51 protein-coding genes (2 of these 51 only partly in view) are annotated in these 56,122 nt (G+C 69.2%); 29 read left to right on the top strand and 22 right to left on the bottom strand.

What is annotated here, in order from left to right; genetic code table 11:
* The 5 genes in view from AC0IY0_RS13495 to kce are tightly spaced (at most 14 nt apart) and all read left to right on the top strand, a layout consistent with a single transcriptional unit that may run on beyond the window.
* A protein-coding gene (locus AC0IY0_RS13495) for an ABC transporter substrate-binding protein (RefSeq protein ID WP_147906908.1) crosses the window boundary here: on the top strand, positions 1 to 1,095 show its 3' portion. 165 nt of this gene lie to the left of the window's left edge; only the last 1,095 of its 1,260 coding nucleotides appear in the window; the start codon falls outside the window, past its left edge; its stop codon occupies positions 1,093 to 1,095.
* Positions 1,096 to 1,102: 7 nt separating this feature from the next.
* Positions 1,103 to 1,978, top strand: coding sequence for a branched-chain amino acid ABC transporter permease (locus tag AC0IY0_RS13500; RefSeq protein ID WP_147853605.1), 876 nt, complete (start codon positions 1,103 to 1,105; stop codon positions 1,976 to 1,978).
* Between the two features lie 14 nt (positions 1,979 to 1,992).
* A complete protein-coding gene (locus AC0IY0_RS13505; RefSeq protein WP_471764052.1) occupies positions 1,993 to 4,551 on the top strand; it encodes a branched-chain amino acid ABC transporter ATP-binding protein/permease in 2,559 nt (852 codons plus the stop codon).
* The gene (locus tag AC0IY0_RS13510) at positions 4,548 to 5,471 is read left to right on the top strand and encodes a 3-hydroxyacyl-CoA dehydrogenase (RefSeq protein ID WP_471764053.1); all 924 of its coding nucleotides are present in this window, start codon (positions 4,548 to 4,550) and stop codon (positions 5,469 to 5,471) included. Before AC0IY0_RS13505 ends, AC0IY0_RS13510 begins: the two co-directional genes overlap by 4 nt.
* 2 nt (positions 5,472 to 5,473) lie before the next feature.
* Positions 5,474 to 6,403 (top strand): 3,5-dioxohexanoate:acetyl-CoA acetone transferase, encoded by a 930-nt coding sequence (kce, locus tag AC0IY0_RS13515; protein WP_147906905.1) that lies wholly within the window; start codon positions 5,474 to 5,476, stop codon positions 6,401 to 6,403.
* Between the two features lie 39 nt (positions 6,404 to 6,442).
* Here the strand turns inward: kce and AC0IY0_RS13520 are convergent, their stop codons facing one another.
* From AC0IY0_RS13520 to AC0IY0_RS13530, 3 genes are read right to left on the bottom strand one after another with little or no spacing between them, the layout of a single operon-like run.
* Positions 6,443 to 6,730: a DUF167 family protein gene (locus tag AC0IY0_RS13520; RefSeq protein ID WP_471764055.1), complete on the bottom strand. Its 288-nt coding sequence runs from the start codon at positions 6,728 to 6,730 to the stop codon at positions 6,443 to 6,445.
* A gap of 13 nt (positions 6,731 to 6,743) precedes the next feature.
* Positions 6,744 to 8,114 carry an FAD-binding oxidoreductase gene (locus tag AC0IY0_RS13525; RefSeq protein ID WP_147906903.1) on the bottom strand — a complete coding sequence of 457 codons (1,371 nt, stop codon included), beginning with the start codon at positions 8,112 to 8,114 and terminating at the stop codon, positions 6,744 to 6,746.
* Positions 8,115 to 8,173: 59 nt separating this feature from the next.
* On the bottom strand, positions 8,174 to 9,367 hold the full coding sequence (locus AC0IY0_RS13530) for a fumarylacetoacetate hydrolase family protein (protein WP_147906902.1): 1,194 nt from the start codon (positions 9,365 to 9,367) through the stop codon (positions 8,174 to 8,176).
* Positions 9,368 to 9,728: 361 nt separating this feature from the next.
* Here AC0IY0_RS13530 and AC0IY0_RS13535 point away from each other — a divergent pair, with 361 nt between their 5' ends.
* The 6 genes from AC0IY0_RS13535 (at position 9,729) to AC0IY0_RS13560 (ending at position 16,974) form a co-directional block, all read left to right on the top strand.
* Entirely contained in the window at positions 9,729 to 10,790 is a 1,062-nt protein-coding gene (locus tag AC0IY0_RS13535; protein ID WP_471764058.1) for an ABC transporter ATP-binding protein, read from the top strand.
* Between the two features lie 80 nt (positions 10,791 to 10,870).
* Positions 10,871 to 12,181 carry an ABC transporter substrate-binding protein gene (locus AC0IY0_RS13540; RefSeq protein ID WP_147906900.1) on the top strand — a complete coding sequence of 437 codons (1,311 nt, stop codon included), beginning with the start codon at positions 10,871 to 10,873 and terminating at the stop codon, positions 12,179 to 12,181.
* 52 nt (positions 12,182 to 12,233) lie between these two features.
* Complete coding sequence (locus AC0IY0_RS13545; RefSeq protein ID WP_147906899.1) at positions 12,234 to 13,190, top strand: carbohydrate ABC transporter permease; 957 nt, start codon at positions 12,234 to 12,236, stop codon at positions 13,188 to 13,190.
* Positions 13,187 to 14,125: a carbohydrate ABC transporter permease gene (locus AC0IY0_RS13550; protein WP_471764061.1), complete on the top strand. Its 939-nt coding sequence runs from the start codon at positions 13,187 to 13,189 to the stop codon at positions 14,123 to 14,125. Before AC0IY0_RS13545 ends, AC0IY0_RS13550 begins: the two co-directional genes overlap by 4 nt.
* 128 nt (positions 14,126 to 14,253) lie before the next feature.
* Positions 14,254 to 15,873, top strand: coding sequence for a dihydroxyacetone kinase subunit DhaK (locus AC0IY0_RS13555; protein WP_471764062.1), 1,620 nt, complete (start codon positions 14,254 to 14,256; stop codon positions 15,871 to 15,873).
* Positions 15,874 to 16,017: 144 nt separating this feature from the next.
* Positions 16,018 to 16,974, top strand: coding sequence for a D-2-hydroxyacid dehydrogenase family protein (locus AC0IY0_RS13560; protein ID WP_471764064.1), 957 nt, complete (start codon positions 16,018 to 16,020; stop codon positions 16,972 to 16,974).
* Between the two features lie 2 nt (positions 16,975 to 16,976).
* Here the strand turns inward: AC0IY0_RS13560 and AC0IY0_RS13565 are convergent, their stop codons facing one another.
* From AC0IY0_RS13565 to AC0IY0_RS13580, 4 genes are read right to left on the bottom strand one after another with little or no spacing between them, the layout of a single operon-like run.
* On the bottom strand, positions 16,977 to 18,080 hold the full coding sequence (locus tag AC0IY0_RS13565) for an ABC transporter permease (RefSeq protein WP_471764066.1): 1,104 nt from the start codon (positions 18,078 to 18,080) through the stop codon (positions 16,977 to 16,979).
* A complete protein-coding gene (locus tag AC0IY0_RS13570; protein ID WP_471764067.1) occupies positions 18,077 to 19,000 on the bottom strand; it encodes an ABC transporter permease in 924 nt (307 codons plus the stop codon). Before AC0IY0_RS13570 ends, AC0IY0_RS13565 begins: the two co-directional genes overlap by 4 nt.
* Positions 18,997 to 20,586, bottom strand: coding sequence for a peptide ABC transporter substrate-binding protein (locus tag AC0IY0_RS13575; RefSeq protein WP_471764068.1), 1,590 nt, complete (start codon positions 20,584 to 20,586; stop codon positions 18,997 to 18,999). Before AC0IY0_RS13575 ends, AC0IY0_RS13570 begins: the two co-directional genes overlap by 4 nt.
* Positions 20,587 to 20,588: 2 nt before the next feature.
* Positions 20,589 to 21,026, bottom strand: coding sequence for a GlcG/HbpS family heme-binding protein (locus tag AC0IY0_RS13580; RefSeq protein ID WP_147906894.1), 438 nt, complete (start codon positions 21,024 to 21,026; stop codon positions 20,589 to 20,591).
* A 211-nt stretch (positions 21,027 to 21,237) separates the two neighbouring features.
* On the opposite strand from AC0IY0_RS13580, the gene AC0IY0_RS13585 reads away from it, so the two are divergent.
* On the top strand, positions 21,238 to 22,206 hold the full coding sequence (locus AC0IY0_RS13585) for an alginate O-acetyltransferase AlgX-related protein (RefSeq protein WP_471764069.1): 969 nt from the start codon (positions 21,238 to 21,240) through the stop codon (positions 22,204 to 22,206).
* 56 nt (positions 22,207 to 22,262) lie between these two features.
* On the opposite strand, the gene AC0IY0_RS13590 is transcribed toward AC0IY0_RS13585, so the two are convergent.
* Together AC0IY0_RS13590 and AC0IY0_RS13595 are read right to left on the bottom strand one after the other, a co-directional pair.
* Complete coding sequence (locus AC0IY0_RS13590) at positions 22,263 to 23,297, bottom strand: alpha/beta fold hydrolase (RefSeq protein ID WP_471764070.1); 1,035 nt, start codon at positions 23,295 to 23,297, stop codon at positions 22,263 to 22,265.
* A 74-nt stretch (positions 23,298 to 23,371) separates the two neighbouring features.
* The gene (locus AC0IY0_RS13595; protein WP_147906892.1) at positions 23,372 to 24,436 is read right to left on the bottom strand and encodes a WcbI family polysaccharide biosynthesis putative acetyltransferase; all 1,065 of its coding nucleotides are present in this window, start codon (positions 24,434 to 24,436) and stop codon (positions 23,372 to 23,374) included.
* A 194-nt stretch (positions 24,437 to 24,630) separates the two neighbouring features.
* On the opposite strand from AC0IY0_RS13595, the gene AC0IY0_RS13600 reads away from it, so the two are divergent.
* Both AC0IY0_RS13600 and AC0IY0_RS13605 read left to right on the top strand, forming a co-directional pair.
* The gene (locus AC0IY0_RS13600; RefSeq protein ID WP_471764072.1) at positions 24,631 to 25,962 is read left to right on the top strand and encodes an MFS transporter; all 1,332 of its coding nucleotides are present in this window, start codon (positions 24,631 to 24,633) and stop codon (positions 25,960 to 25,962) included.
* Between the two features lie 740 nt (positions 25,963 to 26,702).
* A complete protein-coding gene (locus AC0IY0_RS13605; protein ID WP_471764075.1) occupies positions 26,703 to 27,323 on the top strand; it encodes a hypothetical protein in 621 nt (206 codons plus the stop codon).
* A 681-nt stretch (positions 27,324 to 28,004) separates the two neighbouring features.
* Here the strand turns inward: AC0IY0_RS13605 and AC0IY0_RS13610 are convergent.
* A complete protein-coding gene (locus tag AC0IY0_RS13610) occupies positions 28,005 to 29,870 on the bottom strand; it encodes an ABC-F family ATP-binding cassette domain-containing protein (protein ID WP_147937510.1) in 1,866 nt (621 codons plus the stop codon).
* Between the two features lie 319 nt (positions 29,871 to 30,189).
* Here AC0IY0_RS13610 and AC0IY0_RS13615 point away from each other — a divergent pair, with 319 nt between their 5' ends.
* Positions 30,190 to 31,257: an HD-GYP domain-containing protein gene (locus AC0IY0_RS13615; protein ID WP_147937509.1), complete on the top strand. Its 1,068-nt coding sequence runs from the start codon at positions 30,190 to 30,192 to the stop codon at positions 31,255 to 31,257.
* Between the two features lie 9 nt (positions 31,258 to 31,266).
* Here AC0IY0_RS13615 and lpxC read toward each other — a convergent pair whose 3' ends face one another.
* On the bottom strand, positions 31,267 to 32,178 hold the full coding sequence (gene lpxC, locus AC0IY0_RS13620) for a UDP-3-O-acyl-N-acetylglucosamine deacetylase (protein WP_471764076.1): 912 nt from the start codon (positions 32,176 to 32,178) through the stop codon (positions 31,267 to 31,269).
* Between the two features lie 246 nt (positions 32,179 to 32,424).
* Between lpxC and AC0IY0_RS13625 the strand changes: the two genes are divergently transcribed.
* The 5 genes from AC0IY0_RS13625 to AC0IY0_RS13645 all read left to right on the top strand — a co-directional run bounded on the left by AC0IY0_RS13625 (position 32,425) and on the right by AC0IY0_RS13645 (position 36,269).
* Complete coding sequence (locus tag AC0IY0_RS13625; RefSeq protein WP_147857045.1) at positions 32,425 to 33,111, top strand: Crp/Fnr family transcriptional regulator; 687 nt, start codon at positions 32,425 to 32,427, stop codon at positions 33,109 to 33,111.
* A gap of 4 nt (positions 33,112 to 33,115) precedes the next feature.
* The gene (locus AC0IY0_RS13630; protein WP_471764077.1) at positions 33,116 to 34,171 is read left to right on the top strand and encodes an ABC transporter ATP-binding protein; all 1,056 of its coding nucleotides are present in this window, start codon (positions 33,116 to 33,118) and stop codon (positions 34,169 to 34,171) included.
* A gap of 58 nt (positions 34,172 to 34,229) precedes the next feature.
* Positions 34,230 to 35,141: an ABC transporter permease gene (locus AC0IY0_RS13635; protein WP_471764105.1), complete on the top strand. Its 912-nt coding sequence runs from the start codon at positions 34,230 to 34,232 to the stop codon at positions 35,139 to 35,141.
* The gene (locus AC0IY0_RS13640; protein WP_419830538.1) at positions 35,138 to 35,911 is read left to right on the top strand and encodes an ABC transporter permease; all 774 of its coding nucleotides are present in this window, start codon (positions 35,138 to 35,140) and stop codon (positions 35,909 to 35,911) included. Before AC0IY0_RS13635 ends, AC0IY0_RS13640 begins: the two co-directional genes overlap by 4 nt.
* A 133-nt stretch (positions 35,912 to 36,044) precedes the next feature.
* A complete protein-coding gene (locus AC0IY0_RS13645; protein WP_147906883.1) occupies positions 36,045 to 36,269 on the top strand; it encodes a hypothetical protein in 225 nt (74 codons plus the stop codon).
* Between the two features lie 20 nt (positions 36,270 to 36,289).
* Here the strand turns inward: AC0IY0_RS13645 and ureG are convergent, their stop codons facing one another.
* From ureG to AC0IY0_RS13680, 7 genes are all read right to left on the bottom strand, one after another.
* Positions 36,290 to 36,907: an urease accessory protein UreG gene (gene ureG, locus AC0IY0_RS13650; RefSeq protein WP_147906882.1), complete on the bottom strand. Its 618-nt coding sequence runs from the start codon at positions 36,905 to 36,907 to the stop codon at positions 36,290 to 36,292.
* 9 nt (positions 36,908 to 36,916) lie between these two features.
* On the bottom strand, positions 36,917 to 37,633 hold the full coding sequence (locus AC0IY0_RS13655) for an urease accessory protein UreF (RefSeq protein WP_471764106.1): 717 nt from the start codon (positions 37,631 to 37,633) through the stop codon (positions 36,917 to 36,919).
* Positions 37,593 to 38,129 (bottom strand): urease accessory protein UreE, encoded by a 537-nt coding sequence (locus AC0IY0_RS13660; protein WP_147906881.1) that lies wholly within the window; start codon positions 38,127 to 38,129, stop codon positions 37,593 to 37,595. The genes AC0IY0_RS13655 and AC0IY0_RS13660 overlap by 41 nt, the downstream gene beginning before the upstream one ends.
* Before the next feature lie 34 nt (positions 38,130 to 38,163).
* A complete protein-coding gene (locus AC0IY0_RS13665; RefSeq protein ID WP_471764081.1) occupies positions 38,164 to 38,643 on the bottom strand; it encodes a DUF29 domain-containing protein in 480 nt (159 codons plus the stop codon).
* Between the two features lie 33 nt (positions 38,644 to 38,676).
* Positions 38,677 to 40,404: an urease subunit alpha gene (ureC, locus tag AC0IY0_RS13670; RefSeq protein ID WP_147937505.1), complete on the bottom strand. Its 1,728-nt coding sequence runs from the start codon at positions 40,402 to 40,404 to the stop codon at positions 38,677 to 38,679.
* A gap of 2 nt (positions 40,405 to 40,406) precedes the next feature.
* Positions 40,407 to 41,027, bottom strand: coding sequence for an urease subunit gamma (locus AC0IY0_RS13675; RefSeq protein ID WP_147937504.1), 621 nt, complete (start codon positions 41,025 to 41,027; stop codon positions 40,407 to 40,409).
* A 70-nt stretch (positions 41,028 to 41,097) separates the two neighbouring features.
* On the bottom strand, positions 41,098 to 42,111 hold the full coding sequence (locus AC0IY0_RS13680; protein ID WP_147906878.1) for a LysR family transcriptional regulator: 1,014 nt from the start codon (positions 42,109 to 42,111) through the stop codon (positions 41,098 to 41,100).
* A 97-nt stretch (positions 42,112 to 42,208) separates the two neighbouring features.
* On the opposite strand from AC0IY0_RS13680, the gene AC0IY0_RS13685 reads away from it, so the two are divergent.
* Genes AC0IY0_RS13685 through AC0IY0_RS13695 form a run of 3 tightly spaced genes read left to right on the top strand, consistent with a single transcriptional unit; the run spans position 42,209 to position 44,282 of the window.
* Positions 42,209 to 43,459, top strand: coding sequence for a GNAT family N-acetyltransferase (locus tag AC0IY0_RS13685; RefSeq protein WP_471764083.1), 1,251 nt, complete (start codon positions 42,209 to 42,211; stop codon positions 43,457 to 43,459).
* A complete protein-coding gene (locus AC0IY0_RS13690; protein WP_471764085.1) occupies positions 43,456 to 44,067 on the top strand; it encodes a cysteine hydrolase family protein in 612 nt (203 codons plus the stop codon). The genes AC0IY0_RS13685 and AC0IY0_RS13690 overlap by 4 nt, the downstream gene beginning before the upstream one ends.
* Positions 44,064 to 44,282: a hypothetical protein gene (locus tag AC0IY0_RS13695; protein ID WP_471764086.1), complete on the top strand. Its 219-nt coding sequence runs from the start codon at positions 44,064 to 44,066 to the stop codon at positions 44,280 to 44,282. The genes AC0IY0_RS13690 and AC0IY0_RS13695 overlap by 4 nt, the downstream gene beginning before the upstream one ends.
* A gap of 4 nt (positions 44,283 to 44,286) precedes the next feature.
* Here AC0IY0_RS13695 and AC0IY0_RS13700 read toward each other — a convergent pair whose 3' ends face one another.
* Both AC0IY0_RS13700 and AC0IY0_RS13705 read right to left on the bottom strand, forming a co-directional pair.
* A complete protein-coding gene (locus AC0IY0_RS13700; protein ID WP_471764087.1) occupies positions 44,287 to 44,460 on the bottom strand; it encodes a hypothetical protein in 174 nt (57 codons plus the stop codon).
* Positions 44,461 to 44,905: 445 nt separating this feature from the next.
* Positions 44,906 to 45,205: an HOOK family protein gene (locus AC0IY0_RS13705; RefSeq protein ID WP_246692544.1), complete on the bottom strand. Its 300-nt coding sequence runs from the start codon at positions 45,203 to 45,205 to the stop codon at positions 44,906 to 44,908.
* A gap of 273 nt (positions 45,206 to 45,478) precedes the next feature.
* Between AC0IY0_RS13705 and AC0IY0_RS13710 the strand changes: the two genes are divergently transcribed.
* The 6 genes from AC0IY0_RS13710 (at position 45,479) to AC0IY0_RS13735 (ending at position 54,228) form a co-directional block, all read left to right on the top strand.
* Entirely contained in the window at positions 45,479 to 46,678 is a 1,200-nt protein-coding gene (locus AC0IY0_RS13710; RefSeq protein ID WP_147906874.1) for an efflux RND transporter periplasmic adaptor subunit, read from the top strand.
* Between the two features lie 49 nt (positions 46,679 to 46,727).
* Positions 46,728 to 49,886: an efflux RND transporter permease subunit gene (locus AC0IY0_RS13715; protein WP_471764088.1), complete on the top strand. Its 3,159-nt coding sequence runs from the start codon at positions 46,728 to 46,730 to the stop codon at positions 49,884 to 49,886.
* A gap of 141 nt (positions 49,887 to 50,027) precedes the next feature.
* A complete protein-coding gene (locus AC0IY0_RS13720; protein WP_419830532.1) occupies positions 50,028 to 51,164 on the top strand; it encodes a CaiB/BaiF CoA transferase family protein in 1,137 nt (378 codons plus the stop codon).
* Positions 51,165 to 51,489: 325 nt separating this feature from the next.
* Positions 51,490 to 52,239 carry an SDR family oxidoreductase gene (locus AC0IY0_RS13725; protein ID WP_471764089.1) on the top strand — a complete coding sequence of 250 codons (750 nt, stop codon included), beginning with the start codon at positions 51,490 to 51,492 and terminating at the stop codon, positions 52,237 to 52,239.
* A gap of 8 nt (positions 52,240 to 52,247) precedes the next feature.
* Positions 52,248 to 53,396, top strand: a complete 1,149-nt coding sequence (locus tag AC0IY0_RS13730; protein ID WP_471764090.1) for an acyl-CoA dehydrogenase family protein — start codon at positions 52,248 to 52,250, stop codon at positions 53,394 to 53,396.
* 1 nt (position 53,397) lies between these two features.
* Positions 53,398 to 54,228 carry an HTD2 family dehydratase gene (locus tag AC0IY0_RS13735; RefSeq protein WP_471764092.1) on the top strand — a complete coding sequence of 277 codons (831 nt, stop codon included), beginning with the start codon at positions 53,398 to 53,400 and terminating at the stop codon, positions 54,226 to 54,228.
* A 262-nt stretch (positions 54,229 to 54,490) separates the two neighbouring features.
* On the opposite strand, the gene AC0IY0_RS13740 is transcribed toward AC0IY0_RS13735, so the two are convergent.
* Complete coding sequence (locus tag AC0IY0_RS13740) at positions 54,491 to 54,916, bottom strand: organic hydroperoxide resistance protein (RefSeq protein ID WP_471764093.1); 426 nt, start codon at positions 54,914 to 54,916, stop codon at positions 54,491 to 54,493.
* Between the two features lie 89 nt (positions 54,917 to 55,005).
* Positions 55,006 to 56,122 carry the 3' portion of an adenine deaminase gene (gene ade / locus AC0IY0_RS13745; protein WP_471764095.1) on the bottom strand. It continues 605 nt past the right edge of the window, so the window shows 1,117 of its 1,722 coding nt (coding positions 606-1,722); the start codon falls outside the window, past its right edge; it ends in the stop codon at positions 55,006 to 55,008.

Raw genomic sequence — 56,122 nt, forward strand, 5'->3', positions numbered from 1 at the left:
GGCGAGTTCGCCGTTCAGGCCGCGCAGCTCGCCGTCGAGGAGATCAACGCCGCCGGCGGCATCGCCGGCCGGAAGGTCGAGCTGCTGGCCGAAGACAGCGTCAATCCGCAGACCGCGTCGGCCAAGGCCGAGCGCATGGTCCAGCGCGACCGCGTCGCCTGCCTGGTCGGCGAGATCAACTCCGCCTCGGCTCTGGCGATCAGCCAGGTGGCGCAGCGCGAGAAGGTGCTGTTCATCAACACCGGCGCGAACTCGGACGCGCTGCGCGGTTCCGACTGCAAGCGCTACCTGTTCCACGTGGAGGCGCAGAACACCATGATGGTCCGCGCGGCGGGCCGGGCGCTGGTGGAGAAGGGCCTGATCAAAGGCAAGAAGGTCTACGCGCTGACCGCCGACTACGCGTTCGGTCACGACCTCCTCAAGCAGGCCAAGAAGTTCTTCACCGCGAACGAGGCGACGCTTGCGGGCGAGGACCTGATCCCCACCGAACTCACCGACTTCTCGCCGTTCCTGCTCAAGCTGCGCCAGAGCCGGCCGGACCTCGTGATTTGCAACCTCGCGGGCGCGCAGATCACCAATTTCCTCAAGCAGTACAGCGAGTTCGGATTGCCGTTTCCGGTCGCCGGCTTCGGCTTCGATACGGCGTTGGCCTGGGGCGCGGGCCCCGGCAACTTCCTCGGCACCTGGCCGGTGGTGTGGCACCACCGGATCGACTCGCCCTCGGCCCAGAAATTCGTGGCTGCGTTCCGGGCCAAGTACAAGAAGCCGCCGGAGAACCAGGGTTGGGGCGACTACACGGCGATGAAGATCGTCGCCCAATCCATGAACGCGCTGAAGTCGACCGATTCCACCAAGATCGTGGAATACCTGGAGAAGGGCGCGACCTTCGACATCGCCAAGACCCGGGAGGGCTATTTCCGTCCCTGGGACCACGAGCTGATGCAGGAGATGTACGCGATCACCGCGCTCCCGGCGGACCAGGTGAAGAACCCCTACGACATCTTCACGGCGACCGGGCCGCTGCCCGGTTCCGGCGAAAGCCTGGAGGTGCTCGCCACCACCCGCGACGAGAACGCCTGCACCTTCCCGGCGTGAGGCGGCCATGCAGCTCGTCTTCATCCTCGAGCAGGTGCTCAACGGCCTGCTGATAGGCGTCCAGTACCTGCTGATCGCGCTGGGCCTCTCGCTGATTTTCAGCCTCGGCGGGATCGTCAACCTCGCACACGGCGCATTCTACGCCATCGGCGCCTACCTGACCGTGGTGCTGACCCCGACGATCGGCTTCGGCGGCGCGCTCGTCGCCTCGCCGCTGCTGGTGGCCGTACTCGGCCTCGTGATCGAGCGGTTCCTGCTCCGGCGGTTCTACCGGGGCGACCCGACCCTCGGCCTGCTGCTCACCTTCGGCCTCGCCATGGTGGCCGAGCAGGCCCTGCGCATGGCCTTCGGGGCGGCCCCGTTGCCCTACGGAATCCCGGGTTGGCTGCGGGGCCAGGTGTTCATCGGCGACCTGATCTACTCGCGCTACCGGCTCTCCATCCTGGTGGTGGCGCTCGCCTGCGTCGGCGGCCTGTGGCTGCTCCTGACCCGCACCAGCTTCGGCCGCGTGGTCCGGGCCGGCGTCCAGAACCCCGACATGGTCGCGGCACTCGGCATCTCGCTTCGGCCGTACATGAGCGCGGTGGTGACGATCGCCGTCGGGCTGGCGGCGCTCGCCGGGACCATGATGGCGCCGGTGACCGGGGTTCACCCCGCGATGGGCGCCGAGATCCTCACCTTCGCGTTCGTGGTGGTGGTGATCGGCGGGCTCGGCTCGTTCTGGGGTGTGGTGCTGGCCGCCCTGATCGTCGGCGTGGTCCGGGGGCTCACCGCCTATGCCTACCCGCCCGCGACCGAGGCAGCCGTCTACGGTCTCATGGTGCTCGTCCTGCTGCTGCGCCCGCGCGGCCTGTTCGGCGAGCAGATCGCCCGATTCGAGTGAGCGGGAACAGCCCCATGTCCGGAACCGCCGAACCGCTGCCGCTCGCCATCCCTCAGCGCGGCCTGATCCTGCGCGAGAGCCGCCAGCTCTGGGCGGCGCTCGCCGCCCTGATCGTCCTGCCGTTTGCCCTCGACGCGATCGGCCTGACTCTGATCACCGCCACCGACGTGGTGATCTTTGCCCTCGCCGTGCTCGGCCTCAACATCTTGGTCGGCTGGACCGGCCTCGTCTCCTTCGGCCACGGGGCGTGGTTCGGGATCGGCGCCTATGCGGTGGCGATCCTGCAGACCCGCCTAGCGCCGGGCGACATGGCCCTGCCGCTGTTCGGAGCGCTGGCGATCACCGGTGTCGCGGCGCTCGCCGGCGGCGCCCTGATCCTGCGGCGGCGCGGCGTCTACTTCTCCCTGCTGACGCTCGCGTTCACCGCGATGCTGTACGCCATCGCGTTCCGCTGGACGGACCTCACCGGCGGCGAGAACGGCATCGGCAACCTGCACCGCTGGGCGGTGCTGCAGCGGCCCGGCGCTTACTACGCCGCGGTCTCCTGCATCGCCTTCCTGGTTCTCGTCGCGCTCTGGCGCTTCCGGCGCTCGCCGATGGGAACGGTGCTGGTGGCGATCCGCGAGAACGAGCAGCGCGCCGGCTTCCTCGGCTACGCCACCAACCGTTACAAGCTCGCGGCCTTCGTGATCTCGGCGTCGATCACCGGGCTGGCGGGCGCGCTGTCCGCCTACAGCCACCGCTTCACTTCGGCCGACCCGATCTCCATCGCGTTCTCGGGCGAACTGCTCGCCATGGTGGTAATCGGCGGGATGCGCTCGTTCCTGGGGCCTGCCCTCGGGGCCCTGTTCTACATCCTGTTCCGAGAGTTCCTGTCGATCTACACCAGCGACTGGCTGCTGTATTTCGGGCTGCTGTTCGTCGCCTTCATCGTGTTTTCGCCGGATGGGCTCGTGGGTATCGCGGCCCGGCTGATGCGCCCGTTCCGTCGCGTGCCGGGGGAGGGCGCCGCGATGTCGGCCCGCCGCGCCGGTGCCTCGGGCCGCGTCCCCGCCCGGTTCATCGCCGAGGGGCGTTCCGACGGGGCGGTCCTGGTCGCGGAGGATATCCGCAAGAGCTTCGGACCGGTCGCCGCCGTGCGCGGCGTGTCCTTCGCGGTGGCCGACCGGACGCTGCACGCCCTGATCGGCCCGAACGGCGCCGGCAAGACCACGGCGTTCAACCTGCTCTCCGGGATGTTCCGGCCCAATTCCGGCCGGATCCTCCTCGACGGCCGGGAGATCGCCGGGCTCGAACCCCACGCGATCACGCGGGCCGGCCTCGGCCGTTCGTTCCAGATCACCAACCTGTTCCCCGGCCTGTCGGTTGAGGAGAACATCCGGCTCGCCGTCCAGGCCCGCCACCCGGCTCACATGAATCCGTGGCGCGACGCGCTCCGCCTGCGGGAGATCGCCGACGACACGGCCGAGCTGCTGCGCTGGACCGGTCTTGCCGGGATCGAGAAGGCGGAGGCCGGCAGCCTCTCTTATGGAGGACAACGGCTCCTCGACATGGGCCTGGCGCTCGCCACGCGTCCGCGGGTCCTGCTGCTGGACGAGCCGCTTGCCGGGCTGGCCGCGGCCGAGCGCGAGCGCGTCGGCGACCTGATCAAGGCGCTCTCCGCCGACATCCCGGTGCTGCTCGTCGAACACGACATCGACCGGGTGTTCCGCCTCGCCGACCGGGTCACCGTGATGGCGGACGGCGCGGTGCTGGTCGACGGCTCCGTGGCCGACGCCCGGGACGACTCCCGGGTGCAGGCGGTCTATCTCGGCTCCGGAACGGAAGCGATCGCGGCGAAGCCGCGTGCCAGCGCCGCCGCGTCCGAGACGCTGCTGACGATGGCGGGTGTCAACACCTTTTACGGCAAGTCGCACATCCTCAACGGGGTGGACCTGACGGTGCACAAGGGCGAGGTGGTGGCCCTGCTTGGCCGCAACGGCGCCGGCAAGTCGACCCTGCTGAAGACGCTGATCGGCACGGCACCCCCGGCCGCCGGCCGGATCGTCCTCGGCGAGAAGGACATCGCCGGGCTCACGCCGGACCGGATCGCCCGGCTCGGCATCGGCTACGTGCCGCAGGGCCGCGCGCTGTTCGCCGGAATGAGCGTGGCCGAGAATTTGGGTCTGGGCCGGCTGCGGCGCCTCACCGGCGCGGGTATCCATTGGGACGAGGACAAGGTCCTGGAGTTCTTCCCCCGGCTCAAGCAACGCTGGACCGTCGACGCCGCACGCCTGTCCGGCGGCGAGCAGCAGATGGTGGCGGTGGCGCGGGCGCTCTCCGGCGACACGCGCCTCCTCCTGCTCGACGAGCCCTTCGAGGGCCTGTCGCCGGCGGTGACCGAGGAACTGTTCGAGGCGTTCGACCGGCTGCGCCGGGAGATCGCGATCATCCTGGTGGACCACCACCTCGACCTCGCGCTGGCCCTCTCGGACCGGACCGTCGCGCTGGAGCGCGGCAGCGTGCAGTGGACCGGCGAGTCGCGCCTGTTGCGCGAGGACCAGGATCTGAGACGGAAGGTGCTGTGGCTATGACCGAGAGCGTCGCGATCGTCGGCGCCGGCCTGATTGGCCGGGCCTGGGCGATGATCTTCGCCCGCGCCGGCTGGAACGTGCGCCTGTTCGATGCCGCGGACGGAGTTGCCGAGGCCGCGATCCTGCTCTGCGCCGCAGGCCTGCGGACGCTCTCCGAGAACGGGCTGTGCCCCGATCCAGAGGCGGCGTCCTCCCGTATCCGAGCCCCGAACGGCCTGGCCGCCTGCCTCGACGGCGTCGGTTTCGTTCAGGAGAATGGGCCGGAACGGCTCGACGTGAAGCAGGCCCTGTTCGCGGAACTCGACGCCCTGGCGCCGCCGGACGCGATCATCGCCTCCTCATCCTCGGCGATCCGCTGCTCGCTGTTCACCGAGGGGCTTCCCGGAAGGGGGCGGTGCCTGATCGGCCATCCCGTGAACCCGCCGCACCTGATTCCGCTGGTGGAGATCTCCGGCGCTCCGTGGACGGATGCCGCGGTGCTGGAGCGCGCCCGGGCGACCTACGAGAGAATCGGACAGGTGCCGATCACCGTCCTGAAGGAGATCGAGGGCTTCATCCTCAACCGGCTCCAGGGCGCATTGCTGGCGGAGGCGTTCCGCCTGGCTTCGGAGGGCTACGTGACCCCGCAGGATCTCGACAAGACCGTTGCGGACGGGCTCGGCCTGCGCTGGAGCTTCATGGGGCCGTTCGAGACGATCGAACTCAACGCCCCTGGCGGCATCGCCGATTACTGCGCGCGCTACACCGGATTCTACAAGAGTCTCGCAGCCGACCCGGCGCCCCCGAGCGTTTACGAGGCACCGGCCACCCAGGCGATCCTGGCGAACTGGCGAGAGCCCGCGGATCTGCCCGCCCGCATGAATCGCCGCGACGCGCGGCTGGCCGCCCTGCGGGCCCACAAGCTTTCACAAAAGGACTGAGCATGGCCTCACAGCGGAAAGTCATCATCACCTGCGCCGTCACCGGCGCGATCCACACGCCCAGCATGTCGCCGCACCTGCCGGTGACGCCGGAGGAGATCGCCGACGCTGCGATCGGCGCTGCCGAAGCCGGGGCGGCGATCATCCACCTGCACGCCCGCAACCCCGAGACCGGTCAGCCCGACCAGTCGCCGGAGGCCTTCGCCAAGTTCCTGCCGGTGATCAAGCAGCGCTCGGGCTGCGTCGTGAACATCACCACCGGCGGCGCGCCGACCATGTCGATCGAGGAGCGGGTCCGCCCAGCCGCGACCTTCCAGCCGGAAGTCGCGTCGCTCAACCTCGGCTCGATGAATTTCGGCCTGTTCGGCATGCTCGACCGCTTCAAGGACCTGAAGCACCAGTGGGAGCGGGATTACCTCGGCAACAAGGACATCATCTTCCGCAACACGTTCGGCCAGATCGAGCACATCCTCACCACCTGCGGCCCGAACGGCACGCGGTTCGAGTTCGAGTGCTACGACACGGCCCATCTCTACAATCTCAAATACTTCTTCGATCGCGGGCTGGTGAAGGCGCCGCTGTTCATCCAGACCGTGTTCGGCCTGCAGGGCGGCATTGGCGCGCATCCCGACGACGTGATGCACATGAAGCGCACCGCCGACCGGTTGTTCGGCGATCAGTACCGCTGGTCGGTGCTGGGCGCCGGCCGCAACCAGATGAACATCGCCGCCATGGCGGCCGCGATGGGCGGCAACGTCCGCGTCGGCCTGGAAGACAGCCTCTGGGACGGCCCCGGCAAGCTCGCGGAAACCAACGCCGCCCAGGTCCGCCGCGTCCGCTCGATCATCGAGGGGCTGGGGCTGGAGATCGCCTCGCCCGACGAGGCCCGCGAGATGCTGTCGCTGAAGGGCGGGGACAAAGTCGCGTTCTGAGGCAGGTCGGGCCGAGGCAGAACGGTCTCGGCCCGCCGCCTACTCGGGCACCCCGAAGATACGATCGAGATCGGCCTGGGCTATGCCTTCGATCTCGAGGATCTTGAGCCGGCTTTGATCGCCGGCAGCGATCCGGACCGAAGTGCGGCCGATTTTCAGCGCTTTGGCGATCATCTTTTCCAGCGCCGCGTTGGCCGCGCCATCGACCGGCGGCGCGGACACCCGCGCCTTCAGGTAAGGCTGGCCGTTCTCATCCCGCGCCCAGCCATCCGCCGCATCGCGCCCGCCGCGCGGCGTGAGGCGGACCACGAGCCGAACGGACCCCATCGATCGCCGACCGCTAGAAAATCTTGCCGGGGTTCAGCCGGTTGTCCGGGTCCAGCGCCCGCTTGACCAGCCGCATGGCGGCGATCTCCTCGGGCGAGCGCGAGAGCGGCAGCTTGCTCCGCTTTTCCAGGCCGATGCCGTGCTCGGCCGAGACCGAGCCGTTGAGTTCGGCGAGCGGCGTGTAGAGCGCGGCGTCGATGGCTGCGTTGCCGGCGGCGTCGAGGCGGGTCGTGTTCCAGTGCAGGTTGTTGTCGCCGATATGCCCGTAGACGACGGCGCGGCAATCGGGGATCGCCGCCAGGCGTTCCAGCGCGCCCCGGACATAGCCGTCCATCTTGGAGAGCGGCACGCTCACGTCGAAGGCGCGCTCGATCCCATCGGCGTTCAGGTGCTCGACGCGGTCGCGGATGCGCCACATGCCGCGGCGCTGCTCCTCCGAGGAGGCCACGGCCGCGTCGAGGATCGTGCCGTCCCCCATCAGGCCTTCCAGCAGGCCAAGGAACCGGTCGGACTCCTCCGGGACGCACTCGACCTCGATGATCGCGTAGAACGGATAATCGTAGCTCAGCGGCGGCGTCGCCCGGCCGGGGGCGGTCATCAGCCGGTAGAAATCCGGCCACAAGCCCTCGAAGGACGACACGCGCCCCTGGAACGCGCTCTGGGCGGCGCGCAGGACCCGGGCGCCATCGTCGACGCCCGGGCAGGCGATCAGCGCGGTGGCGTATCCGGCGGGCTCCGGGCGGAGGCGCAGGACCGCGCGGGTGACGATGCCGAGCGTGCCTTCGGTGCCGACGAACAACTGCTTAAGGTCCAGCCCGGTGTTGTTCTTGATCAGCGGGCGCATGGACGAGACCACCGTGCCGTCGGCCAGCACCGCCTCCAGGCCCAGCACCATCTCGCGCATCATGCCGTAGCGCAGCACCCGCAGGCCGCCGGCATTGGTGGAGATCGCGCCGCCGATCGTGGCCGAACCGCGGGCACCGAGATCCAGCGGGAAGAACAGGCCGTTCTCCGTGGCGGCGTTCTGCACGCTCTCGATGGTGGCGCCGGTGCCGACCACCACGGTCATGCCGAGCGGGTCGATCGGCTCGATCCCGGTCATCCGCTCGGTGGAGAGAGTGATCTCATCGGGCGCGCAGAGCGTCCCGTCCACGAGGCCGGTGGCGCCGCCCCGCGGCACGATCGCGACCCCGGCCGCGTGGCAGGCGGCCATCACGGCGCTGGTCTCGGCGGTGCTGCGCGGGCGCACGAGGGCGAGCGCCGCGCAGGGCTCCGTCGGCCGGGTCCAGTTCGCGGACCGGCCGCGCAACTCCGCGCCGGTGACGAGTCCGGAGGGCCCGACGATGTCGGAGAGACGCGCGAGGATCGATTCGGCGGCTGTCATCGGATGGGTCTCTGCGGCTGGGGCCGTGTGGTCCGGAAAGCTGCGGGCGTCAGGCTCTGTCACAGAAGCCCGCGCGCGGCGAGATTGCGCATCAGCGCGCGGGCGCCGAACGTCCAGGGCTCGCAGGCGTCGCACGGGCGCATGCGGTTGACGAGGCTGCCGAGTTCCGGGCTCGCCACGACGACGCGGTCACCCTCGACATGGGTGAAGCCGAGGCCCGGGCCGTGCCGGTCCTGGATCGGCGCGAACATCGTGCCGAGCAGCAGGATGGCACCGTCCGGGTAATCGTGGGTGCGGCCCATCAGGGCCCCGACCAGCTCCTCCGGGTCGCGGCTGATCTCGGCGAGCGGCGAGGTGCCCTCCATCCGGAACCCGTCGGTCCCGGTCACCTCGAGCGTCACAGTGGTGCGCCGCACGTCGTCGAGGCCGAAGGTCTCGTCGAACAGCCTGAGGAACGGCCCCAGGGCGCAGGAGGCATTGTTGTCCTTGGCCTTGCCGAGCAGCAGCGCCGAGCGGCCCTCGAAATCGCGCAGGTTCACATCGTTGGCGAGTGTCGCGCCGACGATGTTCTGCTGGGATGAGACGGCCAGCGCGACTTCCGGCTCGGGATTGTTCCAGTGCGAATCCGGATGCAGCCCAGCGTCCGCGCCGCAACCGACCGCGGAGAGCGGCTGCGCCTTGGTGAAGATCTCCGCGTCCGGCCCGATCCCGACTTCGAGATACTGGCTCCAGGCCCCCTGGGCGACCAGGACCTCCTTCAACGCCATCGCCGCGGGCGAGCCGGGCTTCAGCCGGCGCAGGTCGTGTCCGACAAGGCGCTCGACCTCCGTGCGGATCGCCGCGGCCGCTGCCAGGTCGCCCCGCGCCCGCTCCTCGATGACCCGTTCCAGCATCGACGTCGCGAAGGTGACGCCGGCGGCCTTCAGCGCCTGGAGGTCCACCGGGGCGAGCAACCACGGCTGCCCCGGGTCGCGGCCCTCCGGCGGGGTGTTGGCCAGGATCGCGTCGAGGCTGCCGAGATCCGCGCCCTCGGCGGCGCGCAGGGCCGCGGCGGCGCCCGGCGTCTCGCACAGGTCGCTGACCGTCGCGAAGCGCGCCGTGACGTCGACGACGCGCGCCTCGCCGCCCGACCCCGCCCGGATCGCCACGACGCTCGGTCCGCCGACATCCGGGCGCCACACCCGTCCGACCAGCGTACCCCGGACGCCGTCGTTGGGAAGGATCTCGCCTGCGGTCAGACCGGATTGTGCCATACCGTCCTCTTCCTTCGGGATCCTGCCCGCCGTCTCCGATTATGCCCGGACGTCGCACCGGCAGCGGGGCCGATGCCATCGCCTTAGCATCCGGTGCCGGCTCAGGCTCCGGTGGGATGTTTCATGCCGACGGCCTCGTCACCGATCCCGGCCCGTCGGGCAAGTCCGGTCGAACTCAACCGTATGGCCACCGGCGCCGAAATCCGATCCGGTCGTCCGGATGCAGGATTTCACAGGAAGGTCCTGACAGAAACGAGATATGATTCAAAATTCAGGGTCGGCCGGCTTGCTTTCCGCCGGATGCTCTATTGTACTGCTCAGACAGGAGTCGCCGTCAGAGCGTCCCTGATTGGGAGGAAGCATGGCCTCGGTGGGAATCCGCGAGGTTCGCAAGGCTTTCGGATCGACGAACGTCCTGCACGGTGTGTCCGTGGACATCCGGGACGGTGAGTTCGTGATCCTGGTCGGGCCTTCGGGCTGCGGAAAATCGACGTTGCTCCGGATGATTGCCGGCTTGGAGAATATCTCCGGCGGCGAGATTCGTATCGGCGAGCGTGTCGTCAATGATGTTCCGCCCAAGGAGCGGGACATCGCGATGGTGTTCCAGAATTACGCGCTCTACCCGCACCTCACGGTTCGCGAGAACATGGCGTTCTCGATGCGGATCCGGAAAGCGCGGGCGGCCGAAATCGACGAGCGCGTCAGCAAGGCCGCGCAGATCCTCGGGCTGACCCATCTCCTCGACCGCTACCCGCGCCAGCTCTCCGGCGGCCAGCGGCAGCGCGTCGCCATGGGCCGGGCGATCGTGCGCGATCCGCAGGTGTTCCTGTTCGACGAGCCGCTGTCGAACCTCGACGCCAAGCTGCGCGTCGCGATGCGGACCGAAATCAAGGAGTTGCATCAGCGCCTGAAGACCACGACCATCTACGTCACGCACGATCAGATCGAGGCCATGACCATGGCCGACCGGATCGTGGTGATGCACGACGGCGTGGTCGAGCAGATCGGGCCGCCGCTGGAACTCTACGACCGGCCCGACAACCTGTTCGTGGCGGGCTTCATCGGATCCCCGGCGATGAACTTCGTGAACGGGACTGTCCGGAGGAACGGGAATCTCGTCTTCGCGGCGGATTCGGGCTTGACGATCCCCCTGAACGAGGCGCCGGCGGGCATCGAGGGCCAAAAGCTGGTCCTCGGGATGCGGCCTGAGCATTTCGATCTGGCGCGCGACGGGATCGCCGCCGAGGTCGTCGTGGTCGAGCCGACCGGGTCCGAGACCATGCTGGCGGTGCGCGCCCAGGGTCAGGACTTCACCTGCGTGCTGCGCGAGCGCGTCAGCGAGGGGCCCGGCGAGACCGTCTACCTGCGCCCGAACCGCGTGCACTTCTTCGATGCCGAGTCCGGACGACGCCTGCCGACCTGACCCGTTTTCGGTTGCCGAGCCCGGCCGCCCGGACGAACCGCGTCCGGGGCGCGCCGATCCATTCAGGGAGTGACGCCACGATGACCAGACTCGACCGCCGTTCCCTCCTGGCGGGTGCCGCCGCGACCGGGCTCGCCGCGGGCAGCGACCTGCTGGGCTTCGCCCGGGCCTGGGCGCAGACCGCCGAATGGAAGCCTGAGCCCGGCGCCAGCCTGTCGCTCCTGCGCTGGAAGCGCTTCGTGCCGAGCGAGGACGAGGCGTTCCTGCGGATGGTGGACGCCTTCACCAAGGCGACCGGCGTCAAGGTGTCGGTCACCAACGAATCCTTCGACGACATCCAGCCCAAGGCGTCGGTGGCGGCCAATACCGGGCAGGGGCCCGACATGGTCTGGGGCCTGTTCTCGTTCCCGGCCCTGTTCCCGGACAAGTGCCTGCCGCTGGAGGACGTCGCCGATTCGCTGGCCAAGAAGTACGGCCCGTGGTTCCCGTCGGCGGAGGCCTACGGCAAGGTCAAGGGCAAGTGGATCGCGATCCCGGTCGGCTTCAATGGCGGCTACCCGAACTACCGGATCTCGGCAATGCAGAAGGCCGGGTTCAGCAAGTTCCCCGAGGACACCGCGGGGTTCCTGGAACTCTGCCGGGCGATGAAGAAGAACAACACCCCGGCCGGCTTCGCCCTCGGGCATGCCACCGGCGACGGCAACACCTGGTGCCACTGGGCACTCTGGTCCCACGGCGCCAACCTGGTGGACGCCAACGAGAAGATCGTGATCAACTCGCCCGAGACCGCCAAGGCGCTCGAATACGTCAAGTCCCTCTACGAGACCTTCGTGCCCGGCACCGTCTCGTGGAACGACTCGTCCAACAACAAGGCGTTCCTGGCGGGCGACCTGTACCTGACCAACAACGGCATCTCGATCTACGCTGCGGCCAAGAAGGACAACCCGAAGCTCGCCGAGGACATGGACCACGCGGTCTGGCCGATCGGGCCCGCCGGCAAGCCCACCGAGTTCCAGCTCGCCTTCCCGATCCTGGCGTTCAAATACTCGAAGGCGCCCAATGCCTGTAAGGCCTTCATCAGCTTCATGATGGAGGCGTCGAACTACAATCCCTGGCTGGAGGCCGCGCAGGGTTATCTGTGCGAGCCGCTGTCGAACTATCCCAAGAACCCGATCTGGACGAGCGATCCGAAGAACGCGGTTTTCGCCGAAGCGGGGCGGCGGTCGCTGGCGGCCGGCGGCCTCGCGCCGGTGAGCGAGCGGATCGCCGCGGTGCTGGCCGACTTCGTGGTGGTGGACATGTTCGCCAGCCACTGCACCGGCCGGGAGGACGTGAAGACCGCGATCCGCAACGCCGAACGCGCCGCTCAGCGCATCTTCCGCAACACCTGAACGCGGCCGGCCGCGGGCCCTTCGTCCGCGGCGTCGATTTCGAGGCGTACCCATGGCGCACACGGCCCTGACACAGCCGGCTCCGAATGCGGTCCTGACCCGCTCGGCCTGGCAGCGCCTGCGCGCCAGCCGCGGTTGGGCGGGCTTCTGGTTCATGCTGCCGACGGCGCTGATCCTGGGCCTGTTCCTGGCCTATCCGCTGCTGAAGGGCATCTGGCTGTCCTTCACCAACACCCGGATCGGCCGGGAGGGCACGTTTATCGGCCTGGAGAACTACGCCTGGCTCTGGGACGACGACGTGTTCTGGCTCTCGGTGTTCAACACCTGCCTTTACACGGCGGTGGCCTCGGTGGTGAAGTTCGGCGTCGGGCTCTACCTCGCACTGCTGCTCAACAAGAACATGCCGTTCAAGTCGATCGTCCGGTCGATCGTGCTGATCCCGTTCGTGGTGCCCACGGTCCTGTCGGCGATCGCGTTCTGGTGGATCTTCGACAGTCAGTTCTCGATCATATCGTGGTCGCTGCGCCACATGGGGATCATCGACGGCAACATCGATTTCCTGGGTCAGCCGAGCATGGCCCGCGCCTGCGTGATCTTCGCCAACATCTGGCGCGGGGTACCGTTCATCGCGATCACGCTCCTCGCCGGGCTGCAGACGGTCTCGCCGTCGCTCTATGAGGCTGCGACCCTCGACGGGGCCTCGAACTGGCAGATCTTCTCGCGCATCACCCTGCCGCTGCTGACGCCGATCATCGCCGTGGTGATGACCTTCTCGGTGCTGTTCACCTTCACCGACTTCCAGCTGATCTGGGCGATGACCCGGGGTGGCCCGGTCAACGCCACGCACCTGATGGCGACCCTGTCGTACCAGCGCGGCATCCTCTCCGGGACGCTCGGCGAGGGGGCGGCGATCGCCACCGCGATGGTGCCGTTCCTTCTCGCCGCGATCGGCATCTCGTGGTTCGGCCTTCAGCGCCGGGCCTGGCAAGCCGGGGGAACCGACCGATGAGCGCACCCGCTCCGCCCGCCCATGCCGACCCGCGCCTCGCCTCCGTCGTGGCGGCCCGCCCCGCCGGCCTCACCGACGACAGCGAGGGGATGGCCTACCTGGAGCGCCTGCCGCGGCGGCTCGTGACCACCTACCTGCCGCTACTCATCATCCTGGCGGTGCTGCTGTTCCCGTTCTACTGGATGGCGCTCACGGCGATCAAACCGGACGAGCAGCTGATCGACATGGAGCGGTTCAACCCGTTCTGGGTCGTGGACCCGACGCTCAAGCACATCAACAAGCTCCTGTTCGAGACGCAGTATCCACGCTGGCTCTGGAACACGATGTACGTGTCGGTGGCGGCCACCATCCTATCGCTGTTCGCGAGCGTGCTGGCCGCCTATGCCTGCGTGCGGATCCGCTACCAGGGCGCCGGCTGGGTCGGCGCGGCGATCTTCCTCGCCTATCTCGTGCCGCCCTCGATCCTGTTCATCCCGCTCGCCACGATCATCCAGGCCTACGGCCTGTTCGATTCGCCGATCGCCCTGATCCTGGCCTATCCGACCATCCTGATCCCGTTCTCGACCTGGCTCCTGATGGGCTACTTCAAAACCATTCCCTACGAGCTGGAGGAATGCGCCCTCATGGATGGCGCGAGCCGGTGGCAGATCCTGACCAAAATCATCCTGCCGCTCGCCTTCCCGGGCCTGATCTCGGCCGGGATCTTCTCGCTGACCCTGTGCTGGAACGAATTCATCTACGCGCTGACGTTCCTGTCCTCGACCCAGAACAAGACCGTGCCGATCGCGGTGGTCAGCGAGTTCGTGGATGGCGACGTCTACAAGTGGGGTTCGCTGATGGCCGGCGCGCTGCTCGGCTCACTGCCTCTGGTGATCCTCTACTCGTTCTTCGTGGAATACTACGTCTCCGCGCTCACCGGCGCCGTGAAGGAGTAGCAGCTGCGGGCCGGAACATCGCGTAGAATGCGCCGACAGCCATTGTGCCGGGGCCTGCGATTGCTCAGACACTCCGCCCCGCCGCCGCACTGTGAGAGCTGCGGACCGAGATCGCGGAAGGTCACGCCATGGCCCACTTCATCGAGGCTCGCGCCACCCTGGTCGGCGACGCCATAGCGGGGCTGCTCGCGGCCAGCGGCGGCCGCCTGGCGGGGCTGGACGGCGACCCCGACATCCGCGTCGTGCTGCGCGCCGACCTGGATGCGGACAAGGTCGCGGTGATCTCGGGCGGCGGCTCCGGGCACGAGCCGGCCCATGCCGGGTTCGTCGGAGCCGGCATGCTGAGTGCCGCCGTGTGCGGCGACGTCTTCGCCTCGCCGAGCGTCGATGCGGTCCTCGCCGGGATCCTGGCGGTGACCGGGCCGGCCGGGTGCCTGCTGATCATCAAGAACTACGCGGGGGACCGGCTGAATTTCGGCCTCGCGGCCGAACGGGCCCGGGCCCTCGGCCGCAAGGTCGAGACCGTCATCGTGTCCGACGACATTGCGCTCCCGGCGGCCATGCAGCCGCGCGGCGTGGCCGGCACCCTGTTCGTGCACAAGGCCGCGGGACACGCGGCGCAGGCGGGCGCCCCGCTGGAGGCCGTCGCGGCGCTCGCCCGCCGGGTGGCGGATTCGGCGCAATCCCTGGGGATCGCGGTCTCGACCGCGACCATTCCCGGTTCGCCCCGGAGCGAGCGCTTCGTCGAGGGGCAGGCGGAACTCGGGCTCGGCATCCATGGCGAGCCGGGGGTGGAGCGCATCGCGCTGCCCGGCGCCGGCGATCTGGCCCGTCTGATGACCGAGCGCTTCTCCGCGACCGGGCCGCTGGCGCTCCTCGTGAACAATCTCGGCTCGGCCACGGCCCTGGAGATGCAGGTCCTGACCCAGGCGGTGCTGGCCACCGATCTCGGCCGGCGGGTGCGCCTGCTGCTCGGGCCGGCGCCGCTGATGACTGCGCTCGACATGCACGGGGCATCGGTGTCGATCCTGCCACTCGACGACGCGATCGAGGCGGCGTTGCTGGCGCCGGTCCCCGTGCCGGCCTGGCCCGGTGCGGTGCGGATCGCGCCGCCGGTCCTGCGCCCGCTTCCCGCAGGGCTCGCGGGCGAATCCTTCGCGCCGTCGCGCGATCCCGCGGTCGCCGCACGGCTCGCCGCCGTCACGCGGGCGCTCATCGCCTCGGAGGGCGCGCTCAACGCCCTGGACGCGAAGGTCGGCGACGGGGACACCGGCACCACCTTCGCCGGCGCGGCGCGAGCGGTGGAAGCGGACATCGACCGGCTGCCGCAGGCCGACCCGGCAGCCCTGTGCCGCGCGCTGGCGGTGCGGATCGGCCGCGCGGTCGGCGGTTCGAGCGGCGTGCTGGCCTCGATCTTCTTCGCCGCCGCCGCGTCCGCGCTCACCGACGGTGCGTCCTGGCCCGACGCGTTGGAAGACGGCGTGGCCCGGGTCAGGGGCTACGGCGGTGCCGGCCCGGGCGATCGGACCCTGCTGGACGCCCTGATCCCCGCGCTCGAAGCCCTGAAATCGGACGGCCTCGACGCCGCCGCCGCTGCCGCCCGCGCGGGCGCCGCCGCCACGGCCCGGATGGACCGCGCCGCCACCGGTCGGTCAAGCTACCTCGCGGCGGCGGATCTCGCTGGTGTCGAGGATCCGGGAGCGGCCGGGGTTGCGATGGCGTTTGAGGCGTTGGCGGCGGCCAGCTGAACGGCGCTGGCGGGGCTGCAGATCTTTCAACCGTGATTCCTCGACCGACGTTGCGGCCATTCGTGATTTCCGGAAGCGTCAATGCATTCGCGAACACCGCGCCTGCGCGAGCGTTGCAGCGTCTGAAGCTGGAGAGCGGCCACCGTGCGAACCTGCCTGATCCTCGACGACTATCAGAACGCGGCGCTCGGCCTCGCCGATTGGGCGCGCCTGTCCGACCGGGTCGCGGTCGCGCCGGTCACCGAGCACATCGCGGATCGGGGCGCCCTCGTGGCCAGGATCGACCAGGCCGAGATCCTAGTGATCATGCGCGAGCGCACGCCGTTTCCGGCGGATCTGCTGGAGCGTCTGCCCTGCCTGAAGCTGCTGGTCACCAGCGGCATGCGCAACCTCGCGATCGATGTCGCGGCGGCGCGGTCGCGGGGCATCACGGTCTGCGGCACGGAATCGAGCCCCACGCCGCCGACCGAGCTGACCTGGGCGCTGATCCTGGGCCTCGCCCGCCACCTTGCGGTCGAGAGCCGGAATCTTCGGGACGGTGGTCCTTGGCAGAGCACGATCGGGACCGATCTGGCCGGGGCGACGCTCGGTATCCTGGGGCTAGGCAAGATCGGTGTGCGCGTCGCCGAGATCGGCCGCGCCTTCGGCATGCGGGTGATCGCCTGGAGCCCGAACCTCGACGATGCCCGGGCCGCAGCCGCCGGGGTGGAGCGTGCGCAGTCCAAGGACGCCCTGCTCGAGGCAAGCGACGTCGTCAGCATCCATCTGGTGCTCGGCGAGCGCACACGCGGCCTTCTGGGCGGGGAAGAGCTGCGCCGGATGCGACCGGGCGCCCTGCTGGTGAACACGTCGCGCGCGCCGATCGTCGATCAGGCCGCCCTGGTCCGGGCCTTGGAGGAGAGGTGGATCGCGGGAGCTGGACTCGACGTCTTCGAGACCGAGCCGCTGCCGGCCGACAGTCCGTTCCGGCACCTGCCGAACGTCCTGGCGCTGCCTCATGTCGGCTACGTCACGCGCAGCAACTACCGGACGTTCTTCACCCAGGCCTTGGAGGATATCGAGGCGTGGCTCGCCGGTTCGCCGATCCGGCTGCTGGGCTGACGTCAATCGCTGCGCGGGTCGACGGCGTCGGCCAGGCCGTCGCCCAGGAGCGTCAAGGCGACCAGGGTGGCGATCAGGAAGGCGGCCGGACCGGCCAGCATGTGGGGGGCCGACTCGATCGCCCGGGCGCCCTCGGCGATCAGCACGCCCCAGCTCGTCTGCGGCTCCTGAACGCCCAGCCCGAGGAACGACAGGAAGCTCTCAAGCAGGATCACCTGCGGCACCAGCAGGGTCGCCGCCACGGCTACCGGGCCGAACGTGTTCGGCACGATGTGGCGCAGGATGATCCGGGGCGTGCCGAGGCCGAGGGCGCGGGCGGCGCGGACGAAGTCGCGCTCGCGCAGCGACAGGGTCTGCGCCCGGACGATCCGGGCCATGTCGAGCCATTCCACCGCGCCGATGGCCACCAGCATCAGCGTCAGGCTCGCCCGGAAGAACACCAGCAGGAGGATGACGAAGAACACGAACGGCAAGGCGTAGAGCACGTCCACCAGTCGCATCATCACGGCGTCGACGGCGCCGCCGACGAAGCCGGCGGTCGCGCCGTAGCCGACGCCGATGAGCAGCGCGACCAGGGTGGCGGTGAGTCCGATCAGGAGGGAGACGCGGCCGGCGACGAGGCAGCGGGTGAGCAGGTCGCGGCCATGCACATCGGTGCCGAGGGGGAAGTACAGGCGCCGCACCGGCACGCGCACGATCAGACGCGTCCCATCCTGCGAACCGTCGACGACCCGCGGCTCTCCGAACAGGTCGGAGCGCGGCAGGTAGACGAGGCTGCGCCGGTCGAATGCGGTCTCCGAACCCAGCGTCAGGCGTACTGTGTCACCGTCGCGGGCCACGTCGTCGAGGCGGGCCCGCATCCGGAAGGCGAGGCGTTCGAGGGCCGGGCGCAGATGCTCGGCATCCGGCTGCGCCCTCAGGCCGGCCGGAAGCTGGCGCAGGTCTGGATAGGCCCGTACCGGATCGTGCCCGGTCAGCGCCGGGCCGAACAGGCAGGTCAGCGCGGTCAGGACGAGCACGGCAAGGGCGGCCATCGCCACCCGTTCGCGGCCGAGCCGGAGCAGCATGCGCGCCGCAGGCCCGGTGGTGATGCCCCCGGTGCTCATGCCAACCGCCGCAGGCGCGGATCGAGCCAGGCACAGGCGAGGTCGGCGATCAGGTTCAGGGCGATGACCAGCACCGCGACCACCAGGACAGTGCCCATCACCAGCGTGTAATCGCGGTTGAGTGCCCCCTCCACGAAGTAGCGGCCGATGCCGGGCAGGCCGAAGATGGTCTCGACCACCACGGATCCGGTGAGCAGGGCCGCCGCCAGCGGGGCCAGGTAGGCGACCACCGGCAGGAGCGCCCCGCGCAGCGCATGCCGGGTGATGCGAACGGGCGGCAGGCCGAGGCTCCGCATGGTCCGCACCGGTTGGGTGCGCAGCACCTCGCCGAGCGAGGCGCGGGTCAGGCGTGCCAGCGCGCCCACCTGCGGCAGCGCGAGGGTCACCACCGGCAGGATCAGGTGGCTCGGCGCGCCGCCCTCCCAGCCGCTCAGCGGCAGCCAGCGCAAGGTCAGCCCGAACACGATCTGCAGGAGCGGCGCCACCACGAAGCTCGGCAGCGACAGCGACAGCGCCGCGCCGAGGCCGAGCAGCCGGTCCAGCGCGCCGCCGCGCCGGAGCGCCGCCACGGTTCCGAGCCCGATCCCCAGGCAGGTCGCAAGCGACAGGGCCAGGGCTCCGAGGGTCGCCGAGATCGGCAGCCCCCGGGCGATCAGGTCGCGCACGCTTTGGTCGCGGAACGAGAAGGACGGGCCGAGATCGCCCCGCGCCAGGGCCGCCAGGTACCCGCCGAACTGCACGTTCAGCGGCCGGTCCAGGCCGTAGACCCGCCGCAGGTTGTCCATGGCGGCCGGCGCCAGCGGACGCTCGAGGTCGAACGGCCCTCCGGGCGCCAGCCGCATCAGGAAGAAGCTCACGGCCACCACCGCGAACAGCGTCGGCACCGACTGCGCGAGGCGGCGCAGGATGAAGCGGATCACGCGTCGAGCCTCATGAAGCGGGTCGGTGCGGCGTTGCGCAGGTTCGGGACGTACCCGTGCAGCCGCGGTGCGATCAGCGCCTTCGAGCGATAATGCATCAGCGGGATCCAGGGGAGCTCGCGCAGCGCGATGGACTCGGCATCGCAGAGCAGCTCGGCCCGGCGGGCGAGGTCGCGTTCGGCGGCCGCGCTGGTCAGGAGCGCGTCGTAGGCCGCGTCCGACCAGCGGCCGGCGTTCAACCCATCGTTGCCGCTCTGGAGCAGAAACAGGAAATTCTGCGGATCGGAATAGTCGGCAATCCAAGAATAGCGGGCGACGTCGAAGCTGCCGCCGTCGCGCAGATACGCGAAATGCGTCTTGGCGTCGGTGTAGACAAACCGTGTCTCGATCCCGAGGTCGCGCCACATCTCGGCCACCGCCACTGCGGTGTTGCGGTTGTTGTCGCTGACGTTGAACCGGTACTCCACGGTGAGCGGCCGGCCCGGCCCGAAGCCGGCCTCGTCGAGCAGGCGGCGCGCCTGCGCCTCGTGGTCGATCGGCAGGCCCAGGCGCCCCGCGGTCTCGGGCGGCGTCCGATAATTGTCGATGCCCGGCGGGCACAGGGAATAGGCCGGGCTCATGGTGCCGCCGTAGAGCCCGTCGGCGAGATATTCCCGGTCGATGAGCAGCGACAGCGCCTGGCGGACCCGCCGGTCCGAGAACGGCGCCTTGTGGGTGTTGACCACCAGGGCTTCGAGCCCGAGCGACGGACCGAGGACCACCTGGGCGCCGAAGCGGCGGCGCAGGTCGGCGATCTGGTCGGCCGGGAGCTGGGACAGCGAGTCGAGTTCCCCCGCCGTGTAGCGGCGCACCGCGCTCGACAAGTCCGGCGTCGGCAGGAAGGCGACGCGCCGGATCGCGATCGCGCGGGCTTCGGGATGGTGCGGATTGACCTCGAGGGTGATCGCCCCGCCCGGCACCCGGTCGACCAGCCGGTAGGGGCCGTTGGTCACGAAGTTGCCCGGGCGAGTGAACGCATCGCCGTAGCGCTCGATCGACGCGCGGTGCACCGGCAGGGCGGTCTGATGGGTCAGGAGCTCGAGGACATACGGCGTCGGCTGTTCGAGGGCGATCCTGAGCCGGAGAGGCCCTTCCGCTGCGACCCCGAGGGTGTCGCCGGCTGCATCGCCGCGGTTCACCGCCGCCGCCCCGCGGATCGGAAACAGGATCTCGGCGTATTTCGCCCCCGTGGGCGGCGCCAGGATGCGGCGGAACGCATAGACGAAATCGTCCGCGGTGACGTGGTCGCCGTTCGACCATCGTCCGTCCGGACGCAGCTCGAAGTGTAAGATGAGGCCGTCATCCGAGACGGTCCAGGATCGGGCGGCGCCCGGGATGATGGCCCCGTGATTGTCGTAGGTCAGGAGGCCGTCGAACAGGTCGCGCAGGATATGCGCCTCCGCCACCGTGGACGAGCGGTGCGGATCGAGGGTCTCGGGATCGGCGTCGTTGCCGCGGCGGTAGAGGCCGGGATCGCCGGCGCGGGCGGCCCGTGCGACCGCGAGGGCGGCAGCACCGGCCAGCCACGTACGCCGGCGGATCGCCATCCTCAGGCGCCGGTCTCGGGCACCAGGCCGGCGGCTTCGATCGCCGCCACCGCGCAGATTTCGTCGTTGTCGGACGTGTCGCCCGAGATGCCCACCGCGCCGAGCAGCCGCCCCTCGCGGGAGCGGATCAGCACGCCGCCCGGCACCGGGACGAGCGCGGCCGGGCCGGCGACGTGGCTCACGGCGGCGACGAAATAGGGCTGCGCCTCGGCCCGCGCATGGATCGCCCGGGATCCGAGCCCCAGCGCCAGGGCGCCGTTGGCCTTCCCACAGGCGATCTCGGCCCGGCGCAGCGACGTGCCGTCCTCGACAGACACCGATTTGAGCGCGCCCCGGTCATCGTACACCACCACCGCCATCGGTTTCAGCCCACGGGTCCGGGCTTCGCGCAGGGCGGTATCCACGATGCTGCGGGCGGCCTCGAGCGTCAGATCGATCATCGGAATCCAAGGGCTGTCGCCGCTCCGGGCGGCGGTCCGATCCTTACCGGATCGATCGGGGACCGGTCCACCACAACGCCAGCCTGGTCGTCTCAGCCGGCGCGCTCGACGGCTTGTCTCCTGAACGGCCCGGGTGTTTCCGCTTGTTTCCGGCGCCGTCGGGCGGCATGTGTCGGCGTGCCGGCAGGCGCTCTTGGAGGATGGCCTAACTTTGTCTCAGGCAGGCGCGCGCGGTATCGCGGTTGGGCGGGACGGCTGGCTGTTCTGGGTCGGCCGCTCGGACGAACTGGTGGAACTGTACACCGATTCCGCTGTGACACGGCGCCTGCTGCGCCGGTGGGTGCAGCTGGTCGTCGGCCGCGTCCACCGGGCGGAATCCCTGGGCGCAACCTACGTCCACGCGATCGTGCCCGAGAAGATCGCTATCCATGCCGACACGCTCGACCGGCCGTTCCCGGGCCTGGCCGATCCGCCCGGCGCGCGGCTCGGCCGGCTCCTGGCGACGCAGACGCGGGCGGACCTGGTCGATCTCTACGAGCCCCTGCGGGCGGCGCGCGCCGAGGAACCGGTCTATCTCCGCACCGATACGCACTGGAACCATCGCGGCTACATCGCGGCCTACCGGGCGCTGTGCGAAGCGCTCGCGGTCGCGCCGGCGCCGTACGTGCTCGACGCCACCGGCCAACCCGCGCGCTTCGTGTTCGATCTCGGCGGCAAGCTCAAGCCGCCGGTGGACGAGGCCTATTTCGCCCACGAATTCCCCCGGCGGGCCCAGCGCAGCGAGGCCAACGCCCTGGTGCATCTGCGCGAGACCGGACGGGTCGCAGGCCGGGGCGGCTTCTTCGTCGGATCGCGCGCGGTGATGCGTAATCCCGAGGCCGCCGATCCGCGGCGGATCGTGCTGTTCGGCGATTCCTACGTATTCGATCAGGGGCCGCGCCTCACCGCGATGCTGGCCGAGAGCTTTCGCGAGGTTCACGCGATCTGGTCCGCCGAGATCGACTGGGCCTACGTCGCCGCCGTGAAGCCCGACCTCGTGGTCTACGAGATCGCCGAGCGCTTCCTCCGGCGCGTGCCGACCGACCGCTTTTCAGTCGACGCGTTCGCGGAGCGGCGGGTCCGGCGCGAGTTGAATCCCACCGTGCTCGACCGGCTGCGCACCCTTCTGCGCCTGCGCTGACGCGCAGAACGCCGCCCGACGCGTATCCCGCCAGCCCCGCAGGTGACGCGATCGCATTACGCCGGGGGCGATGCCGGCGCCCAGGTAAGGTTCTCCAGGAAGGTGTCGAAGTCGGCGATCATGTCGTCCGGCCGCTCGAAATGCGGGAAGGCGCCGGTCGGCAGGGTGAGGACGCGCCAGTTCGGCCGGCCCGCGACCCGCGGCGCCAGCCGGTAATCGACGAAGTCGCCGCGCCGCCCGTGCGCCATCCAGACCGGATGGCGCAACGTCTCGTAGAGACGCGTCGTGTCGGTCGGGAACAGGTGGCCTGCGATGAAGCAATACGGGGCGTGCTCGGCACCCGGCTGGTGGGCCGAGGCGTAATCATACGCGAACAGACCCTCGTCGATGTCCTTCGAGCCGAACGTCTTCTGCAGGAAGAAGCGCATGCTCGGCCGGGAGGCCAGCGCATCGAAGAGGGGCCGGCCGAGGGGCGGCCGGTCCAGCAGGTTGCGCAGTCGGTCGCGTCCCCGATGCCCGTCTGGAGGTCCGTCGCCGGAGAGTCGCGCATCGAACCCGGTGGGGCTGATCAGGCCGAGGCTGCGGTAATCCTCCGGCCGCTCGACAGCCGCGCGGGCGAGGTAGGAGCAGGACAACGACAGCGCCATCGCGTCGATGGCGCCGACGGAATGCCGTTGCCGGATCTCGGCCACGGCCGCACGGATCGCTTCCACCATCAGGCGGGGCGTGTAGAGGCGGCGCGATCGCTCGGAGAATCCGAAGCCCGGCAGATCCAGGGCGTAGACCGGGCGGGTCTGGCGGTAATGCAGGTAGAGCGGACGGACCTCGTAGGCGTTCGCGGCCGCGTTGATGGAGTGGATCAGCAGGAGCGGCACGCCGTCCCGGTCGGTCGTCCCATACAGCGAGAGCGCGCCGGCGCGATCCGTCGCGAGCATCTCGTGCCGGCCGGGCAGGGCCGGCGGCAGGTCCATGTGGCGGTCGACGGCGAACCGGCTCCAGCCGACGAGCCCGGCGGCCGAGCCGAGACCGGTCAGGATGGCCGCGATCCCGAAGCGACCGGCGCGTGTCTTCTTACGAGGCTGCCGGCTCATCGGGGCTCCAGAACCTCGGTCGGCCCCGACCCGGACGGTGCCAGTGCCGGGAAAGGGGAGACAGTGCCGTCGTATCAGGATGCGTGGCCGGCCAGGCTGTTCGACGCCAACGCCGGGGAACGTCCGGAGGGGCGGATCGGGCTGATGTCCCGGCCCGCCGCCTCGCGGAAGAAGTCCACCGTCGCCGGATCGTTGCGCCAGTCCTGGACGCGCCGCGAGACCAGGGCCTCGCGCGGGCGCTTGTCGTAGTTCGCGTAGGCCGCCGCCACGAATTCCGGCCGCGTCATCGTGCGGGCGGGGCCCGAGCGGCGCGTCTCGGCCTTGAAGAAGAGCGCGCTGCCGGGAATGCCGTAATGCGCGCCAATCTCGGGATAGACGGGCCAGCTGCCCTGGCCCCCGAGGTCGTCGGGCACGAAGGCGTCCAGGTCGCATTCGGGGTAGGCGACGCCGGATTTGGTCAGCAGCCCGCGGGCGAGGTCGGCGACCACGTAGAGCTTGGTGTGGTTGATCGAGTGCATGAAGCAGCCGCGGCGCGCCCACCGCGTCAGGTGCGTATCGAGATCGTACTGCGCCTGGGCGCCGAGGCCACGCAGGTAGGCGACCGACTCGTTCCAGAGATCGAAATAGCCCAGCCGCTCGAAGACCGGCTCGGCAAACAGGCGCAACGCCTGCGCCTGCGAGAAGCCGGCCAGATAGGCGTAGAGCGTGATCGCCGAATGCGAATGCCCCATCGGCCCGGAGATCAGGCCGTTGAGCGAGACGGCATCCTGCACGCCGACATGGATCAGATCCGGATGGTAGGCGCCGAACACGATGGTGGGGATCAGCCGGACCTTCGGGTGTGTCCGAAACCGGTCGATCGTGCCGCCGTCCTTGAACCGGGGCAGGTAGATGCTGGAATAGACGTGATCGTAGCCGTCGGCATGCGCCATCAGGTCCACGAGCTTCGGGAAGCGCCGGGTGACCGTGAAGGCCGAGACGAAATCGACCTGGGCGTCGGGCAGCAGGAAACGCAGCACCTTGGCCATGGAGCCGGCCTGGCAGACTCCGACCACAAGGATGCGAGGCGAGCCCGTCCGCTTCTTCCCGATCTGCGCAAGCCGGTGCCGCGCGCGCCAAAGGCTATCCACCGTCAACATGCCGCTTCTCTCGCATGTCCGCAGGCCGTGGGCAAACCGCACCGACGGCCCGGAGGCGGCTATTGGCGCGTATCGCAACCGGCAAGCAACACCGGAGGGCAGACTATGACAGTCGCGCGAAGTTGTCGTGCCTCAGGACTGGTGGCGGGGCCGTGCCTGATCCAAGCCGAGCCGACAGAGCCGGGAGGATTAAGATGGCGCCGACAAACGTGCCGGAACCCGTTTCGGATATCGAGCGGGCGACTCTGCGCAAGATCACCTGGCGGATCCTGCCGTTCCTGATGCTCGCCTACTTCATCGCGTTCGTGGACCGGGTGAATGCCGGCTTCGCGGCGCTGCAGATGAACCACGATATCGGCTTGTCCGCGGCGCAGTTCGGATTGGGCGGCGGCCTGTTCTACGTGTCCTACGTGCTGTGCGAAGTGCCGAGCAACCTCGCCATGGAGCGGTTCGGCGCTCGGATCTGGATCGCCCGGATCATGATCACCTGGGGGCTGGTTTCGGCGGCCATGGCGTTCGTCGTCGGGCCCACTTCGTTCTACGCGGTCCGCCTGCTGCTGGGCGCCGCCGAGGCCGGCTTCTTTCCCGGGGTGATCCTGTACCTCACCTACTGGTTTCCCCGCGCCTATCGGGGGCGGATCGTGGCCGTTTTCATGGTGGCGATCCCGATCTCGAGCTTCCTCGGCTCACCCATCTCGGCCTCGATCCTCAACACCGACGGGATGCTGGGCTATCGCGGCTGGCAATGGCTGTTCATCCTCGAGGCGATCCCGGCGGTGCTGCTGGGGATCATCGCATTCGCGGTCCTGCCCGACGGACCCGGCACGGCGCGGTGGCTCACGCCGCAGCAGAGCGCATGGCTGCAGGATCGGCTGGCAGCCGAGCGCGCCTCCGTGGTTGCGGGCGAGGGGGCGCCGGCCCGGCATCTCTCGGTCTGGCAGGTGATGCGCAACCGCTACGTGCTTGCCGCCTCGCTGATCTACGCGGGCGCCTCCGGGGCCAGCCAGTGCCTGTCGCTCTGGCAGCCGCAGATCATCAAGTCGTTCGGGCTGACGAACCTGGAGACGGGCCTGCTGAATTCGATCCCGTTCGGCATCGCCTCGGTGCTGATGATCCTGTGGGGCCGGTCCTCCGACAAACGGCGGGAGCGGGTCTGGCACACGGCAATCCCGCTGGGCCTGCTGGCGCTGAGCCTCGCCGCCTCGATCGCGACCGAGCAGCTGCTGCCGACGATCCTGATCCTGTGCCTCGCTGTGACGGCGACCTACATGGTGAAGGGGCCGTTCTGGGCGCTCTCCACCGAATGGCTGTCGGCCGGGGCGGCGGCGGCCGGCATCGCGCAGATCAACGCGATCGGCAATATCGGCGGGTTCATCGGCACATACCTGCTCGGTGTGATCAAGGATGCCACCGGCAGCTACCCGCTCGGCCTGTTGCCCCTCGTGGTGCTGTCGGGATCGGGCTGCCTGCTTGTCGTGGGCCTCGGCCGAGGCCGGCAGCGGGGCGTTGCGCCGGCGCGGGCCTGATCGAGCCTACCGGCCGGCATCGATTCGCTATCGGATGCACTTCGGCGGGCGGATGACACCGTTTCGCGGTCGATTCGCCCGCCTGCGTAGCCGTATCGATGGCACAGGTGTGAAATTCGTGTGTCGGCCCGCGGGCTCATCACGAGGCCGGGACGCGCCCTGAACTTTGCAAGACGATCAATATCGCGCGACCCGCCGATCTATAGCGCGTCCGAGGTGCATGATCGTATGACGGGAAAGAATATCGGTGCGGCGTTGCTGCAAATACCTGCCCAGGCCGCACAGCGGACTCGCCTGTTGACACGGCAATGCTCGCACGTTCTTATTCTTGTGCCTGAGGCATGACGCCTCAGCGGTACCCTTCCTCCGCGATGATCGCTTTCGGAAGGCCTACGCGAGTTGCTCGCGCACCCGGATATTCAAAGTCTATAGCGCTCAATCGATTGAAATATTGATCGCGCTTAACAGTCTATATGACCCAAAAGGTCAGGTCTGATTGGTGTCCGAGATTATTCTTGAAGCCAAGAAACGACGCTGCCAGCCCACAAGCTGGCAGCGTCGCCAGCCAGGCGACAACGACGACCGAAGTCTTCGGGCGGAAACGAGCCCTTCGAAGTCAAGTAAATCGCCGTCTGAGCAGCACGCCGAAGTGATAAGCGCTCAGACTTCAGAAACCGGATGGAGTTTTTGAGAACATCCTTTGTCAGCCGGTGTCCAGCTTAACACACGGAGTGCGTAAGATGTTCGCTGTCAGCCCCGTTGCGTCTGCCTCTGGCGCCGCGCTGAGGCCGCAGCTGGTCGATGAGCCGGAGCGGATTGCGTCCGTGATGGCAAACCAACTTGCGAAGCCGGTGGCGTTCGATCCGAGGACGACTTACGCGCTCACGGCCGACGCGGTCCTGTCGCTGGTCCGGGCACGCCAACCCGCTTCGGACGCCACCGTACCAACGGCCCAGCTTGCGCAATCTCCGAAGACGGATGGGCCGGAGAACGCGCCTCAGCCGCAGCGCACGGGCGATACGCGCGCGGCGGCGACGGTGCGCAGCGACGTCGATACCGGATCACAGCGTTCGGGTGATGCTGTCCCGATGGCGACCGCGCTGGATCGGTCGATCGCCGAGAGCAAGGCAGTCCGGCAAGCCGAAGATGCCGCGAAGTGGGATGCTTACATTTACAGTATCACGCATATCAATAGCAGCATCACGGCTGCAATCAGTTTTTATCTCATGTGCAACGACGTTCATTACCAGAGTTTCAAAGCCGAGCATCCCAGTACGGATGTCCGTTGGATCAATGTCGACAACAAAAAGATCGTTTCGCTCTGGCCGAAGGTGACGGATCAGTGGTTTTCGCCACGCTGAAGCCGCTGTCCTGGGCGTGTGGCTGCGTGGTCGAACAGCTGCCGACGTTGCGTTCCGCCAACGATCCGGTTTCGGCCGTCTGACCTGAATTAGACCGCAGCGGTCCCCCATGGAACCGCCACGGTCATCGCAGCGACAGGTTGGTCCGTAGATGCGACGCGAACGGCTGGGTCAGCGCCGTCGCGTGGCGTTCGTCGAGGCGGATCACTCGAGCATTTCCCGATCACGCTGCGATCGGGAACAGCTCTAAGTCCTTGATCGAACGCGTTCGCTTACGCCGACCCGACCTGTACTCCGGCGGCAAGCGCTTCAGGCCGATCGTCGGCATGGGCGGCAATCCGGAACACGGTGCAGCAGCTTTTCGCCTGTATCGGCGACCCACGCGAGCGTGGCCTGCTTCAGGAGGCCGCGTGCTCCGCATCGCGCCACCGTTGACAGTGTCGGAGGCAAGGATTGATCGCGGCGCGAATATTTTGGAGCGTGCCCTCGAAGCCGCGGTCTGAAGCGCTCAGGAACGGGATCCCGAAGGGCAAGCCCTTTGGCGGGGTTCGGGGGCGGAGCCCCTGAGGCATCGGGCCAAGCCCACCGCCAGGGCTCCGTACTGAACCCGCAAAAGATCGAAGCCCTTTTGAAACCGGAACTTTCGTGGTCGGCCCCGAAAGACGTTGGGGAGCGAGGGGCTCACGCCGCCTCGATCTCCTCGCTGACCATCAGCCACTCCTCCTCGGCGGCGGCGAGGGCGTCCGCCGCGTCCGAGCGCATCTTGGCGATCTCTCCCGCCTTGGCCGCGTTTTCCCGGAAGGCCGTGCCGTCCTCGAGAGCGGCGTCGATCTTCTGGATCGCTGCCGTGAGCTTGGCCATCCGCGCCTCGATCCCTTCGAGCCGCTTGCGCAGCGGCGCGAGGGCCGCGCGGCGCTCCACCCCGGCGCGGCGCGCCTCGGCCTTCTGGCCGCCCGCGGGCTCGACCTCGCGTGTGTCCTCACGCTCCGGGCCGGACAGGACGAACCGGCGGTAATCGTCCATGTCACCGTCGAAGGTCTTCACGGTGCCGTCGGCCACCAGCCAGAGGCGATCCGCGCAGGCCTCGACCAGGAAGCGGTCGTGGCTCACCAGAATGACCGCGCCCTCGTAGTCGTTGATCGCCTCGACCAGGGCCTGGCGACTCTCGATGTCGAGGTGGTTGGTCGGCTCGTCAAGGATCAGCAGGTGCGGACCGTGGAAGGCCGCGAGCCCCATCAACAGCCGCGCCTTCTCGCCGCCGGAGAGTTTTTCCACCGGCGTGTCGGCCTTGTTGGCGCCGAAGCCGAGCCGGGCGGTGGCCGAGCGCACCTTCGCCTCCGGCACATCCGGCATCAATGTCCGCACATGCGCGTAGGCGCTTTCGGCCGGGCGCAACTCGTCGAGCTGGTGCTGCGCGAAATACGCCACCTCCATCTTGGACGACCGCCGCATCTCCCCGGCGATGGCCCCGAGCCGGCCGCCGATCAGCTTGCAGAAGGTCGACTTGCCGTTGCCGTTGGCGCCGAGCAGCGCCACGCGGTCGTCGGGCGCGAGGTTGAGGTCGAGGCCGCTGAGCACGACGCGGTCGCCGTAGCCGGCCTTGACCCGCTCCATGGAGACGATCGGGGGTGAGAGCGGCTTTTCCGGGCTCGGCAGGTGGATCACCGGCACGTCGTCCTCGATCAGGGCGGCGATCGGCTCCATCTTGGCCAGCCGCTTCACCCGGGATTGCGCCTGCCGGGCCTTGGTCGCCTTCGCCTTGAACCGGTCGATGAAGCTCTGCAGATGCGCGCGCTCGGCATCCTGCTTCACCTTGGCCTTGGCGAGCAGCATGCGCTTCTCGGAGAGCTGCTTGGCGAAGCTGGTGTATCCGCCGCGGTAGATCGTCAGCTTGCCGCGGTCGAGATGCAGGATGTGGTCGACGCTGGTGTCCAGCAGGTCGCGGTCGTGGCTGATGATGATCGCGGTGCGCGGATAGCGCTCCAGGTAGTCGTAGAGCCAGAGCGTGCCCTCGATGTCCAGATAGTTGGTCGGCTCGTCGAGGAGCAGCAGGTCGGGTTCCGAGAACAGGACGGCGGCGAGCGCCACGCGCATGCGCCAGCCGCCTGAGAAGTCCGCGCAGGGCCGCGCCTGGGCGGCCGCGTCGAAGCCGAGCCCGTGCAGGATCGCGGCGGCGCGTGCCGGCGCCGAATGCGCGCCGATATCGACCAAGCGGGTTTCGATCTCGGCCCGGCGCAGGCCGTCGGCATGCTCGGCTTCCGCCATCAATTGGGCCCGCTCGGTGTCGGCGGCCAGCACCACCGCGTGCAGCGTCTCCGGGCCGGCCGGCGCCTCCTGGGCGACCGCGCCGATGCGCATGCCCCTGGGCAGGGAAACCGATTTCGCGTCCACCGGCAGGTCGCCGAGGATCGCCTTGAACAGCGTGGTCTTGCCGGCGCCGTTGCGCCCGACGAGACCCACGCGCGCGCCCTCGGGAATCGAGAAGTTCGCGGAATCGAGGATCAGGCGATCGCCGATGCGGTAGGTGAGGTCATGGACGCGCAGCATGGCGGCGTTCTGGCGGTCTAGACGCGGGAGGGCAAGCGCCCTGACGGTGCCGCCGTGCCCCGGCGGCGCAGGCGAGCCGACGCAGGGCACCAGCGTCGATCGCCGTGAGCGATCGCGAAATCCGTAGAAGCCGCTTTAACGGAATCGCATGACTCTCCGATGATTGTGCGAAATCTCTTCGGTGACTGTGCAGCATCCGTCGTTCGAACCGATCAAAGTATGTTTTTAGGCGGTAATACCGTCGCGGGCCCGGGGCCTGGCGTCGGATGCTGGTCGACCGGGGTGTGCGCCAGTTGGGCGCCGTGATGGGAGAGGTGTTTTGGGTCGCACCGTGATCCTGACTGACGATCTCGGCCGCGGCGAGCGCCTGGCGCGCAATCTGGGCGGCGGTCCGAGCCTTGTTCTCCACGATCTGTACGGCGATGCGGAGCCGCCCCGGGGGGCGGACCTGGTGATCAGCGATGTCAGCGCGCTGACCTCCGACGCCGTGCTTCGCCTGCGCCGGACGCTGGCCGTCGCGCGTGATAAGGCCACGCCGTTCCTCGCGCTGATCCACGGCAATCTCGGGCGCGGCGAGATCCAGGCGACCGCCCTCGGGGCCACGCGGATCCTCCCGGCCTCCGCGGCCAACGCCTTGCTGGCCACCGCCGTCGCGGCTTTGAGCTCGGCCGGACGCGGCCCCGATGACGGCGTCGCGCTGCGTCGCTGCGCCGACGAGGCGCGGTCCGCCTTCCGGGCGATCTTCCGGGCTGACACGACGCCTGCGGCTGCCATCGTCGATGCCGGCACCACCGTCATCGTCCGGGCGATCCGTGAGGCGAAGGTCCGCGACTGGCTGAACGTGGTGGCCGGTTTCGACGACGTGACCCATCGGCACTGCCTGACGGTCGCCGGCCTGGCCGCGGCCTTCGCGCAGAGCCTGGGCCTCAACGAAACGGATACACATCACCTGACCAAGGGCGCGCTGCTGCACGATATCGGCAAGGCGCGGATCCCCCTCTCGATCCTGAACAAGCCCGCCCCGCTCAATGCGGCGGAACGGCTGGAGATGGATCGGCATCCGGCCATTGGCTACGACATGCTGGCGGATGGCGGCTACGATGCCGGGACGCTGGCCGTGGTCCGCTCGCATCACGAATATCTCGACGGCTCCGGCTACCCGGACGGGCTTCGGGCGCAGGAGATCCCCGATCTCGTCCGCCTGATCACGATCTGCGATATCTTCGCGGCGTTGATCGAGGCCCGCCCCTACAAGGCGCCGAAGCCGATCCGGGAGGCCTACGCGATCCTGGGGACGTTGGGCCCCAAGCTCGATGCGGACCTGCTGCGCGCGTTCCGCCAGGTGGTGGTCGCGTGCGACCAGACGACCTTGCGCGCCTCGGCCTGAGGCGCGCCGTCAGACCAGCTCCCAGGCCGTGCGCTCGCGCATCAGTGCCCGGACCAGCGCGTGGTTCAACTCGTGGCCGGTGTGGAACGCCGAGACATGGCCCTCCACCGGGTGCCCCGCCAGCATCAGGTCGCCGATCAGGTCCAGGATCCGGTGGCGCACCGGCTCCTCCGGAACGCGCATCCCGCCGATGACGTGCCCCCGCCAGAGGAGTGCCGCCGAGCGGGCCGAGACGCCCTGCAGGAAATCCTCGCCGACGGCGTAGCCGTAGGCGCGCCCTGCCATGGCGCGGACGTACCGGCCGAAGCTGCGCGCGGGCGCGATCTCCTGCACGAAGCGTTCCGGCGTGATTGCGCCGGACCAGTCGAGCGAGCCGAAATGGGCGAGCGAGACGTGGCCGGTGACGTGCAATCCCGGGCCCGGCCCGATCTGGATCAGGCGCCGTCCGTCTTCGACCGTGACCGTCCGGCGCATCCGCAGCACCCGGCAGGGGGCGGGCTGCTCGGTCCGGCCCACGTCCCGGATCGCCGCGCACCAGGGCGTCGCGCTCCCGTCGAAGATCGGCAGTTCGTCGGCGTCGATCTCGACCAGCACGTTGTCGATCCTGAGGGCGTGCAGGGAAGCCATCAGGTGCTCAATCGTACGCACGAGCACCCCGTCCCGCCGAATTGCCGAAGAGAGCGGCTGCGATTCCCGGAACTGCCACAGGGCCGGCACATCGACGGCCTCCCCCGTGTTCAGGTGGCGGCGGAAGACGATGCCATGTCCTGCAGGCGCCGGGCAGACGCGAACCGTGGCATGGCGGCCGGAATGCAAGCTGTGCCCGGCGCGCTCGAACGCATCGGTCAATGTCGCCTGCAGCCGGACGATCGGGCTGACCGGTCCGGCGAAGGAATGGGCGATGTCGAACGTCTGGTGCATTGCGAATCGTCTGGCGCCGAGGCGCAGGAAATTATCCCTCTCCACCGATTCCCGCTAATAAACTCCTGTTCAGCCAAGCGCGGCTTGACCGGCCCGCGCGTGACCGTCACCATCGATTTCGCCTCATCGCTGGCGCGCGGCCGGGTCGGCGCGCCGCTCCAAGATGCGGGCTGCTTCCGTCCCCACAGTTGCTGGTCGGCACCCGTCAGGACAGGGACGGAGGCTGGGGCCGAAGGGACAGGATCGATGGCGCGGTTGGGGACGATACCCTTCTTCAAGGATCCGGGCATCGAGCTCGGTCCGTTCGAGACCCGCTGCCACTGGCGCCGCTTCGACGAGAACGAGGTTCTGGTCGATTTCGACGACATATCCACCGACGTCTACTTCATCGCCACGGGCGAGGTCCGCATCCTGAACCGGACCCAATCCGGCAAGGAGGTGATCCTCGGCGAGATGCGCGGCGGGGCCTTCTTCGGCGAACTCGCCGCCATCGACGGGATCGGCCGCTCGGCCAACGTCACGGCGCTGACCCGCGGCGAGGTCTGCGTGGTGCCGGCCGCGGTGTTCCGCCAGATGGTGTTCGCCTCCGAGGCGATCGCCGACCGGCTGTTCCGGCTGCTGGCCAAGCGCGTGCGCGAACTCAACACCCGGCTGATGGAGCACGCGCTCCTGGACCTGAAGCACCGGCTCTACGCCGAGCTGCTGCGCCTCTCGGTCCCGCGGTCGGGCACCTCCGGCGAGCGGGTCGTGTCGCCGCCGCCCTACCACCACGTGCTGGCCGCCCGGATCGGCTGCCGCCGCGAGCAGGTCACCCGAGAGTTCACCGCGATGGCGGCCGAGGGCCTCGTCGACCGCACCCGCGGCGCCCTTGTGCTGCGACGGCCCGATCTCCTCGAAGCGCGCGTGGCCGAGGCGCTGCGCGAGGATTCCTGACGCTTTGGCCGACGCACCGGCGCTGCGCCTGCGACTGGAGGATCTCACCAAGCGCTTCGGCAGCCACCTCGCCGTCGATGCGGTGAACCTCGCGCTTGAGCCCGGGGAGTTCTTCTGCCTGCTCGGGCCGTCCGGATGCGGGAAGAGCACCCTCCTGCGCATGATCGCGGGCTTCGAGATCCCGAGTTCCGGCCATGTCCGCCTCGGCGAGCAGGACCTCACGGCGCTGCCTCCGCACCGGCGGCCGGTGAACATGATGTTCCAGTCCTACGCGCTGTTCCCGCACATGAGCGTGGCCGGCAATGTCGGCTACGGACTGAAGGGGCTAGGCCGGGCCGCCGCCACGGCTCGCGTCACGGAGCTGCTGCGTCTCGTGCGCCTCGACGGCTTCGGGGATCGCCGCCCGGATACGCTGTCGGGCGGGCAGCGCCAGCGGGTTGCGCTCGCCCGGGCGCTCGCCCGCGAGCCGAAGCTGCTGCTCCTGGACGAGCCCCTCGGCGCCCTCGACCGGGGCCTGCGCGAGGAGACCCAGGCCGAGCTGCGCGCCGTGCAGCGCCGCCTCGGCACCGCCTTCGTGGTGGTGACCCACGATCCCGAGGAAGCGATGATGCTCTCCGACCGCGTCGGCGTCATGGAGCATGGCCGGCTCGCCCAGGTCGGGACCCCGGCCGAGTTGTACCGCCGCCCGGCCAGCCGCTTCGTGGCGGGCCTGCTCGGCGACGTGAATCTCATCCCCGGCCGGCTGGGACCGGCCGAGCCCGGCGACACGCGCGCGGTGGAGACCGCCCACGGGCCGGTCCGCGCCGCCGCGACTTTGCTGCCCGAGGGCGCCTCGGTCGTCATCGCGGTGCGCCCGGAAGACCTCATCCTCGGCGCCGAGGGCCTACCGGTGACGATCGCCCACGCGCTCTTTCTCGGCGACCGCCTGCGCCGCACCCTGCGCCTCCCCGATGGTACCCTGCTTCGGTCGAGCGGCAGGCCGGGTGGGCACACCGAAACCCTGGGCGCCGACACCCGCGCGGGGTTCGCCCCCCGCGACGCGGTGATCCTGCCGGCATGATCCGCGCTGCGACGAACCGGGCCCGCACGGCCGCGACCCGGGAGCGGCGGCCTTGAGGGTGAAGGGGTCCGGAAAGCGTCTGTTCGATCGGCTCGTGCGCCTGCCGCCACTGCTGTGGCTGTCTGCGTTCTTCCTGCTGCCCGTCGCCATCACCCTCAAGATCAGCCTGTCGGAGCCGGCCACCGCGATCCCGCCCTACCTGCCGGTCTTCGATTGGCAGGGCGGTATCGAAGGCTGGTCGTCCTTCCTCGAAGCCCTGAACCTCGACAATTACGCCACGCTCGCCGCCGACACGCTCTACCGCGATGCCGCCCTCGGCTCGCTCGCCTACGCCGCGGCGTGCAGCGTAATCCTCGTCGCCCTCGGCACGCCGCTCGCCTACGCGCTGGCCCGGGCGCCCGCGCGCTGGCAGCCCCTCCTCGTCGCCCTGGTGGTGGTGCCGTTCTGGACGAGTTTTTTGATCCGGATCTACGCCTGGATCGCGATCCTCAAGCCCGAGGGGCTGCTGAACCTGATCCTGCTTCGCCTCGGCCTGATCTCCGAGCCGCTGATCATCCTGAACACCGATGCCGCCATACTGATCGGTCTCGTCTACGCCTACCTGCCGTTCATGGTGCTGCCGCTCTACGCGGTGATGAATCGGCTCGATCCCGCGCTGCGCGAGGCGGCGGCGGACCTCGGCGCGTCGCCGGCCCGGGTGTTCTGGTCGGTGACGCTGCCGCTCAGCCTGCCGGGGATCGCGGCCGGGGCCGGGCTCTGCTTCATCCCGATGGTCGGCGAGTTCGTAATTCCGGATCTCCTGGGTGGCTCGGAGACCCTGATGCTCGGTCGGGTGCTGTGGAGCGAGTTCTTCTCGAACCGCGACTGGCCGCTCGCGTCGGCCGTGGCGGTGCTGATCCTCGCCATCGTCATCGTTCCCGTGGTGCTGTTCCGCGACAGCCTGCGCAGCGGCGGGGAGGGCCGTCCGTGACCTGGGTGACCCGCACGGCGCTGACGATCGGGCTCATGTTCCTGTACGCGCCGATCCTGGTGCTGATCGCCTACTCGTTCAACGCCTCGAACCTGGTGACGGTCTGGGGTGGATTCTCGATGCGCTGGTACGGCGCGCTCCTGGCGGATGCGCCGCTGATGGCGGCGGCGTGGGTCTCCCTTCGGGTCGCGCTGCTCACGAGCGTGATCGCGACCATCCTGGGGACCCTCGCGGCCTTGGCCCTCGAACGCCACGGCCGCTTCCGCGGGCGGGCGCTGTTCACCGGTCTGATCTTCGGGCCGATGGTGATGCCGGAGGTGATGATCGGCCTGTCGCTCCTGCTGATGTTCATCGGCATCGGCGTCGACCGAGGCATCGCCACCATCGTGATCGCGCACGCGACCTTCTGCACCGGCTTCGTCGCCGTCGTGGTGGCGGCGCGGTTGCGCGGCCTCGACCGTGGGCTCGAAGAGGCGGCTGCCGATCTCGGCGCGAGTCCGTCGCGGGTGTTCCTCACGATCACGCTGCCGCTGCTCGCGCCCGCCGTGCTGGCCGGCGCGTTGCTCGCCTTCACGCTCTCGCTCGACGACCTCGTGATCGCGAGCTTCGTGTCGGGCCCGGGCTCGACCACGCTGCCGATGCGGCTGTACGGCCAGGTCCGGCTGGGGGTGAATCCCGAGATCAACGCCGCCTCGACGCTTCTCGTCGTACTGGTCAGCGCGTTCGTCCTGCTGGCCTCCTGGCTGACCGTGAGACGCACGCGTGCCTGAGCGCCGGTTCATCCCGCGCCGGACCGACCCAGGCACGCGCGACGTGCGCCCGCGCACGCAGGCGCGCGACCGTGAACCGTACGATCTTAGGGAGTTGGCTGCTGATGCGGCCGTTCCCCAAGGGACTACCGTCATGATCCGTGCGCTGACAACGATCTCCCTGGCCGCTGTCCTCTTGGCACCGGCAGCGCAGGCCCGACCGATCCGCGCGCAGGTGCAGCCGTCGGCCAGCCCCGCCGTCAAGGCGCGCCAAGCTGCGCTGAAGGATTTCGACGCCCGGATGAGCCGCCTCGATTCCCTGATGGGCCTGTCGCCCCGGGCGGCCCCACGCTCGCGCTCGGCAGAGGCCGGGCGCTAGTACGCGCAACGTCGGAAGGGCTAACGGCCGAGGCCGCCGGCCTCCTCGATGAAGCGCGCGACGGCATCCGCCCCATCGCCACCGCGCAGGGATGCGAACACGTAGGGGCGGGCGCCGCGCATCCGCTTCGTGTCGGCCTCCATTACCGACAGGTCGGCGCCGACCAGCGGCGCGAGATCGGTCTTGTTGACGATCAGCAGGTCCGACCGGGTGATGCCGGGACCGCCCTTGCGGGGAATCTTCTCCCCGCCGGCCACGTCGATCACGTAGAGCGTGATGTCGGCGAGTTCCGGTGAGAACGTCGCCGCGAGGTTGTCGCCGCCGGATTCGATCAGCACCAGGTCGAGCTTCGGGAAGCGCCGACTCATCTCGGCGACCGCGGCGAGGTTGATCGAGGCATCCTCGCGGATCGCCGTATGCGGGCAGCCGCCGGTCTCGACGCCCAGGATCCGCTCCTCCGGCAGCGCCCCGGCCACGGTCAGGATCCGGGCATCCTCCTTTGTGTAGATGTCGTTGGTGATCGCGCAGATCTCGTAGCGGTCGCGGAAGCGCTTGCAGAGCTGCTCCATCAGCGCGGTCTTGCCCGAGCCCACGGGGCCGCCGATGCCGACGCGGAGTGGGCCGTTCGAGGAGGTCATGCTGCGTTCTCAGGATCGGAAGATGCGGGAATACTGGGTCTCGTGCCGGAACGAGCCGAGATCGAGCCGGATGGTGGCAGACCCGATCGCGTCGAGATCCGCGTCGTGCGCCGCCTCCGCGAGCCGGACCAGGAGGGGCGCGAGCGCCGCGACCACCCGCGTGCCGGCGGCCTGACCGACCGGGGCCGCACGCAAGGCCGCCGACACGAGGTTCTGGACGAAGGCGAGGGCGTAGGCCGCGAGCATCGGCGGCAGCGCCATGCCGTGCGCCCCCGCGGCCGCGCCGACCGCGACGGGATAGGCGACCGGTCCCGAAAGACGTCCGGCCAACGCCGAGAGCCGTTCGCAGGACCAGGCGCCCAAAGTCGCGTCGAGGAAGCTGCGACCCTGCTGGCTCGTCTCCAGGTGCAACTCGCGCGACGGTGCCAGGGCCAGGGCGAGATCGTTGATCGCGACGATCCCGTCCGGCCCGGCCGCGACTGCCGCCCGTTGAGCGTGGGCCGCGAGGATCAGGTCGTTGCGCAGGGCGCCGTACGCGCACACGTCCGCGAGCCACGCGGCGAGGCTCGGCTCGTCATGCACGTCGCCGGTCTCGGCGGCCCATTCCAGGCCGTGCGAATACGCGTAGGCCCCGACCGGATAGCCGGGCGACAGCCACGCCATCAGCCGGAGCGCCTCCAGCGTCTCAGCCATCGGCATGGTGGTGATGGTGCGGGCCGTGCCCATCGCCGTGCGCACCCCCATGGTCGTGCGCTTGCCCATGACCATGCGCATGGCTGTGCGCTTGCCCACCGGAATAGGCTCCTCCCTCCGGCCGGAACGGGCGCTCCACGGGTTCGGCGGTCCCGCCGAGCCCCCGGATCATGTCGGCGAGCACATGATCGTCGGCGATCCACACGGCGTCGGCCCCAATCTCGGCCGGGATATGCCGGTTGCCGATGTGCCAGATCAGCCGCCTCAGGGCGTGCTCGCTGGCGGCGCGGATTTCCAGCAGGCACTCGGGCGCGGCCTCGACCCAGATCAGGCGGCCATCCTCGAGCACGAGGGCATCGCCGTCGTCCAGCACGACCGCCTCCGGCAGGTCGAGCAGAAACCGCATGCCCCCTTCTCCCCGCATGCCGACGCGGCGGCGATGGCGCGCGCCGGAATCGAGGACCACCCGGTCGACGATCTCGCCCCCGGACAGGTGCTCGCGGCGGAGGATTCGGGTGGCGCGGATCATTCTTGGGACGGTTTCTCGTTTGATCTCGGCGTCGTCATACGACATCGTCTTCAGGAATGCCCGGATAGAAGGCGAGATCGAGGATCTGCTCGACCGAGTACGGGCAGGTCTTCGGAAACGTCTTCTCCGGCAGGCGCGTTTCGCTGGACGCGCCAAGCGTGGCGATGCGATAAGCGCTCTGCATCACACGCTCGGGCCAGGACCGCAGGCTCGGACTCGTATCCACCAGACCGTCGATCCGGATCCTTTGCCCCACGATGGTGGTGCGCCAACCGTATTTCCGCTTTTCCGGCTGAAACTCCCATTTCAGCCGGTGGAGAAGAAGCACGGCTAGACGGCTGCGGATCTCGGATTTCTGCGACCCGCCCAAGCTCTCGATCTCCTCGGCAAGGTTCAGCCTATCGATCTCCGACACTCGACCGGCCCGAAGCAGCGCCGACTGCTGCTCGGTCCAGAGACAGAGATCGGTTTCATAGAGATCCGATTCGGGCGTCTTCAGCGCGGCCTTCGCCATGTCCGGCCTCCTGTTCGTTCGCGCCACGATAGCTCAGAACAGGAAGTAGCGCTGCGCCATCGGCAGCACCTCGGCGGGCTCGCAGACCAGGAGTTCGCCGTCGGCCCGCACGTCGTAGGTCTCGGGATCGACCTCGATCATTGGCGTGGCATCGTTGAGCACCATGCTCTTCTTGGAGATGCCGCCGCGGACGTTCTCCACGGCGACCAGCTGCTTCTGCACCCCGAGCCGCTCCCGCAAGCCATCCTCCACCGCCGCCCGGGACACGAAGGTCAGCGCGGTCGCGTAGGGCACCCGGCCGTAGGCCCCGAACATCGGGCGGTAATGCACCGGCTGGGGCGTCGGGATCGAGGCGTTCGGGTCGCCCATCGGGGCGGCCGCGATGCTGCCGCCCTTCAGCACGAGATCGGGTTTCACGCCGAAGAAGGCGGGTGTCCACAGCACGAGGTCGGCGAGCTTGCCGGGCTCCACCGAGCCGATATGCTTCGAAACGCCGTGCGCGATCGCCGGGTTGATCGTATATTTCGCGACGTAGCGCCGCGCGCGTAAGTTATCGGTGCCAGAGGCGTCCCCCGCGAGTGCGCCGCGCTGGCGCTTCATCTTGTCGGCGGTCTGCCAGGTGCGGATCACGACCTCGCCGACCCGGCCCATGGCCTGGCTGTCCGACGACATCATCGAGAGCGCGCCGATATCGTGCAGGATGTCCTCGGCCGCGATCGTCTCGCGCCGGATCCGGCTCTCGGCGAAGGCGAGGTCCTCCGGGATCGACGGGTCGAGGTGGTGGCAGACCATGAGCATGTCGAGATGCTCGTCGATGGTGTTGCGGGTGTAGGGCCGCGTCGGGTTGGTCGAGGACGGCAGCACGTTGGGCAGCCCCGCGACCTTGATGATGTCGGGCGCGTGTCCCCCGCCCGCCCCCTCGGTGTGGAACGCGTGGATCGTGCGGCCCTTGAACGCCGCGATCGTGTCCTCCACGAAGCCCGACTCGTTGAGCGTGTCGGTGTGGATCATGACCTGGATGTCGTGGGCGTCCGCCACCGATAGGCAGGTGTCGATTGCCGCCGGGGTCGTGCCCCAATCCTCATGGAGCTTCAGCGCGCAGGCCCCCGCCCGGACCATCTCGACGAGGCTCTCCGGCCGCGAGGCGTTGCCCTTGCCCGCGAACGCCAGGTTCATCGGGAAGCTGTCGGCCGCCTCGATCATCCGGGCGATGTGCCAGGGCCCCGGCGTGCAGGTGGTGGCGAAGGTCCCGTGCGCCGGCCCGGTACCCCCGCCCAGCATCGTGGTCACCCCCGAGCACAGGGCCTCTTCGATCTGCTGCGGGCAGATGAAGTGGATGTGGCTGTCGAACCCGCCGGCCGTGAGGATCTTGCCCTCGCCGGCGATCACCTCCGTGCCGGGCCCGACGATGATGTCGATGCCGGGCTGCACGTCGGGGTTGCCGGCCTTGCCGAGCTTGAAGATACGGCCGCGCACGATGCCGACATCGCATTTCACGATGCCCCAATGGTCCAGCACAACCGCGTTGGTGATCACCGTATCGACGGCGCCCGCCGCGTTGGTGACCTGGCTCTGGCCCATCCCGTCGCGGATCACCTTGCCGCCGCCGAACTTCACCTCCTCGCCGTAGGTGGTGAAATCGCGCTCGACCGTGATCTCGAGGGACGTATCGGCCAGCCGGATGCGGTCGCCCGTGGTCGGGCCGAACATGTCGGCGTAGGCGGCCCGGGGGAGGGCGGCGGGTTTGGGCATGTTGGCCATGGTCACAGCTTGCCCATCACGTCTCCCCGGAAACCGTACACGGTGCGACCGCCCGAGAGCGGCACCAGCACGACCTCCCGGGTGGAGCCCGGCTCGAACCGCACCGCCGTGCCGGGCGCGATGTCGAGGCGCCGGCCGCGGGCTTTCTCGCGCTCGAAAACGAGGCCGGGGTTCACCTCGAAGAAATGGTAGTGCGAGCCGACCTGGATCGGCCGGTCGCCGGTGTTGGCCACCGCGATCACCGCGCGGTCGGCCTCTGCGTTGAAGACGATCTCGCCGGGCAACGTGGTGACCTGGCCGGGCACGTCGGCCGAGAGCGCCCCGCGGATCGGGTGATGCACCGTCACGAGCTTCGTCCCATCCGGGAAGGTCGCCTCGACCTGGATGTCGGGGATCATCTCCGCGATGCCGGGCATCACTTGGTCCACCGTCAGAACGTTCGCCCCCGCCTGCATCAGCTCGGCCACCGTGCGCCCGTCGCGCGCGCCCTCGACCACGAAGTCGGTGATCAGCGCCACGGCCTCCGGGTGGTTCAGCTTGACGCCGCGCGCCTGGCGGTTGCGCGCCACCTGCGCCGCCATGGCGATCAGCAGCTTGTCCTTTTCGCGGGGCGTCAGCAGCACGTGAGAACCTCGTCGTTGCGGCAATGCGAGCAAGAAACATGCGCGCCGCGGGGTCAAGGCTCGGCGCGTCTCACTCCGTCATCGCGGTGAAACCCGCGAACAGGTCGGGCAGCGGCTCGCCCCGGATCCGGCTCGGAAGGTCGCGCGGATGGATGAACTCGTCCCGGAACCACGGGTAGCGGCCCGGATCGAAGGAGTTGCGCAACCAGTCGATGACGCGGCGGACGCGACCGATCCGCTCCGCATCGGGGTGGTAGGTCAACCATATGTCGAGACCGTAGCGGCCGAGATTGTCCACCGGGACGACCTGGGCCCCGATGGCGGTGGCGTAGGTCGGCAACAGGCCGATCCCCGCGCCTTTCGCGATCGCCCAGTAATAGGCGCTGCTGACGTTGATCTTCAGCGTCACGGGAATCTCGGCGGGAAATCCCTCTAGGCCTTTCGCATAGTCTTCGAGGCCTATCGTCTGGCTCGCGGCCTGGACCACGATCCGGTGCCGCGCGAGATCCGCCGGCTTCTCCGGCAATCCGTAGATCTGCTCGTAGCTGCGCGCGGCGTAGGGCATGATGTGCATGCGCCCGAGCTTGACCATGCGCAGGTCGGGGCTCGTCGGCCGCGTGAGCTGGATCGAGACGTCCGCCTCCAGCCGCAGCACGTCGGCGGATTCCATGGCGCAGCGCAAATCGACGGTCAGGCGCGGATTGGCGCGCTGAAACTCCACTAGCCGTGGTGCCAGCCAGAACGCGCCGAGGCCTTCCGTGACCGCGATGCGCACCTCGCCGGTCTCGGCGAACGGGGCCGCGTCGCCCGCGAGCATCAGCCCGAACGCCGCCGTCTCCATGCGGCTCGCGGCCTCCAGGATCGCTCGCCCCTCGGCGGTCAACCGCACCCCGTCGATGTGCCGGGTGATCAGCGGTGCGCCGATCCGCGCTTCGAGGTCACTGACCCGCCGCCGGATCGAATTGATCGAGAGCCCGAGGCTGGCCGCCGCCGAACGGAAGCTGCCGCACCGATGCAGGGTGAGGAACACCCGGACACTCTGCCAATCGGGCATCGAGCCGTGGTCGACCTCGACCCGTTCCATCCGCGGAACACCCCTGTTTCAAATCATGCACATACAGCGACTGCGCTAGATGCGAAGTGCTGCAGCGTCAATCCGTTCCCGAATGACAGGTCATCCGATGACGGTGCACGTCGCTCACCCCCGTTTCGCGGCACAGAACCCGCCGCCACTGAGCATTCCGCCGCTGCTCCCGGAGCCGCGCCATGACCTCGGCGCGATGCGGGTCGAGCGGGTCGCCCGGCACCTCGTCGCCTTCCTGCCGACTCCGGACGACCTCGGACGGCTCATCGAGGCGGCGCGGGTGGACCTGCCCGACCTGGCATCGCTCGCCACGGTGCAGCGGGTGCTGTCGATCAATCCCGACAGCGTCGTCGCGATCGCCCAGCGACACCGGTTCGACGCCGCCGACCCACGCGGCGAGGGCTTCGTGGCCTGCCTGATGCTGAACGGCGCCGGGCTCGCGGCCTTGAAGGCGGGAACGTTCGATGCGGCCGAGCCGCCCTCCGCCATGCTGGCCGGGCAGCATGAGCGTCCGGCCGCGATCTACGTCTGGGCCGTGTATGCGCGTCGTCGGCTCGCCGGCGGCGTCGGCCTCGTGTTCGACCGCCTGTCGAGCCCCCTGTACCAGGGCGTCGATTTCTACGCCCGCGCGGCGACGCCCGAGGGCGCCGACCTGCTCACCACCCTGGGCTTCGCCAGGGGCGGGGGAGCGAACGGACACCTCCATCATTTCGCGCGCACGCCGGTCCCAGAGATCTCGCCGCCCTACGACAGCCACAGGCCCGGCCTCAGCGGCGTCAGCGTCGCCGTGGCGCGCAGCTTCGAGGATCTCGCCCGGGTCGTCGCCCTGCGGGCCGCCGTCTACATGGCCGAGCAGGCCTGCCCGTACGAGGAGGAGTTCGACGGCAACGACCTCTCGGCCACCCACCTGATCGGCTATGTCGGCGACGAGCCGGCCGGCTGCCTGCGCATCCGCTTCTTCGCCGACTTCGCCAAGATCGAGCGGCTGGCCGTCCGGGCGGAATACCGCAACACCCGCATGGCCTTCGCGCTGGTCCGGGCCGGGATCGAGCTGGCCCGGGTCAAGGGGTATCGCCGGCTCTACGGCCACGCACAGAAGCGCCTCGTCGGATTCTGGAGCCGGTTCGGCTTCCGGGTCTTCGAGGGCGCGCAGGAACTCGTGTTCTCGGATTTCGACTATGTCGAGATGCTGCTGGAGGCGGAGCCGCACCCGGAGGCGATCGGGATCGGCGTCGATCCCTACGTGATCATCCGCCCCGAGGGCCGGTGGCACAAGGCGGGCGCGCTGGACCGGTCGCGCGCCAGGGCGGTGACGCGGCCCTCCGTCGACGGGCCGGTGTCGCAATGACCCGCCACGTGAATCCGGCGCTGTACCGGCGGCCGAGCAGCGTGCCTGTGCTGGTCCTGGTCGACATGCAGCAGGAATACGAGGTCGCCGGCCGCCCGCTGGCCCTTCCGGGCATCGCCCCGGCGCTGGAGAAGTGCCGGCTGGCCCTCGATCATGCCCGGGACAGCGGCATCCCGATCGCCTACGTGCGCTGGATCGGGGCTCCTCTCTTCCAGGCCGGCTCGCGGTTCGCCCGCTGGATCGAGGGGTTCGAGCCTCACGGGTGCGACATGGTCTTCGACCGGGACCGGCCGTCCTGCTACGCCAGCCCGGCCTTCGCCGACGCGATGGAGCGCGGCGGCGTGCAATTGGTGATCGCGGGTTTCGCCGGCGAGGCCGCCTGTCTCGCCACGGCGATCGATGGCTTCCATCGCGGGCAGGAGGTGACGTTCCTGTCCGACGCTTCGGCCAGCCACGATCTCGAAGGCATCGCGGCCCACGATGTGCACCGCTCGATCAGCGCGGTGATGCGCGCCTTCGCGGATGTCATGGACACGCAAGCCTGGGTCGCGGCGTCCGCGCCGTTCAGGCCCGTACCAACCCCACTGAATCCTTCGGCACGCCAATGACCGGTTCCGATCCCCACGGACGCGCCGCACCGCAGAGCCCCAAGAACTACGACGCCATCGATCGCCGGCTCGGGCAACATGCGGTGGGTCTGGTTCAGGCCGCCCGCGAAAGCGGAGACGCGGCATTGATCGCGCAGGCCGAGGCCATGGCCATGGCGGTGGGGTTCGCCCTCGCGTCCCGCCTGCCGGCTCACCCGGAGGCCGGTGAGGCCTGACGGGTCAGACGACCGTGTCGTCGCCGTCGATGAGGCGCATGGCGCGCAGCCGTGCGGTGCGCTCGTCACGCGATCGAAGGTCGGCCCGGATGGCAGCCCAGAGCGCCGCCGCCTCGGCCATGTGCTCAAGCTCGACCGCTGCGTCGGTCTCGGTCTCGCGCTGATCGAACGCGTCCATGTCGTGGCATCCCGCGCCTTGAGGTGCGGTCCGGTAACAGCACAAACCTTCCGCGGTCCAGCCTCAAATACAGGCACCGCCTGTACAACCGGCGCAGTTCGTCACGGCCGGCAGGTTTTACGGACGGCTGAGCTGTCGCCAGGCACATCGCGAGGCCGCTGGATCTGAGACTTCCACGCCCGCACGGCGGATTGCATGGGTTGGACGACACGTCGAACCGCCGAATGCTTTGTCGGCTCCAGGCAGGGGGCGGTTCGACGGACGTCGTCGAACCTCAGCGCGTCCCGGCGGATCGGGCCACCGCCGCTATGAGCGGGTCGCGATCGACCGGTTGCCGGCCGGGACGCCAGCTTCGCCACATCCTGGAAACACAACGGACACGCAAAGGTGCCACCTGTCCGGCCAGCGCGGCCTCGTGCCTTCGGCACGACGGACCGGACCTTGCTCAGACCTTCGTCAGCGTGGCGATGATGGAATCGACGACGTCGATCTGGTGCTGCACGTCCACAAGCCGCGGACCTGCGGCCGCGCCGTCGCCGAGCACGAAGGTGCCCTTCTGCCGGCGCGCGTCGCGCAGCTTGCGTACGGATGCGGCGATGGTCTGCCGCTCCTCGATCAGCGCCGCCCGCAACTCGGTCAGGCCATCCAATTCCAGCGTCTCGGCCATGCGGCGTCCCGGTCTCCTGGCTTCGCGATCCGGCCGGCGCGCATTCCAGCGCGTCGTCGAACCGGCTTTCTGGCTCATCTGCGGGGCTGTTGTCACGGGCGCAATCGGTCCGGCACGGACACGACGAGCGCCGCCTCGCCCTAATGTCGCCGTGACGATTGTATGCTAGGGAATGCAATATTCTTTCGAGGCGCATCGCGGAGTTTTGCGGCGGCGTCGCGGGATCGCCGCGGGCTTCGCGGCCCGATCACGCAAGGCCCAATCCGGCATGTCGCGCGATGAGGACAGCCATCGCGGCACGACCCGATCGGACGAGGCTGTCGCGTTACACGGCGGAGGGGGCTGCGGCCGATGACAGGTGAGCGGAAGCCGCGGCGGTCCCGCGGTTTGGTGACGACGATCGTGGCCGTGGCGGTGCTGGGCGGCGGGGCCTACGGGTACGTGCGCACGACCCAGCGGCCCGTCGCCAAGGCGAAGGCGGCCGCCCCGATCGCCGTTCCGGTGACGGCCGGGATGGTCGAGCAGGGTCCGTTCGCGCTGGTGCTGAACGGCCTGGGCACGGTCCAGGCCTACAACACCGTTCAGGTGCGCACCCGGGTCGACGGCGAGATCAATCAGGTCGCGTTCCGCGAGGGCCAGAATGTCCACAAGGGCGACATCCTGGTCCAGATCGACCCGCGCCCCTACCAGGCGACCCTGGACCAGGCGAAGGCCAAGAAGGACCAGGACACCGCCAACCTCAACAACGCCAAGGCGGACCTCGTCCGCTACACGGGACTGGGCGCCTACGCGTCGCGCCAGCAGACCGAGACGCAGACCGCCCTGGTCGCCCAGTTGACCGCGCAGGTCGCCTCCGATCAGGCCTCCATCGACAACGCCACCACGCAGCTCGGCTACGCGACGATCCGGGCGCCAATCGACGGCGTGACCGGCTTTCGGCAGGTCGACATCGGCAACATCGTCAACGCCGCGGGACAGTCGGCGATCGTCACCATCACCCAGGTCGAGCCGATCTTCGTGGTGTTCACGGCGCCCGAGGACCAGTTGCCCGCGATCGTGGCAGCCCTGCGCGCCGGCGAGGTGCCGGTGGAGGCGCGGACCACGGACGGGCTGACCAAGCTGGCGGACGGCAAGCTAGCCTTGTTCAACAACCAGGTCGACACCGCGACCGGCACGATCCGCCTGAAGGCCGTGTTCCAGAACCAGAACCACGCCCTCTGGCCCGGCCTGTCGGTCTCGACCCGGATGCGGGTCGGCACGGTGGCGGCCGCCACGACGGTACCGGACGATGCCGTCCAGCACGGCCCGGACGGCCTGTTCGCCTTCGTGATCGACGAATCCAACCACGCGCATCAGCGCACGCTGAAGGCGGGGCGCTCCGATTCCGGCCGGACGCAGGTTCTGGGCGGTGACATCAAGCCGGGCGAGCGGGTGATCACCGCCGGGCAGTACAAGGTGCAGGACGGCAGCCTCGTGGCCGATCCCCACGCGGCCCACACCGCGCAGGCGGAGACGGGCGCCGCAATCCGGTCGGCCGAGGCCAAGCCGTGATCGGGTCCGGGTCGGACGGGGCGACGGCCATGCCGCAAGAGGGTCTGCGATGAAAGCTGGCATCTCGGCGCCGTTCATCCGCTTCCCGGTGGCGACCACGCTGATCATGGTCGGCATCCTGTTCCTCGGGATGGTGGCCTACCCGCTGCTCGGCGTCGCGCCCCTGCCGCAGGTGGATTTCCCGACGATCCAGGTCACCGCGCAATTGCCCGGCGCCAGCCCGGAGACCATGGCCTCCTCGGTGGCGCAGCCGCTGGAGCGGCAATTCTCGCAGATCCCGGGCGTCGCCCAGATGACCTCGACCAGCTCGCTGGGCATCTCGACGGTCACGGTCCAGTTCGACCTCAACCGCAACATCGACGGTGCCGCCAGCGATATCCAGGCGGCGATCAACGCGGCGAGCGGGCAGCTGCCGAAGAGCCTGCCGAGCCCACCGACCTACCGCAAGGTGAACCCGGCCGATTCGCCGATCCTGCTGCTCTCGGCCACCTCCGACAGCATGCCGCTGATCGACGTGGACGACGCGGTGGACGTGCAGCTCGCCCAGCGCATCAGCCAGATCTCGGGCGTCGCGCAGGTGTTCATCGGCGGCCAGCAGAAGCCCGCAGTGCGGATCCAGGTCGATCCGGCCAAGCTCGTCGCCAAGGGCCTGTCGCTGGAAGATATCCGCGCGCCCCTCTCGCTCACCACGGTGAACAACCCGAAGGGCAGCATCGACGGAACGAGTCACAGCTACACGATCTACGCCAACGACCAGCTCACCACGGCGCAGAACTGGAACGACGTGATCGTCGCCTACCGGGACGGCGCCCCGTTGCGGGTGCGGGACATCGGAACCGCGGTCGCCGGCCCCGAGGATACCAAGCAGGCCGGCTGGACCAACGGCCAGCGCGGCGTGTTCCTGGTAGTCTTCAAGCAGCCGGGCGCCAACGTCATCGACACGGTGGACAGCATCAAGGCGCAGTTGCCGCGCCTGACCGCGACCCTGCCGGCCGGCATCAAGATCGGCATCCTCAGCGACCGCACGCAGACGATCCGGGCCTCCGTGGAGGACGTGCAGTTCACGCTGCTGATCACCATCGTGTTGGTGGTCGGGGTGATCTTCGTGTTCCTGCGCAGCTTCTGGGCGACCGTGATCCCGAGCGTGACCGTGCCGCTCGCCCTGCTCGGCGCCTGCGCGCTGATGTGGCTCGCCGGCTATACGCTCGACAACCTGTCCCTGATGGCGCTGACCATCTCGGTCGGCTTCGTGGTCGACGACGCCATCGTGGTGCTGGAGAACATCAGCCGCTACGTCGAGGAGGGGATGCGGCCCATGGAGGCCGCGTTCAAGGGCGCGGGCGAGATCGGCTTCACCATCGTCTCCATCTCGGTCTCGCTGATCGCGGTGCTGATCCCGCTGCTGCTGATGGGCGGCATCATCGGCCGCCTGTTCCGGGAATTCGCCGTCGTCCTGTCGATGACCATCGCGGTCTCGGCCTTCGTGTCCCTGACGCTGACGCCCATGATGGCGGCGCGGCTCCTGAAGCCCCACGGCACCGGGCACCACGGCCGCCTCTACCGGGCGAGCGAGGCGGTGTTCGACGGGCTGTTGTCGTCCTACGCGAAGGGCCTCGACCTCGCCCTGCGCTTCCGGTTCGTCACGCTGCTGACCTTCTTCGCGACGCTGGCTCTGACGATCCACTTGTTCATCGTCATTCCGAAGGGCTTCTTCCCGCAGCAGGACACCGGCTTCATGATCGGCGTCACCGAGGCCGGGCAGGACATCTCGTTCTCGGTGATGAAGACGCTGCAGGAGAAGGTCGGCGCCATCGTCCAGGCCGATCCGGACGTGGCGACGGTGGGCATGTCGCTCGGCGGCAACGGCCAGGCGCTGAATTCGGGGCGGATGTACATCACGCTCAAGCCCCGCGAGGAGCGCGAGGCCAACGCGTTCCAGATCATCGGCCGCCTGCGGCCGAAGCTGGAGCGGGTCGAGGGGATCCGCACCTACATCCAGGCCACCCAGGACGTGCGCACCGGCGGCCGGACCTCCCGGACGCAGTTCGAGTACACCCTGCAGGACCCGGATCTCGCCGAGTTGAACACGTGGGCGCCACGCATCCTGGACAGGATGAAGACGCTGCCGGAGCTGCGCGACGTCGCCACCGACCAGCAGAACCGCGGCACCACCCTGACCCTGGCAATCGACCGCGACGCCGCCTCCCGCTACGGCATCACGCCTCAGCTCATCGACGACACGCTGTACGACGCGTTCGGCCAACGGCAGATCGCGCAGTACTTCACGCAGCTCAACAGCTACCATGTGATCCTGGAGGTGCTGCCGGCCCTCCAGGGCAGCGTCGAGAGCCTCGACAAGATCTACATCAAGGCGCCGATCGGAGGGGGGCAGGTGCCGCTCGCGGCCTTCGCCCACTGGACGACCGAGCCCGTGGCGCCGCTCGCGGTCAACCACCAGGGCCAGTTCCCTGCGGTGACGATCAGCTTCAACCTCGCCCCCGACGTCGCGCTCGGGCAGGCGACCGGGGCGATCGGGCAGGCGATGCGCGATCTGCAGGTGCCGCCCACCGTGGTCACCGGCTTCCAGGGCACCGCGCAGGCGTTCCAGCAATCGCTGTCGACGGTGCCGCTGCTGATCCTGGCGGCTTTGTTCGTGGTCTACCTGATCCTCGGCATCCTGTACGAGAGCTTCATCCACCCGCTCACGATCCTCTCGACCCTGCCGTCCGCCGGCGTGGGCGCCCTGGCGGTGCTGATGTGGGCGGGGTTCGACTTCAGCCTGATCGCGCTGATCGGCATCATCCTCCTCATCGGCATCGTGAAGAAGAACGGCATCATGCTGATCGACTTCGCCATCGTGGCCGAGCGCGAGGAGGGCCTGAGTGCCGAGGCGGCGATCCGGAAGGCGGCCCTGCTGCGGTTCCGCCCGATCCTGATGACCACCATGGCGGCGCTGCTGGGCGGCATCCCGCTGATGCTCGCCACCGGCACCGGCTCCGAGATCCGGCAGCCGCTGGGCTACGCCATGGTCGGCGGGCTGGCCGTGAGCCAGATCCTGACCCTGTTCACCACGCCGGTCATCTACGTCTACCTCGACCGGCTGGCGCACCGGTTCTCGTTCCGCGACAGGCCCGAGGCAGTCGACGCGATGCTCGCCGAGCCCGGCCGGGACGGCCACGAGGCGCAGACCCTGCGGGCCGCGGAGTGAGCTGAGCGATCCTGCGCAGGGCGCACATCGCCGGTCACGTCACCGCGTCGGTGTCACCCCGTCCCGCTTGGCGCACGCGGGCGCCGACCCAGATCCCCCGGCGGCGGCCCCGCGGGGCCTGATGGAACGCGAAGGCTGCGGATGAACCCGAACCGGCCGCTGAAAGGGCTGACAATCCTCGCCCTGGAACAGGCCGTCGCGGCACCGTACTGCACGTCGCGGCTGGCCGATGCCGGCGCCCGGGTGATCAAGATCGAGCGGCCCGAGGGGGATTTCGCCCGCGGCTACGATTCCGCCGTCAACGGGCTGGCGAGCTACTTCGTCTGGCTGAATCGCGGCAAGGAGAGCCTGGTCGCCGATATCAAGGATCCGGACGATGTCCGGCTGTTGCACGCCATCCTGGAAGACGCCGACGTGTTCGTGCAGAACCTCGCCCCCGGGGCCGCGGCCCGGGCGGGGTTCGGCGCGGCGGAGTTGCGGGCACGCTATCCGCGCCTGATCACGGTGGACATCAGCGGCTACGGCGCCGGCCACGCCTACAGCGACATGAAGGCCTACGACCTGCTGGTGCAGGCCGAGAGCGGCATGGCCGGCATCACCGGGCATCCGGCCGGTCCGGGCCGCGTCGGCGTCTCGGTCTGCGACATCGCCTGCGGGATGGACGCCCATGCCGCGGTTCTGGAGGCGCTGATCGCCCGCTCCATCTCCGACGTGGGCTGCGCCCTGGAGGTCAGCCTGTTCAGCGGCGCGGCCGACTGGATGACCGTGCCGCTGCTCTACTTCGAGGGCACCGACCGGGAGCCGCAGCGCGTCGGCCTCGCCCATCCCACGATCTCGCCCTACGGCGCCTACCCGACGGCCGACGGCAGCCTGGTGCTCATCTCGATCCAGAACGAGCGGGAATGGGCTCGCTTCTGCGAAGGCGTATTGGGCGAGCCGGACCTCGCCCGCGCCGAGGGCTATGCTTCAAACAACGCCCGCGTGGCGAACCGCGCCGCCGTGGATCTGCGCATCGCCGCAATCCTGGTCCGGTTGAGCCGCGACGCGGCCGCCACCCGGCTCAAGGCTGCCGGCACCGCCTACGGCTTCGTCAACACCCTGGCCGACCTCGCCACCCACCCCGCCCTGGTCCGCGCCGAGGTCGAGACCCCGGCGGGCCCGGCCCGCCTCGTCGCGCCCCCCGTGCTGATCGACGGCGAAGTCCGCGCGCTCGGGCGGGTGCCGGATATCGGCGAGCACAGCGAACGGATCCGGCGTGAGTTCGGGGTTGAGCGGTGAGTGGCGCGCAGTCGCGTTCGAGGACGATCCACGCTCGTCGGCCAAGGTGATGCGATGACGTCCGAACATCCGCCTCGTCATCCCGGAGCCGCGCAACGGAGCCCGGGATCCAGAAACACAGGTCGGGCGAGGTTCTGCGCCGGCGGAGAATCTAGATTCCGGGCTCGCCTGCGGCGCCCCGGAATGACGGAGAGCTTTATTCGGCCGCCCAAGTCGTACGGATTGCAAAGCCGATCGCGAAGTGGATGGAAGTACGAAAGCAGGTTTGTCGCGCAGTAATAAAACAGTCATCAGCCAGAGACGGACTACAGTTCGGGAGGAAACAATGAGGCTCGACGGCAAGATCGCGATCGTGACGGGGGCCGGGAGTGGGTTCGGCGCGGGCATCGCCGAGCGCTTCGCCGCCGAGGGCGCGCGCGTCGCCTGCGTGGATATCGACCGGGCGGCGGCGAAGCGGGTCACGGCCGGGATCGGGGCGAACGCCATCGCGATCGCCGCCGATGTCGGGGCGGCGGCCGATGTCGAGGCCAGCGTCGCCGAGACCCGCGAACGGTTCGGCATCCCCCACATCCTGGTCAACAACGCCGGCACCACCCACCGCAACAAGCCGCTGCTGGAGGTCACCGAGGACGAGTTCGACCGCGTGTTCCGGGTGAACGTGAAGTCGATCTTTCACTACGTCCGGACAATCGCCCCGCTGATGCGCGACCGGGACGGAGGCGTGATCCTCAACGTCAGCTCGACGGCGGCGCTCCGGCCGCGTCCCGGCCTGACCTGGTACAACGCCTCCAAGGGGGCGGCGAGCCTCGCCTCAAAATCGCTGGCGCTGGAATTGGCCCCCTGGAAGATCCGGGTGAACGCCCTGTGTCCGGTGATGGGCGCGACCGCGCTGCTCGAGCATTTCATGGGGGTGCCCGACACCCCGGAGAACCGCGAGAGGTTCATTGCGACGATCCCCCTCGGGCGGATGTCGCGGGCCGAAGACATCGCCGCCGCGGCCCTGTTTTTGGCCTCCGACGAGGCCGCGTTCATCACCGGGATCGACATGCCGGTCGATGGCGGCCGGACAGCCTGAGGCGCACGATGGAAGCCTATACCGAGATCCGCGAGGCGGTCGCCAAGCTCTGCGCCGGGTTTCCCGGGCCGTATTGGCGGGCGCTCGACCGGGAGATGGCCTACCCGACCGCGTTCGTGACCGCCCTCACCGAGAGCGGCTACCTGTCGGTGTTGATCCCGGAGGAGTACGGCGGCTCCGGCCTGCCGCTCTCCGCCGCCGCCGCGATCCTGGAGGAGGTCCAGCGGGCCGGCTGCAACGGCGGCGCCTGCCATGCGCAGATGTACACGATGGGCACGCTGCTCCGGTACGGCTCGGAGGCGCAGAAGGCCGCCTACCTGCCGGCGATCGCTGAAGGCCGCCTGCGCCTTCAGGCCTTCGGGGTCACCGAGCCGACATCGGGCACCGATACCGGCAGCCTGAAGACCACCGCCCGGCGCGAGGGCGACCACTACGTCGTCAACGGCCAGAAGATCTGGACCAGCCGGGCCGAGCACTCGGACCTGATGCTGCTCCTGGTGCGGACCACCCCGCGCACCGAGGGCATGAAGCGCACCGACGGCCTGTCGGTGCTGCTCGTCGACATGCGGGAGGCGGTCGGCCACGGCCTGACCATCCGGCCGATCCGCACCATGATGAACCACGCCACCACGGAGGTCTTCTTCGACAACCTCCGCGTCCCGGCCGTCAACCTGATCGGCGAAGAAGGAAAAGGCTTCCGGTACATCCTGTCCGGCATGAATGCCGAGCGCATCCTGATCGCCGCCGAATGCGTCGGCGACGCCAAGTGGTTCATCGACCGGGCCAAGACCTACGCGGTGGACCGCTCGGTGTTCGGCCGGCCGATCGGCGCCAACCAGGGCGTGCAGTTCCCGATCGCGAAAGCCTACGCCAACATGCGGGCGGCGGAGCTGATGGTCCGCGAGGCGCTGAGCCTCTACGAATCCGGGACCAATCCGGGCGCGGAGGCCAACATGGCCAAGATGCTGGCCGCCGACGCCGCGTTCGAGGCCGCCAACGCCTGCATGCAGACCCATGGCGGGTTCGGATTCGCGGAGGAATACGATATCGAGCGCAAGTTCCGCGAGACGCGTCTCTACCAGGTCGCGCCGATCTCCACGAACCTGATCCTCGCCTACCTGTCCGAGCACGTGCTCGGCCTGCCGCGCGCGTACTGACATGACCGACCTCGAAGCCTGGATCGGCCGCACCCGCGAGACCTCGGATCTCGTCACGCCGCGGCTGCGCGCCGAGTTCCGCGCGACCTTCACGCCGCATCTCGCCCCGGTTCCGGACGGGGCGGCGCCGCCGGCCCTGCACTGGTGCCTCGCCCCCGAGACACCGCCCGCCGACGCCCTCGGCCCGGACGGTCACGCCGCCAAGGGCGGGTTCCTGCCGCCGGTGCCCCTGCCGCGGCGGATGTGGGCCGGCGGGCAGGTCGAGACGCTGGCCGAGCTGCGCGAGGGCGATCTGGTCACCCGGACCGAGACCGTGCGCGACATGGCGTTCAAGGAGGGGCGCAGCGGCCGGCTGTGCTTCGTGACGGTCGAGCACGCGCTCGCCACGGCAAGCGGCGTGGCGATCCGCGAGCGGCAGGACATCGTCTACCGGGAGGCGGCCGGCGCGCAGACCGGCACCGGGGCCACGGCCGAACGCGACGACGCGGCCGCCTACGAGCAGGTCTGGGCCGTGCCGGCGACGCCGACGCTGCTGTTCCGCTACTCGGCCATGACCTTCAACGGCCATCGCTTCCACTACGACCAGCCCTACGCCACGCGCGTCGAGGGCTATGCCGACCTGGTGGTCCACGGCCCGATCCAGGCGACGCTGCTGATGAACCTCGCCGCGATGCTGCTCGGCGCGGTGCCGCGCACCTTCACGCATCGCGGCGTCTCGCCGTTGACGGCCAACCAGATCGTTCGCGTGTGCGGACGGCGGAACGGAGAGACGTTCGAGGGCGTCACGTTGGACGAGGCGGACCGCGTCTGCATGCGTGCGCAGGCGGCCTGAGAGCCGGCTCGATCATTCCGGTTCCGGAGATCAAACTTTGCCGGCCTCGTGAGCGCAGCGAGGCGGCCCAGGGTCACGCGCGACGTGAAACGAGGGCACGTCCCAAAAGCTTCGCCGTGCTCGCCATACCGGTGGGGGCACGACCAACTCGATAGAGACCCCACCCGCGACCCCACCCCGGAGCGGCGGCGCCCCCGGAGGAGGGCTCCTTCGAGACGCAGGCTTTGCGCGCCCCGGAATGAGGTGGATGGGACGACCCGGCTCAGGCGAGCTTCAGGCCGACATCGACGTTGCCGCGGGTGGCGTTCGAGTACGGGCAGACCTGGTGGGCCGCGTCCACGAGCTTCTGCGCTTCGGCGCGGTCGAGGCCCGGCAGGCTGATCGTCAGGTCGGCGGTGATCCCGAAGCCGCCCTCGGAGCGGGGGCCGATGCCGACATCGGCGGTGACGGTGGTCTCGGCCGGAACCTTGAGCTTCAGCGAGGGGGCGACCGCCTTCATGGCGCCCAGGAAGCAGGCCGAGTAGCCGGAGGCGAAAAGCTGCTCGGGATTCGCGCCCGGACCGCCCGCGCCGCCGAGCTCCTTCGGGGTCGCGAGCTTCACCTCGAAGCTGCCGTCGGTGGTCTTGGCGGCGCCGTCGCGGCCTCCGGTGGCGGTCGCAGTGGTGCGGTACTTCACGTCTACGGACATGGTGCGATCTCCAGGAACAGGAAGGGAATCGGCATATAGGGCCGGCACAGCCCGCATATAATCCCGAGATAGATTGCGCGCAATCTATTTCACGGATCGATCAACGCGAAACGGTCGACATCCACTAGGCCCTTGTCGGTGATCTTCAGGTGCGGGATCACGGGCAGCGGCAGGAACGCGACCTGCAGGAACGGCTCGGGCAGGACGACGCCGAGGCCACGCGCCGCCGCCCGCAGGGTCATCAGCGCGGCACCGATCCCATCGAACGGGAGCAGGCTCATCAAGCCGGCGACCGGCAGGGCGATCTCGGCGAGCACCCGGCCGCCCTCGACCACGACGAACCCGCCCTCGATCTCGCCGAGCCGGTTCACCGCCGCGGCCATGTCGGCATCGTCGGCGCCGACCACCGTGACGTTGTGGCTGTCGTGCCCGACCGAGGATGCGATCGCGCCGCGCTTCAGGCCGAAGCCCTTCACGAACGCCACGCCGATGCCCCGCTGCCCCGGCGGCGTCTTCCCGTGGCGCTCCACCACCGCGACCTTGATGACGTCCTGATCCAGGTCGATCCGGCGCTCACCCGCATGGTAGGGCAGCGACAGGTCGTGCCGCAGGGTGATGAGCTTGCCCGGCACCACGCCGATCACCGGCGTCGATGGCCCGGAACCGGGGGCCGCGAAATCCGCCGCCGTCACCCGGCGGGCCCGCAGGCTGTTCCGGCCGATCGGCTGGATCGCGGGCCGGTCGGCGAACAGCGCGTCCTCCACCAGTCGCCCGGCGCTGAAGACCCGGGCGACGCGACAGTCGAGGAAATCGTCGAGGACGACGAGGTCGGCTCGCTGGCCCGGCGCCACCAGCCCGCGGTCGTGCAGCCCCAACGCCCGGGCCGCCGACCAGGACGCCGCCCGGTAGGCCGCCAGCGGCGGTGCGCCCAGCGCGATCGCGGTGCGGATGACGTAGTCGAGGTGGCCCTCTTCGGCGATGTCGAGGGGGTTCCGGTCGTCCGTGCAGAAGGCCAGGAACGGTGCCGTGCGCTCGGTGAGGATCGGCGCCAGGGCGTGCAGGTCCTTGGAGACCGAGCCCTCGCGGATCAGCACGGTCATGCCCTTGGACAGTTTTTCCATCGCCTCTTCGGGCGTGGTCGCCTCGTGCTCGGTGCGGATGCCGGCTGCGATGTAGCCGTTGAGCGCGCTCCCGCGCAGCAGCGGC

Source organism: Methylobacterium sp. AC315, from assembly GCF_979253755.1.

Excerpts from the sequence above, each read along its gene's own strand:
- AC0IY0_RS13500 (WP_147853605.1), top strand. The coding sequence starts at position 1,103 with ATGCAGCTCGTCTTCATCCTCGAGCAGGTGCTCAACGGCCTGCTGATA.
- AC0IY0_RS13505 (WP_471764052.1), top strand. The coding sequence starts at position 1,993 with ATGTCCGGAACCGCCGAACCGCTGCCGCTCGCCATCCCTCAGCGCGGC.
- AC0IY0_RS13510 (WP_471764053.1), top strand. The coding sequence starts at position 4,548 with ATGACCGAGAGCGTCGCGATCGTCGGCGCCGGCCTGATTGGCCGGGCC.
- kce (WP_147906905.1), top strand. The coding sequence starts at position 5,474 with ATGGCCTCACAGCGGAAAGTCATCATCACCTGCGCCGTCACCGGCGCG.
- AC0IY0_RS13520 (WP_471764055.1), bottom strand. The coding sequence starts at position 6,730 with ATGGGGTCCGTTCGGCTCGTGGTCCGCCTCACGCCGCGCGGCGGGCGC.
- AC0IY0_RS13525 (WP_147906903.1), bottom strand. The coding sequence starts at position 8,114 with ATGACAGCCGCCGAATCGATCCTCGCGCGTCTCTCCGACATCGTCGGG.
- AC0IY0_RS13530 (WP_147906902.1), bottom strand. The coding sequence starts at position 9,367 with ATGGCACAATCCGGTCTGACCGCAGGCGAGATCCTTCCCAACGACGGC.
- AC0IY0_RS13535 (WP_471764058.1), top strand. The coding sequence starts at position 9,729 with ATGGCCTCGGTGGGAATCCGCGAGGTTCGCAAGGCTTTCGGATCGACG.
- AC0IY0_RS13540 (WP_147906900.1), top strand. The coding sequence starts at position 10,871 with ATGACCAGACTCGACCGCCGTTCCCTCCTGGCGGGTGCCGCCGCGACC.
- AC0IY0_RS13545 (WP_147906899.1), top strand. The coding sequence starts at position 12,234 with ATGGCGCACACGGCCCTGACACAGCCGGCTCCGAATGCGGTCCTGACC.
- AC0IY0_RS13550 (WP_471764061.1), top strand. The coding sequence starts at position 13,187 with ATGAGCGCACCCGCTCCGCCCGCCCATGCCGACCCGCGCCTCGCCTCC.
- AC0IY0_RS13555 (WP_471764062.1), top strand. The coding sequence starts at position 14,254 with ATGGCCCACTTCATCGAGGCTCGCGCCACCCTGGTCGGCGACGCCATA.
- AC0IY0_RS13565 (WP_471764066.1), bottom strand. The coding sequence starts at position 18,080 with ATGAGCACCGGGGGCATCACCACCGGGCCTGCGGCGCGCATGCTGCTC.
- AC0IY0_RS13575 (WP_471764068.1), bottom strand. The coding sequence starts at position 20,586 with ATGGCGATCCGCCGGCGTACGTGGCTGGCCGGTGCTGCCGCCCTCGCG.
- AC0IY0_RS13580 (WP_147906894.1), bottom strand. The coding sequence starts at position 21,026 with ATGATCGATCTGACGCTCGAGGCCGCCCGCAGCATCGTGGATACCGCC.
- AC0IY0_RS13590 (WP_471764070.1), bottom strand. The coding sequence starts at position 23,297 with ATGAGCCGGCAGCCTCGTAAGAAGACACGCGCCGGTCGCTTCGGGATC.
- AC0IY0_RS13595 (WP_147906892.1), bottom strand. The coding sequence starts at position 24,436 with ATGTTGACGGTGGATAGCCTTTGGCGCGCGCGGCACCGGCTTGCGCAG.
- AC0IY0_RS13600 (WP_471764072.1), top strand. The coding sequence starts at position 24,631 with ATGGCGCCGACAAACGTGCCGGAACCCGTTTCGGATATCGAGCGGGCG.
- AC0IY0_RS13605 (WP_471764075.1), top strand. The coding sequence starts at position 26,703 with ATGTTCGCTGTCAGCCCCGTTGCGTCTGCCTCTGGCGCCGCGCTGAGG.
- AC0IY0_RS13610 (WP_147937510.1), bottom strand. The coding sequence starts at position 29,870 with ATGCTGCGCGTCCATGACCTCACCTACCGCATCGGCGATCGCCTGATC.
- lpxC (WP_471764076.1), bottom strand. The coding sequence starts at position 32,178 with ATGCACCAGACGTTCGACATCGCCCATTCCTTCGCCGGACCGGTCAGC.
- AC0IY0_RS13625 (WP_147857045.1), top strand. The coding sequence starts at position 32,425 with ATGGCGCGGTTGGGGACGATACCCTTCTTCAAGGATCCGGGCATCGAG.
- AC0IY0_RS13645 (WP_147906883.1), top strand. The coding sequence starts at position 36,045 with ATGATCCGTGCGCTGACAACGATCTCCCTGGCCGCTGTCCTCTTGGCA.
- ureG (WP_147906882.1), bottom strand. The coding sequence starts at position 36,907 with ATGACCTCCTCGAACGGCCCACTCCGCGTCGGCATCGGCGGCCCCGTG.
- AC0IY0_RS13655 (WP_471764106.1), bottom strand. The coding sequence starts at position 37,633 with ATGGGCACGGCCCGCACCATCACCACCATGCCGATGGCTGAGACGCTG.
- AC0IY0_RS13660 (WP_147906881.1), bottom strand. The coding sequence starts at position 38,129 with ATGATCCGCGCCACCCGAATCCTCCGCCGCGAGCACCTGTCCGGGGGC.
- AC0IY0_RS13665 (WP_471764081.1), bottom strand. The coding sequence starts at position 38,643 with ATGGCGAAGGCCGCGCTGAAGACGCCCGAATCGGATCTCTATGAAACC.
- ureC (WP_147937505.1), bottom strand. The coding sequence starts at position 40,404 with ATGGCCAACATGCCCAAACCCGCCGCCCTCCCCCGGGCCGCCTACGCC.
- AC0IY0_RS13680 (WP_147906878.1), bottom strand. The coding sequence starts at position 42,111 with ATGGAACGGGTCGAGGTCGACCACGGCTCGATGCCCGATTGGCAGAGT.
- AC0IY0_RS13685 (WP_471764083.1), top strand. The coding sequence starts at position 42,209 with ATGACGGTGCACGTCGCTCACCCCCGTTTCGCGGCACAGAACCCGCCG.
- AC0IY0_RS13690 (WP_471764085.1), top strand. The coding sequence starts at position 43,456 with ATGACCCGCCACGTGAATCCGGCGCTGTACCGGCGGCCGAGCAGCGTG.
- AC0IY0_RS13695 (WP_471764086.1), top strand. The coding sequence starts at position 44,064 with ATGACCGGTTCCGATCCCCACGGACGCGCCGCACCGCAGAGCCCCAAG.
- AC0IY0_RS13700 (WP_471764087.1), bottom strand. The coding sequence starts at position 44,460 with ATGGACGCGTTCGATCAGCGCGAGACCGAGACCGACGCAGCGGTCGAG.
- AC0IY0_RS13705 (WP_246692544.1), bottom strand. The coding sequence starts at position 45,205 with ATGAGCCAGAAAGCCGGTTCGACGACGCGCTGGAATGCGCGCCGGCCG.
- AC0IY0_RS13710 (WP_147906874.1), top strand. The coding sequence starts at position 45,479 with ATGACAGGTGAGCGGAAGCCGCGGCGGTCCCGCGGTTTGGTGACGACG.
- AC0IY0_RS13715 (WP_471764088.1), top strand. The coding sequence starts at position 46,728 with ATGAAAGCTGGCATCTCGGCGCCGTTCATCCGCTTCCCGGTGGCGACC.
- AC0IY0_RS13720 (WP_419830532.1), top strand. The coding sequence starts at position 50,028 with ATGAACCCGAACCGGCCGCTGAAAGGGCTGACAATCCTCGCCCTGGAA.
- AC0IY0_RS13725 (WP_471764089.1), top strand. The coding sequence starts at position 51,490 with ATGAGGCTCGACGGCAAGATCGCGATCGTGACGGGGGCCGGGAGTGGG.
- AC0IY0_RS13730 (WP_471764090.1), top strand. The coding sequence starts at position 52,248 with ATGGAAGCCTATACCGAGATCCGCGAGGCGGTCGCCAAGCTCTGCGCC.
- AC0IY0_RS13735 (WP_471764092.1), top strand. The coding sequence starts at position 53,398 with ATGACCGACCTCGAAGCCTGGATCGGCCGCACCCGCGAGACCTCGGAT.
- AC0IY0_RS13740 (WP_471764093.1), bottom strand. The coding sequence starts at position 54,916 with ATGTCCGTAGACGTGAAGTACCGCACCACTGCGACCGCCACCGGAGGC.